Source organism: Streptomyces sp. NPDC079020 (genome assembly GCF_044542225.1).
Classification (GTDB): Bacteria; Actinomycetota; Actinomycetes; order Streptomycetales; family Streptomycetaceae; genus Streptomyces.
Window position 1 is genome coordinate 171,219 of record NZ_JBITUB010000015.1, and the last position, 47,022, is coordinate 218,240.

At 71.4% G+C, this 47,022-nt stretch carries 34 protein-coding genes (1 of these 34 cut by a window edge); 25 read left to right on the forward strand and 9 right to left on the reverse strand.

The genetic code is table 11. The annotated features are described in order from the left end of the window. From ACIGJO_RS28095 to ACIGJO_RS28110, 4 genes are all read left to right on the forward strand, one after another. Positions 1-225 carry the 3' portion of a hypothetical protein gene (locus tag ACIGJO_RS28095; protein ID WP_266925098.1) on the forward strand. 63 nt of this gene lie to the left of the window's left edge, so the window shows 225 of its 288 coding nt (coding positions 64-288); its start codon lies beyond the left edge, outside the window; the stop codon is at positions 223-225. A gap of 190 nt (positions 226-415) precedes the next feature. Then, positions 416-826, forward strand: a complete 411-nt coding sequence (locus ACIGJO_RS28100) for a rodlin (protein ID WP_399962737.1) — start codon at positions 416-418, stop codon at positions 824-826. 325 nt (positions 827-1,151) lie between these two features. Continuing rightward, positions 1,152-1,349, forward strand: a complete 198-nt coding sequence (locus ACIGJO_RS28105) for a hypothetical protein (protein ID WP_399962740.1) — start codon at positions 1,152-1,154, stop codon at positions 1,347-1,349. Between the two features lie 119 nt (positions 1,350-1,468). Then, positions 1,469-1,876 (forward strand): rodlin, encoded by a 408-nt coding sequence (locus tag ACIGJO_RS28110; RefSeq protein ID WP_399962742.1) that lies wholly within the window; start codon positions 1,469-1,471, stop codon positions 1,874-1,876. Positions 1,877-2,015: 139 nt separating this feature from the next. Here ACIGJO_RS28110 and ACIGJO_RS28115 read toward each other — a convergent pair whose 3' ends face one another. Further along, entirely contained in the window at positions 2,016-2,516 is a 501-nt protein-coding gene (locus ACIGJO_RS28115; RefSeq protein WP_399962744.1) for a DUF5949 family protein, read from the reverse strand. A gap of 367 nt (positions 2,517-2,883) precedes the next feature. Here ACIGJO_RS28115 and rsgA point away from each other — a divergent pair, with 367 nt between their 5' ends. Further along, positions 2,884-4,038, forward strand: a complete 1,155-nt coding sequence (rsgA, locus tag ACIGJO_RS28120) for a ribosome small subunit-dependent GTPase A (protein ID WP_399962746.1) — start codon at positions 2,884-2,886, stop codon at positions 4,036-4,038. Between the two features lie 102 nt (positions 4,039-4,140). Then, positions 4,141-5,520 (forward strand): DNA-3-methyladenine glycosylase 2 family protein, encoded by a 1,380-nt coding sequence (locus ACIGJO_RS28125; RefSeq protein ID WP_399962822.1) that lies wholly within the window; start codon positions 4,141-4,143, stop codon positions 5,518-5,520. 189 nt (positions 5,521-5,709) lie between these two features. Here ACIGJO_RS28125 and ACIGJO_RS28130 read toward each other — a convergent pair whose 3' ends face one another. Then, on the reverse strand, positions 5,710-6,192 hold the full coding sequence (locus ACIGJO_RS28130; protein WP_399962748.1) for a DUF456 domain-containing protein: 483 nt from the start codon (positions 6,190-6,192) through the stop codon (positions 5,710-5,712). Between the two features lie 106 nt (positions 6,193-6,298). Continuing rightward, on the reverse strand, positions 6,299-7,288 hold the full coding sequence (locus ACIGJO_RS28135) for a helix-turn-helix domain-containing protein (protein WP_399962750.1): 990 nt from the start codon (positions 7,286-7,288) through the stop codon (positions 6,299-6,301). 210 nt (positions 7,289-7,498) lie between these two features. Here ACIGJO_RS28135 and ACIGJO_RS28140 point away from each other — a divergent pair, with 210 nt between their 5' ends. From ACIGJO_RS28140 to ACIGJO_RS28150, 3 genes are all read left to right on the forward strand, one after another. Then, positions 7,499-11,260, forward strand: coding sequence for a S8 family peptidase (locus ACIGJO_RS28140; RefSeq protein ID WP_399962752.1), 3,762 nt, complete (start codon positions 7,499-7,501; stop codon positions 11,258-11,260). A gap of 210 nt (positions 11,261-11,470) precedes the next feature. Next, positions 11,471-12,994 (forward strand): protein phosphatase 2C domain-containing protein, encoded by a 1,524-nt coding sequence (locus tag ACIGJO_RS28145; RefSeq protein WP_399962754.1) that lies wholly within the window; start codon positions 11,471-11,473, stop codon positions 12,992-12,994. Positions 12,995-13,106: 112 nt separating this feature from the next. Continuing rightward, on the forward strand, positions 13,107-14,849 hold the full coding sequence (locus ACIGJO_RS28150; protein WP_399962756.1) for a pyruvate dehydrogenase: 1,743 nt from the start codon (positions 13,107-13,109) through the stop codon (positions 14,847-14,849). 155 nt (positions 14,850-15,004) lie between these two features. Here the strand turns inward: ACIGJO_RS28150 and ACIGJO_RS28155 are convergent, their stop codons facing one another. Next, a complete protein-coding gene (locus ACIGJO_RS28155; protein ID WP_399962758.1) occupies positions 15,005-18,118 on the reverse strand; it encodes an alpha-mannosidase in 3,114 nt (1,037 codons plus the stop codon). A 140-nt stretch (positions 18,119-18,258) separates the two neighbouring features. Between ACIGJO_RS28155 and ACIGJO_RS28160 the strand changes: the two genes are divergently transcribed. From ACIGJO_RS28160 to ACIGJO_RS28195, 8 genes are all read left to right on the forward strand, one after another. Next, complete coding sequence (locus ACIGJO_RS28160) at positions 18,259-19,542, forward strand: NAD(P)/FAD-dependent oxidoreductase (protein WP_399962760.1); 1,284 nt, start codon at positions 18,259-18,261, stop codon at positions 19,540-19,542. Beyond that, positions 19,539-19,880, forward strand: coding sequence for a (2Fe-2S)-binding protein (locus tag ACIGJO_RS28165; RefSeq protein WP_399962762.1), 342 nt, complete (start codon positions 19,539-19,541; stop codon positions 19,878-19,880). Before ACIGJO_RS28160 ends, ACIGJO_RS28165 begins: the two co-directional genes overlap by 4 nt. Continuing rightward, positions 19,858-21,372: an NAD(P)/FAD-dependent oxidoreductase gene (locus tag ACIGJO_RS28170; RefSeq protein ID WP_399962764.1), complete on the forward strand. Its 1,515-nt coding sequence runs from the start codon at positions 19,858-19,860 to the stop codon at positions 21,370-21,372. Before ACIGJO_RS28165 ends, ACIGJO_RS28170 begins: the two co-directional genes overlap by 23 nt. A 93-nt stretch (positions 21,373-21,465) precedes the next feature. Further along, positions 21,466-22,383, forward strand: a complete 918-nt coding sequence (locus ACIGJO_RS28175; protein ID WP_399962766.1) for a dihydrodipicolinate synthase family protein — start codon at positions 21,466-21,468, stop codon at positions 22,381-22,383. 151 nt (positions 22,384-22,534) lie between these two features. Further along, positions 22,535-23,536 carry a proline racemase family protein gene (locus tag ACIGJO_RS28180; RefSeq protein ID WP_399962768.1) on the forward strand — a complete coding sequence of 334 codons (1,002 nt, stop codon included), beginning with the start codon at positions 22,535-22,537 and terminating at the stop codon, positions 23,534-23,536. Between the two features lie 108 nt (positions 23,537-23,644). Continuing rightward, on the forward strand, positions 23,645-24,403 hold the full coding sequence (locus ACIGJO_RS28185; protein ID WP_399962770.1) for a GntR family transcriptional regulator: 759 nt from the start codon (positions 23,645-23,647) through the stop codon (positions 24,401-24,403). Between the two features lie 24 nt (positions 24,404-24,427). Further along, positions 24,428-25,189 carry a GNAT family N-acetyltransferase gene (locus tag ACIGJO_RS28190; protein ID WP_399962772.1) on the forward strand — a complete coding sequence of 254 codons (762 nt, stop codon included), beginning with the start codon at positions 24,428-24,430 and terminating at the stop codon, positions 25,187-25,189. A 300-nt stretch (positions 25,190-25,489) separates the two neighbouring features. Next, on the forward strand, positions 25,490-27,913 hold the full coding sequence (locus ACIGJO_RS28195) for a collagenase (RefSeq protein WP_399962774.1): 2,424 nt from the start codon (positions 25,490-25,492) through the stop codon (positions 27,911-27,913). Positions 27,914-28,105: 192 nt separating this feature from the next. On the opposite strand, the gene ACIGJO_RS28200 is transcribed toward ACIGJO_RS28195, so the two are convergent. Beyond that, entirely contained in the window at positions 28,106-28,585 is a 480-nt protein-coding gene (locus tag ACIGJO_RS28200) for a ribonuclease domain-containing protein (RefSeq protein ID WP_399962776.1), read from the reverse strand. A 382-nt stretch (positions 28,586-28,967) separates the two neighbouring features. Here ACIGJO_RS28200 and ACIGJO_RS28205 point away from each other — a divergent pair, with 382 nt between their 5' ends. Then, on the forward strand, positions 28,968-29,330 hold the full coding sequence (locus ACIGJO_RS28205; protein ID WP_399962824.1) for an ATP-binding protein: 363 nt from the start codon (positions 28,968-28,970) through the stop codon (positions 29,328-29,330). Between the two features lie 171 nt (positions 29,331-29,501). On the opposite strand, the gene ACIGJO_RS28210 is transcribed toward ACIGJO_RS28205, so the two are convergent. Both ACIGJO_RS28210 and ACIGJO_RS28215 read right to left on the reverse strand, forming a co-directional pair. Continuing rightward, a complete protein-coding gene (locus ACIGJO_RS28210; RefSeq protein ID WP_399962778.1) occupies positions 29,502-30,608 on the reverse strand; it encodes a DUF2637 domain-containing protein in 1,107 nt (368 codons plus the stop codon). Between the two features lie 193 nt (positions 30,609-30,801). Next, positions 30,802-31,650 carry a (2Fe-2S)-binding protein gene (locus tag ACIGJO_RS28215; protein ID WP_399962780.1) on the reverse strand — a complete coding sequence of 283 codons (849 nt, stop codon included), beginning with the start codon at positions 31,648-31,650 and terminating at the stop codon, positions 30,802-30,804. A gap of 145 nt (positions 31,651-31,795) precedes the next feature. On the opposite strand from ACIGJO_RS28215, the gene ACIGJO_RS28220 reads away from it, so the two are divergent. Then, positions 31,796-32,602, forward strand: coding sequence for a GntR family transcriptional regulator (locus ACIGJO_RS28220; RefSeq protein ID WP_399962783.1), 807 nt, complete (start codon positions 31,796-31,798; stop codon positions 32,600-32,602). 153 nt (positions 32,603-32,755) lie between these two features. Here the strand turns inward: ACIGJO_RS28220 and ACIGJO_RS28225 are convergent, their stop codons facing one another. Further along, positions 32,756-33,538 (reverse strand): hypothetical protein, encoded by a 783-nt coding sequence (locus ACIGJO_RS28225; RefSeq protein ID WP_399962785.1) that lies wholly within the window; start codon positions 33,536-33,538, stop codon positions 32,756-32,758. A gap of 163 nt (positions 33,539-33,701) precedes the next feature. Then, positions 33,702-35,468 carry a PucR family transcriptional regulator gene (locus ACIGJO_RS28230; RefSeq protein ID WP_399962788.1) on the reverse strand — a complete coding sequence of 589 codons (1,767 nt, stop codon included), beginning with the start codon at positions 35,466-35,468 and terminating at the stop codon, positions 33,702-33,704. Positions 35,469-35,875: 407 nt separating this feature from the next. Between ACIGJO_RS28230 and ACIGJO_RS28235 the strand changes: the two genes are divergently transcribed. The 6 genes from ACIGJO_RS28235 to ACIGJO_RS28260 all read left to right on the forward strand — a co-directional run bounded on the left by ACIGJO_RS28235 (position 35,876) and on the right by ACIGJO_RS28260 (position 46,749). Next, positions 35,876-36,766, forward strand: coding sequence for an FAD binding domain-containing protein (locus tag ACIGJO_RS28235; RefSeq protein ID WP_399962790.1), 891 nt, complete (start codon positions 35,876-35,878; stop codon positions 36,764-36,766). Positions 36,767-36,768: 2 nt separating this feature from the next. Next, positions 36,769-37,362 carry a (2Fe-2S)-binding protein gene (locus ACIGJO_RS28240; RefSeq protein WP_399962792.1) on the forward strand — a complete coding sequence of 198 codons (594 nt, stop codon included), beginning with the start codon at positions 36,769-36,771 and terminating at the stop codon, positions 37,360-37,362. 5 nt (positions 37,363-37,367) lie between these two features. Further along, on the forward strand, positions 37,368-39,785 hold the full coding sequence (locus ACIGJO_RS28245) for a xanthine dehydrogenase family protein molybdopterin-binding subunit (RefSeq protein ID WP_399962826.1): 2,418 nt from the start codon (positions 37,368-37,370) through the stop codon (positions 39,783-39,785). A 379-nt stretch (positions 39,786-40,164) separates the two neighbouring features. After that, positions 40,165-41,622: an NCS2 family permease gene (locus ACIGJO_RS28250; protein ID WP_399962794.1), complete on the forward strand. Its 1,458-nt coding sequence runs from the start codon at positions 40,165-40,167 to the stop codon at positions 41,620-41,622. A 37-nt stretch (positions 41,623-41,659) separates the two neighbouring features. Next, positions 41,660-42,799: an XdhC family protein gene (locus tag ACIGJO_RS28255; protein ID WP_399962797.1), complete on the forward strand. Its 1,140-nt coding sequence runs from the start codon at positions 41,660-41,662 to the stop codon at positions 42,797-42,799. Positions 42,800-42,993: 194 nt separating this feature from the next. Beyond that, positions 42,994-46,749 carry a S8 family peptidase gene (locus tag ACIGJO_RS28260; RefSeq protein ID WP_399962799.1) on the forward strand — a complete coding sequence of 1,252 codons (3,756 nt, stop codon included), beginning with the start codon at positions 42,994-42,996 and terminating at the stop codon, positions 46,747-46,749. Positions 46,750-47,022 lie beyond the last annotated feature (273 nt).

Genomic DNA, 47,022 nt, shown 5'->3' on the forward strand with positions numbered 1-47,022 from the left:
CCCGCCTTCGCCGTTACTGACACGGCCCCCAACTTCAGCCTCGACAGTGGCCTGAACCAGCTGATGGCCAGCACCCCGGAGATGGTGGACCCGCTGGTCGACACGGTCGGCGCGGCCACCGAGACGGTGCAGAAGGACGGCACCGTCGGGAAGCTGGCGGGCGAGGCCACCGGCGTGGCCCAGGCGGCAGCCCCGATGCTCGGCGGAATGCCCATCGGCGGCTGACCGTCGTACGGCATCACTTCCCCACTGCTTCACCTTCCCTCCGATGCCCGCTGCCTCGCAGGAGTTCTTTCGGATTTCCGTGAGGCAGCGGAATCGTTCGAGTGAATGAGCACAACCCATTCCCGCCGCACAGAGTTGGTCAGGACGCTCCGGATAGGCGGGCACAAGAATTTCCCAGAAGGGCTTTTTTATGATCAAGAAGATTCTGGCCTCGGCGGCGGTCGCTGCCTCGGTCGTCGGTGTCTCCGCTGCGGCTGCCCCCTCCGCCATGGCCATCGGCAATGACGGCGGCACCACGTCGATCAACGGCAACGGCGCCATGCAGTCCTACGGCAACTCCGCCACCCACGGTGACTGGAGCCCGCAGTTCGCGCTCATCCAGGGCTCGCTCAACAAGCCCTGCATCGCCCTCCCGGCCAAGGCCAATGTCGGTTCGCTCATCGGCCTGGTGCCGATCACGGTCCCGGACCTCAACGTCCTGTCGTCGCCGCAGAACCAGCAGTGCACCGAGAACTCCACCCAGGCCAAGGGCGACGAGGCCCTGTCGCACATCCTGGACAACATCCCGATCCTCTCGGGCAATGGTGTCGGCAACAACTGAGGCCGCGTAACTCCGGTCCCTCGCCGCTGACTTCTCCGAACTCCCGGGGAGCGGCCCGGAATCTGCCTGTCCGCAACGCCTGACCGCAGGTGGGGCCAGTCCATCCGCACGGCGACCGTTCCTCGGTCGCGCGGATGCGCTGGCCCCTTTGTCGTGAGCGAAGCCTCCGTCGTGGGTGAACTCCGCGCCCGGTGTACGGCGCGTGACAGGGCGACGCGCGGCAGGGCGACGCGCGGCAGGGCGGCGCGCGGCAGGGCGGTGCGTGGTTGGGCCGGATGCCGCAGCAGCGGCTGACGGTTCCGCCGCACGCGGGTAGGGCCTCTCCATGGATGAGTACGACAGTCGACCATCGCGGGGCGGACAACAGCCCGCACAGGACAGCACACCGATCTACGACCGGCTGGTCGCCGAGTGGCGGGCGGCCGGGCGAGGCTCCGGGCCGGCCGCGTCCCATGAGCCCGCGGCGGTCCCGGGCGGCCTCGTCCCGGCGGCGCGCACGTCGCACGAGATCGCCGGGACATGACCGCGCCGCGTCGACCTCGCGCCGGATCACACCCATTTGAGTGGTAGTGCGGAACCGATGGCTCCGGCGGGGGTTGATCAGTACGTTCCACAACGGAACGCTCCGAAAGGTGAAGCTTGATGAAGAAGATGATGGCCGGCGCGGCAGTGGCTGTGTCCCTGATCGGTCTGTCCGCAGCCGCGGCCCCCACGGCCATGGCGATCGGCAACGACGGTGGCACCACCACGCTCAACGGCAACGGTGCCACGCAGGCCTTTGGCAACGCCGCCACGCACGGTGACTGGAGCCCGCAGAACCAGCTCGTCCAGGGCACCCTGAACAAGCTCTGCATCGGTCTCCCGGCCAAGGCCAATGCCGGTTCGCTCATCGGCCTGGTGCCGATCACGGTTCCGGACATCAACGTCCTGTCCAGCCCGCAGAACCAGCAGTGCGCCGACAACTCCACCCAGGCCAAGGGCGACGAGCCGCTGTCGCACGTCCTGGACGACATCCCGGTCCTCTCGGGCAACGGCGTCGGCAACAACTGACACCGCTGAGCGCGGGCGGCCCGGAGGGTTCTCCCTCGGGGCCTCCCGTACTCATGTGCCCCGGCACCGCACACGACGATGCCCACCACTCCACGGGGGGTGGTGGGCATCGTCGCGGGCGGGCGGTGCGGGGGAGGGTTCAGCCCAGGGCGCGTACAGGGAGGAGGCAGTGGGCGGCCGTGCTCACGACCTCCGGGTTCGCCGCGAAGCCCCGCAACTGCTCCTCGCCGACGGGCTGTCCGGGCACGGCCTCGGGCCAGGGGCGGGTCGCGAACATCACGTACACCCGCCCCTGCGCCTCGGCGGCGGCCAGCCACTCCGCGGGAACGGTGTACTGCGCCTTGAAGTGAGGAAGTGTCAGGACGGCCTGACCGGCCTGGACAAGGAGCTTCGCCTGGATGCCCGGCGTCTCGGAGGCGTCCTGGACGCCTCCGCCGACCTGGAGGCCCGCGCGCTCCAGGGCCACACGCAGTGCGGCCTCCCCGGCCTCCGGGCCGTCCTGCCCGTCGCCCAGCGAATAGGTGAGAAGGAAGGCGAGGTCATGGCCCTGGTCGGGGTGTTCGCCGCTCCAGCCGATCAGGATCTGGGTGCCCAACTGGGCTTGTGTGAACGTGCCGGTGGCGGTCTGGGGTGAGGTCATGCTCGGCACCCTAACGGCCCGGGACCGGTCGATGTGCATGCGTATCACCTGATCGAGGGAGATTGCGGGATATCTCCGGCTGACACCCCGGCGCGAACCTGTTCCGGTCGCCTGCCGGTCGCCGGGCCCGGGGGAAAAGCTGTTGACGGTGCCGGGCGGGGCCGGGCTATGGTGTGCAACGTTCCGCGACGCGGGGCGACCTACGTGAGGAACCAGGAGGTGAGGACATTGATGACTGTCGTTGCGATGGGCACTGCCCACAACCAGATGAGCGTCGTTCTCACCCCCGTGGCCACCGGCTGACCTTCCTTCGAACCTCCCGCGCCGAGCGCGCGGTGCCGGGGCCACCCTTGTGAAGGGTTCCCCCTTGTCTTTCCCGATTCTTTCCGTCCTGTCCCCGTCGCACCCGCTGGCTCCTTACGGCTGGGACGACGACTGGGCGGCCGCTTTCGCCCCGTACGCCGAACAGGGACTCCTGCCCGGCCGCGTGGTGCGGGTGGACCGCGGTCAGTGCGACGTGGTCACTCCCGACGGCACACTCCGTGCGGACACCGCGTTCGTGGTGCCCCGCGACCCGATGCGGATCGTCTGCACCGGCGACTGGGTGGCCGTCGATCCCCAGGGCGACCCCCTGTTCGTACGGACGCTGCTGCCGCGGCGTACCGCCTTCGTGCGCTCGACGTCCTCGCAGCGTTCCGAGGGACAGGTGCTCGCCACCAACATCGATCACATCGTCATCTGTGTCTCGCTCGCCGTCGAACTCGACCTCGGGCGCCTTGAGCGCTTCCTCGCGCTCGCCATGTCCAGCTCCAGCGGTGACGCGCTGCTGCGGGACGGATCCACGGCCGGGGGGACCGATCCCCAGCCGATCGTGCTGCTCACCAAGTGCGACCTGGTACCGGACGTGGCCACGCTGTCCCATCTCGTCGAGGACATCGATTCCATCGCGCCCGGAGTCCAGGTCCTGCCGGTCAGCTCCGCCACCGGCGAAGGGCTCGATGTGTTCTCCGCCGTGGTCTCCGGCGGTACGAGCGTGCTGCTCGGGATCTCCGGCGCCGGCAAGTCGACCCTCGCCAACACCCTGCTCGGCGAGGACGTCATGACGGTGCGGGCCGCCCGCGACGTCGACGGCAAGGGCCGGCACACCACCACGACCCGCAACCTCCTCGTCCTGCCGCACGGCGGTGTCCTCATCGACACCCCCGGGCTGCGCGGCGTCGGGCTGTGGGACGCGGAAGCGGGGGTCGGCCAGGTCTTCTCGGAGATCGAGGACCTGGCACGGCAGTGCCGCTTCCACGACTGCGCCCACGAGGCCGAGCCCGGCTGCGCGGTGCTCGGCGCGATCGAGGACGGGACGCTGCCCGAGCGGCGCCTCGACAGCTACCGCAAGCTGCTGCGCGAGAACCAGCGCATCGTCGCCAAGACCGATGCCCGGATGCGCTCCGAGATCCTGCGGGACTGGAAGCGCAAGGGCGCGGAGGGGCGGGCGGCGATGCAGGCCAAGCGCGGCCGGGTGCGGTAGCCGGCGCCCCCGGGCCGGTGTCCGGGGGATCCCGGGGCCGGTGGTTCGATGTCCGAATACCGCGAGTGCGGCAGCGCGGGCTGCCGCACACTGGACGGTGTGATGGACGAAGAGACCAGGTACGAGGCGGTGAGCAGCCGCGACGCACGGTTCGACGGAGAGTTCTTCTTCGCCGTCGCGACCACCGGCATCTATTGCCGGCCGAGCTGCCCCGCCGTCACCCCCAAGCGCAAGAACGTCCGGTTCTATCCGACGGCGGCCGCCGCCCAGGGCAACGGCTTCCGGGCCTGCCGGCGCTGCCGCCCTGACGCCGTACCCGGCTCGGCCGCGTGGAACGTCCGCGCCGATGTGGTCGGCCGGGCCGTGCGGATGATCAGCGACGGCGTGGTGGACCGGGAGGGCGTCCCCGGTCTCGCCGGACGTCTCGGCTACAGCCCGCGGCAGGTCCAGCGTCAGCTCAACGCCGAGCTGGGGGCCGGGCCCGTCGCACTCGCCCGCGCCCAGCGTGCGCACACCGCCCGGCTGCTCCTCCAGACCACCGGTCTGCCGGTCACCGAGATCGCCTTCGCGAGCGGCTTCGCCAGTGTGCGCCAGTTCAACGACACGATCCGGCAGATCTACGCCCGTACGCCCAGCGCGCTGCGGGCCGAGGCCGGTACGGGCCTGGGGGCGGCGGAGCGGGAGAGCCGCCGGGCCGGGGTACCGCTCCGGCTCGCCCACCGGGGCCCGTACGCCGCGCGGGAGATGTTCGACCTGCTCGGCTCCACGACCGTGGCACGGATCGAGGAGATCAGCGGGACGCCCGGTCACCGCACCTACCGCCGCACGCTCCGGCTGCCGTACGGGGCGGGCATCGTCGCCGTCGACGAGGCGTCGCCGGGGCCGTGGCTCCAGGCCCGGATCCAGCTGACCGATCTGCGTGACCTCACCACCGCCGTGCAGCGGCTGCGCCGGCTCCTTGACCTGGACGCCGATCCGTACGCCGTCGACGAGGCGCTCGGCGCCGACCCCCGGCTCGCACCGCTCGTCGCCGCGCGGCCGGGGCTGCGGTCGCCGGGTGCCGCGGACCCGGAGGAGTTCGCCGTACGGACGCTGGTGGGGCGTGCGCGGGCGGAGGAACTGGTGGAGCGGTACGGCAAGGTGCTGGACGTGCCCTGCGGCGGGCTCACCCATGTGTTTCCCGAGCCGGGCGTGCTGGCCGGTGCCGCGGTGGAACCCGCGCTGGTGGCGCTGGCGGCGGCGCTGGCCGACGGCGACGTACGGCTGGACGCCGGTGCGGACCGGGACGAGGCGGAAGCGGCGCTGCGCCGGCTCCCGGGGATGGACCCGCGGAGCGCGGCGCTGATCCGGATGCGGGCACTCGGCGATCCCGACGTGGACCCGGACGCGGCGCGGGACGGGGCGCCGGGCGGGGAGACGCGGCAGTCCTGGCGGCCCTGGCGCTCGTACGCCGTGCGCCATCTGGAGCTCGAAGGGCGGTGAGGCCGCGGCCGTGTCGCGTGCCGTGAGCGGTCGCGGGCGTCGAAGCCGCGCCGGTGAGCCAATACCGCGGGCAGACCGCCGGCGTGCGCGCGTGGCGACGGCGCGATGTCGCGGACGGCACCCCGGAACCGTAGCGGAGGGTTCCGGTGCTGTGGACACGGCGCTCGCTGCCCCTCCGTGCCCCGGGACTCAGCCCCAGAGGACCGCGCCCAGCCACGCCCCCGCGACCAGCAGGCAGGCGAACAGCTCCACCAGCACCGAGAAACCGGTCGCCCGCATCACCGAGCGCACCGATGCCCAGCCCGCTCCCCGGCTGCCGAGCCGCAGCCGTTCGGTGCCGTAGACCGCGCCGACGTACCCCAGGATCCCGCCCACCACCGGCAGCACGAAGAACCCCACGATCGCGGTCACCCCGCCGATCACCAAGGTCTTGCGGGGCGCTCCCGCCTCGTCGGGGCGCCGCGGTGGCAGCAGAGGTCTCAGGGCCTGGTTGAGCAGCAGCACGGCCGTTGCGCCGATGAGTACGCCCCAGGCGACCGGTGTCGTGTCCGTCAGCGCCCACCACAGCACCGCGGCCCACACGATCGCCTGCCCCGGCACGCCCGGCACCAGCACGCCGACCAGTCCGAGCAGCATGACCAGGCCGACGGCGACGAGCTGCCACACACTCATCCCACCAGCCTGCCGGAGACCGGCGCCTCCCGCCCGTCAGCACAGCCCCGGCCACCTGCGCGGACTCCCGTTCCCGCCCGCGTGCGCCCCGGGCCCGCCGGCCGCCTCATACGCGGGGGGTGCGCGCCACCCAGCCCCGTTCGTACGCGTGCCAGCCCAGCTGGAGCCGGGTCGACACCCCGGTCAGCTCCATCAGCCCCTTCACCCGGCGCTGAACGGTCCTCAGCCCCAGCTCCAACTGCTTCGCCACACTCGCGTCCGTCAGGCCCGCCAGCAGCAGCGACAGGATCTCCAGATCCGTCGGATCGGGCCCGACCCCGTCCTCCCGGACCCAGCCGGACTCGCCCAGCCGCAGCGGCATCGCCTCCCGCCACACCGCCTCGAAGAGTCCCATCAGCGACTCCAGCAGCCCGCTGGCATGAACGACCAGGGCGGCGGGCTCCGCACCGCGCCCGGTCAGCGGCACCATCGCCAGCCCGCCGTCCGCGACGACCAGTTTCGTCGGCACCCGGTCCACCACCCGGCACTGCTCGTCACGGCTCAGCGCGGCCGACAGTTCCATGATTCCGGACGGCAGTGACAGCACCTCGCGCTCCACGACCACCCGGAAGGTCACCCCGCGCGTCGCCGCCCGCTCCTCGGACTCGTTGTCCATGCCGCTCACCGCGATCGGATTGCCGGTGACCAGGGCGCAGACCTCCGAGGTCGCCCCCAGCTGCAGCTGATGGAAACGGTGCGCGACCGCGCTCGCCCCGGTCACGACCTCCACCAGATCGTGCACCGCGGGCTCGCTCGCCTCCGCGCGGTACTCCTCGGCCAGCAGCGCCGACGCCAGCTCCGCCTGCTCCAGCTCGTGCCGCTGCTGGATCAGCAGCGCCCCCAGCGCCACCGCCGGAGGTGCCGCCACCCAGCGTCCCGGCCTCGCCGAGGACTGGGCCGCCAGTCCCTGCTGCTCCAGCCGGCGCAGCGCCCGTTCGGTGTCCGTCTCGGGAAGCGCCAGCCGGTGCGCGAGATCGGAGAGTTCGGCGGCCCCCGCCGCGACGAGCGCGCGGTACGCCGCTTCCTGGATCTCGTCGAGACCTATCGCACCCAGCATTCTCCGGCCCTCCCCGGGCGTCGTGATCGCGCATCGCCGCGCCTGCTCCGGCCGACCGGCCGTGGCGGGAAAAGGCCACGGCGTAAACCCGCCGCTCACATCATCCCCGTACCGGTGGCCGCTCTGCCAATGTGGCGCCACCGCAGCACCAACAACCTCTGGAATGTCGTGCCTTGGGTTACTTCATTCCGGATTGACCAGGGGAGAACGATGCGCCCGATATCGCGTACGGCACTGGGGGCGGCCACCGCCGCGGTCCTGGCCGCCACCGCGATCGCCCCGTCCGTGGCGGCGCCACCGGACGACGCGACCGCCAGAAAGCCGCTCACCGGCAGCACGGCCGATCCCGCGAAGGACGGCCGACAGGTCACCGTGACCCTGGTCACCGGCGACAAGGTGGTGGTGAGCACGGACAGTTCGGGGTCCGCCTCCGCCACCGCGCTGCCCCGCGCCGACGGCACCGTACCCCTCGTCCAGACCCGGCAGTCCGGCAAGGACCTGTACGTCTACCCGGACACCGCCGTCGGGGCGCTCGCCGCGGGCACGGTCGACGAGGAACTCTTCAACGTCACCGGACTGATCCGCCAGGGCTACGACGACGCGCACTCCACGACCGTGCCGCTGATCGCCACCTACCGCGAGGACACCGCACGCGGCGCCCGGCCCACCCCGCTCGGGGCCGAGCGCGGAGCGGCCCTCGACGTCATCGACGGAGTCGCGCTCAAGGCCGACAAGAAGCGGACCACCGCCTTCTGGGCCGACATCACCGCGCCCCGCTCGCGCTCCGCCGCCGGGCTGGAGAAGCTGTGGCTCGACCGCAAGGTCGAAGCCAGTCTCGACAGGTCGACCAAGCAGGTCGGCGCCGACCTCGCCTGGGCCGCGGGCTACAACGGCAAGGGCACCAAGGTCGCCGTGCTCGACACCGGCGCGGACGCCGAGCACCCGGACCTCAAGGGCCGCATCACCGCCTCGGAGAACTTCACCGACTCCGCGTCCACCGACGACCGCCAGGGCCACGGCACCCACACGCTGTCCACGGTCGGCGGCTCCGGCGCGGCGAGCGGCGGGAAGAAGAAGGGCGTCGCGCCCGGCACCGACCTCCTCGTCGGCAAGGTCCTCAACGACGGCGGCTCCGGCGCCGCTTCATGGATCATCGCGGGCATGCAGTGGGCCGTCGACAACAAGGCCGACGTCGTCTCGATGAGCCTGGGCAGCGCGGCCCCCACCGACTGCACCGACCCGATGAGCCTCGCCGCGGAGGAACTGGGCAAGAGCAAGGACACCCTGTTCGTGGTCGCGGCCGGCAACATCGGTCCGGCGCTGAACACCGTCTCCTCGCCCGGCTGCGCCCCCAGCGTGCTGACCGTCGGCGCCGTCGACCGCGACGACTCCACCGCGAACTTCTCCAGCCTCGGCCCGGCGACCGTCTCGCACACCCTCAAGCCCGAGATCGCCGCCCCCGGCGTCGACATCTCGGCCGCCGCGGCCGGCGGACGGGGACCGTACGCGTACCGGACGATGTCCGGTACGTCGATGGCCACCCCGCATGTCGCGGGCGCCGCCGCGATCGTGAAGCAGCGTCACCCCGACTGGACCGCCCAGCAGGTCAAGGCGGCCCTGGTCTCCTCCGCGAAGAGCGATGTCCCCGGTGACGTACGGGAGACCGGCGCGGGCCGCCTCGATGTCGCGCGTGCCGTCGACACGTCCGTCGTCGGATCCCCGGCCGTCCAGGGCGGCACGTTCAACTGGCCGCAGGACAGGAGCGACCGCACCACCGTCGAGGTGCCCTACACCAACCTGGGCGAGAAGCCGGTCACGCTGGCGCTGAAGGTCGCGGGCGTCACCGGCAACGACGGCTCGGCCGTCCGCTCCGGTATCGCGCGGCTCGCCCGCAAGTCCGTCACCGTACCGGCCGGCGCCACCGTCCGCGTCCCGCTGGAACTCACCCCGGACGCACGCCTGGACAGCGGTCAGTACGGCGATGTCACCGGACGCGTCCTGGCCACCGCCGACGGTGTCGAGGTCGCCACCCCCTTCTCCCTGTACGTCGCCCCGGAGACCGTCACCCTGCGCGTCAAGCTCATCGACCGCACCGGCAAGCCCGCCGACGGCGCGTCCTCGCTCGACGTCATCGGCACCGACACGTCATCCGGCGAACGCCGCTTCAACGACGGCGCGTCCGACCAGACGTACCAGGTGCGCCCCGGCGCGTACTTCGTCTCCAGCTTCATCGCCTCGCCCGACCCGAAGGACGCCACGGGGCAGCTCGTCGAGTCCGTCGGCTACCTCGCCAGGCCGCAGCTGAACGTCACCGACGACACCACCGTGGTGCTGGACGCGCGCAAGGCGCACAAGCTCACCGTGAAGACCGAGGACCGGGCCACCGAGACCCGCACGACCACGCTCGCGTTCGGACGCTCGTGGGACGACACCTGGCTGCACTCCGGTTCCATCTCGGGCACCGGACTCGTCAAGAACTACCTGGTCGACGTCCAGGGCAAGCCCCGTGACGGCGACTTCGAGTTCAACAGCTTCTGGCGCGCCTACGCGCCGCAGATCGAGAAGTTCTCCCTCGTCGGCGGCCCGGCCCTGCACCCGCGTCCCGCGGGAACGGGCTCCGTCAACCTGGACGGCACCGGCAGCGCCGAGGTCGTCGACGCGGGCACCGGCACCGCCGCCGAGCTGGCGGCCGCCGGGGTCAAGGGCCGGATCGCCCTGGTGAAGGTCGCCGAGGCCGGCGTCACCACCCAGGCGCGTGCCGCCCAGGCCGCGGGTGCCAAGGCCCTCCTCGTGCACCGCGCCGCCGCGGGTGACTGGAAGCCGGGCATCGGCTACGGTCCCGCTCCGCTGCCGGTCCTCGGTCTCACGGCCGACGAGGCCGCCGTCCTCACCGCCGCGCTCGGCGGGGGTCCGGCCGAGGTGTCCTGGAAGGCGACGGCGGTCAGCCCGTTCGTCTACAACCTGGCCTTCCCCGAGACGGGCCAGATCACCTCGGACCGCACCTACAAGGTCCGCGACAAGAAGCTCGGTTCGGTCACCGCGACGCACGACTCCATGGGCCTGGCCGCCGACTTCGTGGACACGCTGCTGGTCACGCGGCCGTACGGCGGCACCTACTCCGCCGCCGGATTCGACACGGTCGCCACGCCGGGCAAGCGCACCGAGTACTACTCGGAGGGCGACAGCACCTGGCGGAAGATGCTCTCCTCCAGCTTCCCCTGGGGCGAGTTCATGACCGACCGGACACGGACCTACCAGGCGGGCCACAAGCGCACCGAGGAGTGGTACCGGGGTCTGCTGACGCCGGGCACCCCGCGCGACGCCGCAGGAAAGGAACTCCTTGCCGCCGAGCGGCAGGACAATGTGATCGGGATCGCGCCCGGGTTCGTGTCCGACACCGAACACGCGGGGGAGCAGGGATCGTTCGGTGACATCGGCAGCATGCGGCTGACCAGCGGCGGAGAGGTCATCGGCAGCAGCGGGTACCCGTTCGGCGCGTTCACCGTCCCGGCCGGGGACCGTGCGTACGAACTCACCATGTCGACCACGAAGATCGGCCAGCCGGCCGCGGTGTGGAAGCGCTCGACGGCGACGGAGACCACCTGGAAGTTCCGTTCCGAGCGGCAGGCCGATGTCTACTCGCAGGGCATCCCGCTGCTCTTCCCCCGCTACGACGTCCCGTCGGACGGGATGAAGACGCTGCCGGCCACGGACGGCCAGCGCATCGGCCTCACGGTCACCGGCCACGCCGGCTACACGCCCGGCAAGCTCACCGGCGCCGAGGTCTCCTTCTCGTACGACGGCGGCGAGACCTGGTCCGAGGCCGTCACGGGCCAGCAGGGCGGCCGCTGGTCAGCGACCGTGAACCACGAGGGAGCGTCGGGCAAGTCGGTCACCCTGAGGACCGAACTGACGGACGCCAACGGCAACACGGTCGTCCAGACCGTGAACGACGCGTACGTGGTGCGCTGATCACCGCGGCAGGACGCCGCGGCTGGACGTAGCACCTGGACGTACCGGCCCGGCGGCTGCCGGACACCCCGACCGGTCCGTCGGGCGTCCTTCCCGTGTGTGTGTGTGTGTGTGGGGGGGGGGGGGGGGGCCGCCCGGCGGACCTCTGTTACGCGCCACGTTTTCCGGATGCCCCGTTTTCGCGGGTGCCCCGCGGTCGACAATAAGGGCATGAGTCAGCAGGGGGAGACACCCACCGCCCATGAGGACGACTGGTGGCGCAAGCTGTACGACGAGGCCGCGCCGGACACCGGTCCGAGCGGCGCGGCCGACAGTCTCGACGACCGCTTCGACTCCGTGTCGGACGCGGTGTCGTTAGGGGTCCCGCCCCCGGCGCCCCCGGCGCCACTTCGGACCATGGCGTTCCGCGCCCCCTGGGAGCCTCCGTCCGGACCGCCCGAGCCGCGGACCTTCGCCGAGCCGGTCCCACCCCTGCCATCGCCGCCGCCGCCATCGCCGCCCCCTCCGCCGCCCCCGCCTCCGCCGCCCGCGGCCAAACCGCCGCTGCCCCTCCGGTCCGCCGGGCCCGATGCCGCCGGACACCCACCGGCGCCGGTCCCCGCACCTGCCGAGGTCCCCGCACCTGTCGCGGAGCCCGTGCCCGTCGCGGAGCCCGTACCCGTCGAGGTATCCGTGCCTGTCGGAGCCGCACCCGTCGCGGACCCAGCACCTGCCGAGGTCCCCGCACCCGTCGCGGAGCCCGTGCCCGTCGCGGAGCCCGTACCCGTCGAGGTATCCGTGCCTGTCGGAGCCGCACCCGTCGCGGACCCAGCACCTGCCGAGGTCCCCGCACCCGTCGCGGACCCCGTGCCCCGTCCGGCCGTAGGGCACCTCGGCGACCGGCCGCCCACCTACGACCGCGACCCCGTGGCCCTGCCCGCAGCCACTCCTCTCAACCTGGACGCGCTCGTCCCCGACACCGTGCTCGACGGTGCCCGGTACGGCACGTACACGCTGCGCACCGCCTCCGTCCGGGGCGACTCGGCACGCTCGCGGGGAGAACCCCGGCGCGACGCCCTGCTCACCGCACGCTTCGGGACGGGCGAGAGCGCCCTGGTCCTCGTCGCGGTGGCCGGCGGCGCACGTACCGCCGACGGGACGCAGCTCGCGACGGCCGACGCGTGCCGCTGGATCGGCGGGGCCGTCGGCCGCAGTCACTCCAGGCTCGCCGAGGACATACGGGCCAGGCGCCGGGGCGATCTGAAATCGGGGCTCCACCGGCTCGTCGACCGCACCTACGGAAAGCTCCGCGCCCGCGCCGCCGAACTGGGGCTCGAACCGCAGGAGTACACCGCGGGGCTGCGCTGTCTGCTGCTGCCCGCCGACCCCGAGTGCCGTACCCGGGTCTTCTTCGGTGTCGGGAGCGGCGGCCTCTTCCGGCTCCGGGACGGCGCCTGGCACGACCTGGAACCGAGGATCGCGCTTCCCCCGGACGGCCGTGAGCGGGCCGAGGGCGCCCCGGCTGCGGAGCCCTTCCGGTTCCGGGCATCCGTGGCCCGGCCCGGGGACACGCTCCTGCTGTGCAGCGACGGGCTCGCCGAACCGATGCGCGGGGAGCCGGCGCTCGCCGCGGAGCTCGCCGGGCGCTGGGCCCGCCCCGGCCCGCCCGGACTGCCCGCCTTCCTCGCGGACACCCAGCTCAGGGTGAAGGGGTACGCCGACGACCGTACGAGCGCGGCCGTCTGGGAGGCGTAACCCCGCGTGCCGTGGGTTGATGGACTCCGGAGACCGTCCGGACGGTGTTCCGTTCTCCGGAGTCCGGTAAGCCGAGCGTGCACGGAGCACACGGCAGAGAGGGTGCGCACCCATGGCCAAGCAGAACGTGTCGGAGCAGTTCGTCGACATCCTCGTCAGGGCGGGGGTCAAGCGCCTGTACGGGGTGGTCGGCGACAGCCTGAACCCGGTGGTCGACGCCATCCGGCGTAACGCGGCCATCGACTGGATCCAGGTCCGGCACGAGGAGACCGCGGCGTTCGCCGCCGGTGCCGAGGCGCAGATCACCGGCAGTCTGGCCGCCTGTGCCGGCTCGTGCGGCCCCGGCAATCTGCATCTCATCAACGGTCTCTACGACGCCCACCGCTCCATGGCCCCGGTGCTCGCCCTCGCCTCGCACATCCCCTCCAGCGAGATCGGACTCGGCTACTTCCAGGAGACCCATCCGGAGCTGCTCTTCCAGGAGTGCAGCCACTACAACGAGATGATCTCCAACCCGCAGCAGATGCCCCGGCTGCTCCAGACGGCCATTCAGCACGCGATCGGTCGCGGGGGCGTCAGCGTCGTCTCCATGCCGGGGGACATCGCGTCGCGGCCCGCCCCGGAGAAGTCGATCGAGCACGCCCTCGTCACCTCGCGGCCCTCGGTGCGGCCCGGGGACGAGGAGATCGACAAGCTCTGCCGGATGGTCGACGAGGCCAAACGGGTGACGCTGTTCTGCGGCAGTGGCACCGCGGGCGCGCATGCCGAGGTGATGGAGTTCGCGGAGCGGGTGAAGGCGCCGGTCGGGCACGCGCTGCGCGGCAAGGAGTGGATCCAGTACGACAACCCGTACGACGTCGGGATGAGCGGGCTGCTCGGCTACGGCGCCGCCTACGAGGCGACCAATGAGTGCGATCTGCTCATCCTGCTGGGCACCGACTTCCCGTACAACGCCTTCCTCCCGGACGATGTGAAGATCGTCCAGGTCGATGTGCGTCCCGAGCACCTGGGGCGGCGCTCCAAGCTCGATCTCGCGGTCTGGGGCGACGTGCGCGAGACGCTGCGCTGTCTGACGCCGCGGGTGAAGGCCAAGACCGACCGCAAATTCCTCGACCGGATGCTGAAGAAGCACGCCGACGCGCTGGAGGGCGTGGTCAAGGCGTACACCCGCAAGGTCGAGAAACACGTGCCGATCCACCCGGAGTACGTCGCCTCGGTGCTGGACGAACTCGCGGACGACGACGCGGTGTTCACCGTGGACACCGGGATGTGCAATGTATGGGCGGCCCGCTATCTCTCGCCCAACGGCAAGCGCCGGGTGATCGGTTCGTTCAGCCACGGCTCGATGGCCAACGCGTTGCCGCAGGCCATCGGCGCCCAGTTCGTCGACCGGAACCGGCAGGTCGTGTCGATGTCCGGTGATGGCGGATTCACCATGCTGATGGGCGACTTCCTCACGCTGGTCCAGTACGACCTGCCGGTGAAGGTGGTGCTGTTCAACAACTCCTCCCTGGGCATGGTGGAACTGGAGATGCTGGTGGCGGGCCTGCCGTCGTTCGGCACGACCAACAAGAACCCGGACTTCGCCGCCATCGCCCGCGCCGCCGGGGCGTACGGGGTACGGGTGGAGAAGCCCAAGCAGCTGGAGGGCGCCCTCAAGGACGCCTTCAAGCACAAGGGCCCCGCACTCGTCGACGTGGTCACCGATCCCCACGCCCTCTCCATTCCGCCGAAGATCAGCGCGGACATGGTGACCGGCTTCGCGCTGTCCGCCAGCAAGATCGTGCTCGACGGCGGAGTGGGCCGGATGCTGCAGATGGCCCGCTCCAACCTGCGCAACGTCCCCCGCCCCTGACACCTCTCCCGGGTGCCGGGGTGCCGGGGTGCCGGGGTGCCGGGGTGCCGGGGTGCCGGGGCGCCGGGGAGAAGGGGAGAAGGGACGAGGGGGCGAGGCGTGAGGGTCGGCGGCGAGGCGGGAGGCGGTCGGGCGGGTGATGTCGCGGTCCGGCGTTACGCCGGGGTCAGCCGCACGGTGAGGATCTGGAAGGGCCGCAGGGTCAGCACGATCCTGTTCCCGTCGGTGTCCGCCGGGTGCAGCGGCCGCTCCAGCAGATCGGTGATGTGGGCCCGGACGACGGAGAACCCGACCGTCAGCCGGGTCTCGGCCCGTCCGCCCGCCGACTCGTAGAGCCGCACGATCACATCGCCGCCACGGTCCTCGGCGAGCTTCACCGACTCCACCGTCACCGCCGGATGCCCGGTATCCACGAGTGACGGCAGGGCCGGTGCCATCGCCGTCCGGAGCGGCAGGTTGAGCGCGAGCCCCTCCCGTACGGCATCGGTGACCTCGGCGCCCGGGGCGAGCGCGTAGCGGAACCGGTGGATGCCGAGGTCGGTGTCCGGGTCCGGGCTGTGCGGGGCGCGCAGCAGCGTCAGCCGTACCGTCGTACCGAGCCCCGACGTGTGCGGGGTCCGGGTCACCTCGTGGCCGTACGTCGAGTCGTTGAGCAGCGCGACACCGTAGCCGGGCTCGGCGACCCGCAGCCAGCGGTGGGCGCAGATCTCGAAGCGGGCCGCGTCCCACCCCGTGTTGTCGTGCGTCGCCCGGTGGACATGGCCGAACTGGATCTCGGCCGTGGACCGTTCGGCGTGGACGTCCAGCGGGAAGGCCGCCTTGAGGACCTTCTCGGACTCCCGCCAGTCCACCTCCGTCCCGATGTCGAGCCGGCGGCTCCCGGCCGAGAGGCACAGCTCCTGCACGACCGTGGACCTCCCGAACGAGCGCACCACCCGGACCGTCGCCCGCAGCGGCCCCTCCTCGACCAGGGACACGGAGTCGGCGCCGGTCAGATCGGTGCGGGTACGACGGTAGTGCCGGTCGATGTCCCAGGCGTCCCAGTGATTGGGGTGGTCCGGGTGCAGCTGAAGAAGGTTGGCCCGCAGCCCCGGGGCCAGCACCTCCCGCCCCGCCGCCAGATCGCGTACCGAGGAGACCAGCCCGTCCCGGTCGACGGTGACCCGCAACAGCCCGTTGTCGAGCACGGTCCCGCCGTCCGGAGCTCCGGCCGCCGTGACCGGCCCGCCCGGAACGGCCGAGCCGTCCAGCGGCCCGGCGCCCAGGCCCGGTGCACGGACCGCCACCGCCACACGCCCCTCGCCCAGCTCCTGCACCCGGGCTCCGGAAGGCAGCGAACCAGCCGTCCCGGCGTCCAGTTCGAGCACCTGAACGCGGGCGTACGGCGAGGAGTTGAGCGCCACCGTCCCCGCCGGGGCGCCGAGCGAGGCCACCGCCCCGGCGACCAGGTCCGCCAGCTCCGCGCGCACCTCCTCATAGGTGTCACGGGCCTCGCGGTGCACCCAGGCGATCGACGAACCGGGCAGGATGTCATGGAACTGGTGCAGCAGCACGGTCTTCCACACGCGGTCCAGCGCTTCGTACGGGTAGCGGTAGCCGGGGGACCGCAGCGCGGCCGCCGTCGCCCACAACTCGGCCTCACGCAGCAGGTGTTCACTGCGGCGGTTGCCCTGCTTGGTCTTGGCCTGAGTGGTGTACGTGGCCCGGTGCAGCTCCAGATACAGCTCGCCCGACCAGACGGGCGCCTGCGACCCGTACTCCTCCTCGGCAGCCGCGAAGAACGCCGACGGCTTCTCGACCGAGACCCGGGGCGATCCCTCCAGGTCCCGCAGCCTGCGCGCCTTCTCCATCATCTCGCGGGTCGGCCCGCCCCCGCCGTCGCCCCATCCGAACGGCACCAGGGAGCGGGTGGCCCGCCCCTTCTCGGCGAAGTTCCGTTCGGCATGGGCGAGTTCACTCGCGTGGAACTGGGCGTTGTAGGTGTCGACCGGCGGGAAGTGGGTGAACACCCGGGTCCCGTCGATGCCCTCCCACCAGAAGGTGTGGTGCGGCATCTTGTTGTGCTGGTTCCACGAGAGCTTCTGGGTGAGGAACCACCGCACTCCGGCCAGCCGCGCCAGCTGCGGGAAGGCGGCCGTGTAACCGAAGGAGTCCGGCAGCCAGATCTCCTCCGTCTCCACGCCCAGCTCCTCCTCGAAGAAGCGCTTCCCGTGCACGAGTTGGCGGGCCAGGGCCTCTCCGCCCGGCATATTGGCGTCGGACTCCACCCACATCGAACCGACCGGCGCCCATTGCCCGTCCGCGACCGCCCGCTGGATCCGCTCCCAGATGTGCGGCTGGTGCTCCTTGACCCAGGCGTACTGCTGCGCCTGCGAACAGGCGAAGACCAGCTCCGGATAGTCCCGGGCGAGCGCGGTGACATTGGCGAAGGTCCGGGACGCCTTGCGCACCGTCTCGCGCAGCGGCCACAGCCAGGCCGAGTCGATGTGCGCGTGCCCGGTGGCGGAGACGCGGTGCGCGCTCGGCGACGCGGGGCGGGACAGCACCTCCGCCAGTTCCTCCCTGCCCGCCGCCGCCGTGCCCGCCACATCGTGCAGGTCGAGCGCGTCGAGCATCCGTTCCAGCGCGCGCAGGATCTCGTGGTGCCTGGAGCGGTCGGCGGGCAGTTCCCGCGTCAGCTCGGACAACACCTCGACGTCCAGGACGAGATGCCAGACCTCTTCGTCGAGCACGGCGAGGTCCGCCGAGGCGAAACGGTAGAGAGGGCTGTCCCCGGCCGTCAGGACGTCACCGAGCGGGGTCGGTTCGAAGCCGTGCTCCAGCACGGCGGGATTGGCCGCCGCCTCCAGGAGCAGGGCGACCGGTTCACCGCCCGCCGCCGCCCCGGCGACCGTGAGGTGGCGGTTGCGCGGGTGGATGCCCTTGAGGGGGACGCCCGAGGTGTCGTACAGCATGCCCTCCGCCTGGAAACCCGGCCCCTGGCCGGAGAACCCGGGATCGACGACCACTTCCACCCGGCGCCCCGCCCACGCGCCGGGCACCGTCCCTTCGAGCCGGAACCAGCTGGTGGACCAGGGTGTGCCCCACGCCGTTCCGGAGGTGAAGGGCTCGTACGTCGCGCCGAGGGCCTCGGCCACGGGCACGGGTTCGCCCGGCGCGTGCCAGACGGACAGCGACAGCGGGGTACGGGCCGCGTACTGGGCGGGCCGGATGAACTGGTGGAGCGCTCGTTCGAGGCGGCCCTCCACCAGGGAGCGGTCGTCATGCATCGGGTGCCTCCGGAATCTGTGCGCGTAAAACGTCACGCGATGACATGCCCGGTGAGGACTTCCGATAGCCCGTGAACCGCCGAAATCTCCCTGCCGCACGCTCTCTTGGCACCCATTGAGCAATGTGACATATTACTGCCGTGCTCACGAGACAGCCCCTGGATGTCGTCATCGTCGGCGCCGGCATCGTCGGTTCCGCCTGTGCCTACTACGCGGCGCGCTCCGGACTCTCCGTCGCGGTCGTCGACCGGGGACCGGTTGCCGGAGGTACCACCGGAGCCGGTGAGGGCAACCTCCTGGTCTCCGACAAGGTGCCCGGCCCGGAGCTGGATCTGGCACTCCTGTCGTCCGCGCTGTGGCGGGAACTGTCCGACCGCCTGCCGCCGGACATCGAGTACGAGACCAAGGGCGGACTGGTGGTGGCGGCCAGTGAGGAGTCCCTGGCACAGCTCACCGCGACAGTGCGCGACCAGCGGGCGGCCGGGGTCGAGGCGCACCCCGTCACCCCGCACGGGCTGACCGGGCTCGAACCGCACCTGGCACCCGGACTCGCCGGAGGATTCCACTACCCGCAGGACGCCCAGGTCCAGCCCGCTGTGGCGACAGCCCGCCTGATGCGTGCGGCGCGCGACGCGGGGGCGGCGCTGTACTCCGGCGAGGAGGTGACCGCCGTGCTCACCGGGCCGGGTGGCGCCGTACGGGGTGTCCGGACCGGCCGGCGCGAGCTGCACGCCCCCGCCGTGGTCAACGCCGCCGGAACCTGGGGCGGCGAACTGGCGGCCATGGCCGGCGTGCGGCTGCCGGTCCTGCCGCGACGCGGGTTCGTCCTGGTCACCGAGCCGCTGCCGCGGCTGATCCGGCACAAGGTGTACGCGGCGGAATACGTGGCGGACGTGTCCAGCGGGTCCGCCGCACTCCAGACGTCCGTCGTGGTCGAGGGCACCCCTTCCGGACCGGTACTGATCGGAGCCAGCAGGGAACGCGTCGGCTTCGACCGGTCGTTGTCCGTCCCGGTCCTGCGCCGTCTGGCCGCCCAGGCCGCCGCTCTCTTCCCCTTCCTGGCCGACGTCCGGGTACTGCGGGCCTACCACGGCTTCCGCCCCTACCTGCCCGACCATCTGCCCGCGATCGGCCACGATTCCCGCGCCCCCGGCCTCTACCACGCCTGCGGTCACGAGGGGGCGGGGATCGGTCTGGCCCCGGCCACCGGACAGCTCGTCGTGGCAGCGATCCGAGGGGAGGAACCCGCCGCGGAGGCGGGCCCGTTCAGCCCGGACCGGTTCGGGCAGCACGAACAGAACGAACAGCACCACCAGTTGGCGGAGAGCGGCCGACCGGCTGTGACCCGTCGGCCGGCCGGGTCCGGGCACGCGGAAGAACCCCGCCGCCGGAATCCACGGCAGAGTCGAACGGAGTCGCCGTGAAACGCCTTCCGCGGCACCCGGCCGCACGCACCCCGGCCGAACTGGTCGGAGCGGCACCCGACCTGGAATTCACCATCTCCATCGACGCCCGCCCGGTCCGCGCCCTGCCCGGACAGAGCATCGCCGCGGCGCTCTGGGGAGCGGGAATCATGAGCTGGCGCACGACCCGGGTGAACGGCAGCCCGCGCGGGGCCTTCTGCGGAATCGGATCGTGCTTCGACTGCCTCGCCACCGTCAACGGACGTCCCAACCAACGGGCTTGTCTGATCCCCGCCGCACCCGGCGACGAGATCACCACACAGGAGGGGGACGGTCATGCGAGCCGGCTCACCAGGTGAACCGCTGATACCGGCACCGGACCCCTCTCCCGACGGGACGTCCGGGCTGGCGGTGGTGGGCGCCGGGCCCGCCGGGATGGCGGCGGCGGTGACCGCGGCCGACCAGGGAATCGACGTGACCGTACTGGACGCGGCCGCACGCCCCGGCGGCCAGTTCTACCGCTCCCCGGAACCGGGGCTCGGGGCGACTCGGCCCGAGGCCCTGCACCACGACTGGCCGGTGTTCACCGCTCTTGCCGAGCGTTTCGGCCGGCACGTACTCGCCGGACGGATACGGCACCTCGCACGGCACCAGGTATGGGCCGTCGAACGGGCGGACGACGGCTGGCGGCTGCACGCGGTGACCGGGACCGAGGGAGACGTCCGGACGGAGGTCGACGCCCGCAGGCTGCTCATCGCCACCGGATCGCACGAGCGCCATCTGCCGTCGCCGGGCTGGACCACACCGGGCGTCGTCGGTGCCGCCGGAGCGCAGGCCATGCTCAAGTCCGGCCTGGTTCTGCCGGGCCGGCGGATCGTCGTCGCGGGCAGCGGCCCGCTGCTCCAGGCGGTCGCCGTCTCCCTGGTCCGGGCCGGGGCCGAGGTCCCGCTGCTCGTCGAGGCGGCGGGGTACGAGTCCTACGCGCGGGCCCCGGCAACCCTGGCGGTCAACCCGGGCAAGGCCGCGGAAGGCGCCCGGAACATGTTCCAGCTGCTGCGCCACGGGGTGCGTATCCGGACGCACAGCGCGGTGACGGCGGTGCACGGCCGTCACCGGGTGGAGGGTGTCACCGTCAGCCGTCTGGACCGGGACTGGCGGCCGGTGCCGGGCACGGAGCGCCGCCATCCCTGCGATGCCGTGGCCCTCGGCCATGGGCTGGAGCCGCGCACCGAACTGGCCGCGGCACTGGGCTGCGCCACCCGCGAACGAGCTGACGGCACACATGGGGTGGTCGTGGACGCGCAGCTGCGCACCACCGTGCCCGGGGTGTGGGCGGCGGGGGAGGCGGGCGGCATCGGAGGGGTCCAACTGGCCCTGGCCGAAGGCGAACTGGCCGCCCTCTCGGTGGCCCGTCAGGCCGGTCCGGAGAAGGTGTTCCGCGGTGGCGGTGGGGGCGGGGGCGGGGGCGGGCAGGGCAGGCGGGCGGTTGCGCTGCACCGGGCCCGGACCCGGATGCGCCGGTTCGCCGAGGTCATGGGCGCCGTCCACCGGCCACGTCCCGGCTGGCGGCAGTGGCTGTCCGGCGATACGGAGGTCTGCCGCTGCGAAGAGGTCTCCGCCGGGCGGATCCTGACGTCGGTCTCCGAACTGGGCGCCGGGGACGCCCGTACGGTCAAGCTCCTCACCCGGGCCGGTATGGGCTGGTGCCAGGGGCAGACCTGCGGATTCGCGGTACGGGAACTCGTCGGCCCGGCGGCCGGCGGGGCGGGGCCCGGAAGGCGGCCCCTGGCCTGCCCGGTCCTCCTGTCCGCGCTGGCGGGCGATCCGCACAAGCCCGGGACGGGGGACTGAGGCCACACCCCCTGCCGCACCCACACCCGGCCCTGCCTCACACCCGGACCGCGGCCACCAGTGACATGTCATATCTCTTCCCAAGGAGTCCCGATGCAGACGAACGACACGCACACCCCTCTCCGGTCCCGTCCGTGGCACGGGATCATGGTGGCGACGCCGCTGCCCCTGAGGGAGGACCGGTCCGTCGACTTCGACGCGTACGGCGAACATGTCAGCCGCCTCATCGCGGCGGGCTGCGACGGTGTGGTGCCCAACGGCTCACTGGGGGAGTACCAGACGCTCACCGACGACGAGCGCGGCCGCATGGTCCGGGTGGCCGTGGAGGCCGCTGGCGACGGCGCCCGGGTCATGCCCGGGGTCTCCGCCTACGGAAGCGACGCGTCACGGCGCTGGGCCGAACAGGCCGCGGACGCCGACGCCGGATCCGTTCTGCTCCTTCCCCCCAACGGATACCGCTGCGACGACAGCGCGATCCGCGCCCACTACGCCGCGGTCGCCGAAGCCGGCCTGCCGGTCGTGGCGTACAACAACCCGTACGACACCAAGGTGGATCTCTCACCCGCACTGCTGGCCCGCCTCCACCAGGAGGGCAGCATCGTCGCGGTGAAGGAGTTCAGCGGTGATGTACGCCGTGCGTACGAGATCGCGGAACTGGCCCCCGGTCTCGATGTCCTCGTGGGCGCTGACGACGTCCTGCTCGAACTGGCCCTGGCGGGAGCTGTCGGCTGGATCGCGGGCTGTCCCAACATGCTGCCCGCGAGCTGTGTCACGTTGTACCGAGCCGCCGTCGCCGGAGACATGGAGACCGCGCTGCCACTCTACCGACGGTTGCATCCCTTGCTGCGCTGGGACTCCAAGCCGGAGTTCGTCCAGGCGATCAAGGCGTCGATGGATCTCGTCGGGTGGCACGGCGGCCCCACCAGGCCGCCCCGGTTCCCGCTGCCCGAAGCCTCGGTCGCCGCCGTCCGGGCGGCGACCGAGAAGGCCCTCGCCGAGGGAATGAACTGACCGTCCGGCCCTCCGGACCGCTACAGCCACGTACGGCGCCAGGGACGGCTGCGTACGGGTACGCGCACCTGCCCCGTACCCGTACGCGCACCGGCGCCCGTGCCCGTGCCCGTCACCGCCCCGCGCCCGCGGGGCCGTCCAAGGGGGAACCTTGCGTACACGCCGTATCTTCCACGCCGTCGACTCGCACACCGAAGGGATGCCCACCCGTGTGATCACCGGCGGGGTCGGCACCGTTCCCGGCGCCACGATGGCGGAGCGGCGACGGTACTTCCTGGAGCACCAGGACGACCTGCGTACGCTGCTGATGTACGAGCCCCGAGGCCATGCGGCCATGAGCGGCGCGATCCTCCAGCCCCCCACCCGGCCGGACGCGGACTACGGCGTTCTCTACATCGAGGTCTCCGGCGCCCTGCCCATGTGCGGTCACGGCACCATCGGCGTGGCCACCGTCCTCGTCGAGACCGGCATGGTGGCCGTCACCGAACCGCTCACCGTCGTCAGGCTGGACACCCCCGCCGGTCCGGTCAGCGTCGACGTCCGGGTCGAGGACGGTGCGGCGACCTCGGCGACCTTCACCAACGTGCCCGCCTTCAGCGCGGGTCTCGACCTCAAGGTCGACGTCCCCGGCCACGGCACCGTGTGCTACGACCTGGCCTTCGGCGGCAACTTCTACGCCATATTGCCGTTGGCCGACCTCGGGCTCCCCTTCGACCGCGCACGCAAGAACGACATCCTGGCGGCCGGGCTCGCCGTGATGGACGCGATCAACGCCACCGACCCGCCGGTCCACCCGGCCGACCCCGATATCCGCGGCCTCAAGCACGTCCAGCTTCTCGCCCCGGGGTCCGATGCCGCGCACTCCCGGCACGCGATGGCCATTCACCCCGGCTGGTTCGACCGTTCGCCCTGCGGGACCGGAACCTCCGCGCGCATGGCCCAGTTGCACGCCAGGGGTGAACTGCCCCTGAACACCGACTTCGTCAACGAGTCGTTCATCGGTACCTCGTTCACGGGAAGGCTCGTGGAGGAGACCAGTGTCTCCGGTACCCCGGCCGTCGTTCCCACGGTGACCGGCCGGGCCTGGATCACCGGTACGGCGCAGTTCTTCCTGGACCCGACAGATCCGTTCCCCGCGGGATTCCTGCTGTGAGCAGCCCGGGGCGGGGCGCGGGGCGGTTCCGGGGGGACGGCTGAAGGGGGACGGAGGCGTAACGTGACATTGTATCCTGAGGCCCCGCTCGGTGCTGGAGGAATACACATGACCCGCCTCTCATCCCTCAACACCATCTCGGCCCAGGAGCATCTGCGGGACCGGGTGGCCCACGCGTTGAGGGCGGCGCTCATCGCCGGTGATCTGCGCCCGGGGATGATCTACTCCGCACCCGCGCTCGCCTCGGAGTTCGGGGTCTCCGCGACCCCGGTCCGTGAGGCCATGCTCGACCTGGCCCGCGAAGGCCTGGTCGAAGCCGTACGCAACAAGGGTTTCCGGATCACGGAGTTGACCGAGCAGGACCTCGACGACTTCACCGAACTCCGGGCGATGATCGAGGTTCCCACCGTCGGCCGGATCGCCCGGCTCGGGAAGACCCGGCAGCTGGAGGCCCTGCGGCCGCTGGCGCTGGCGATCGTCGACGCCGCGCGCGAACACGACATCCTCGGCTATCTGGAGGCCGACCGGCGCTTCCATCTGGAGCTGCTCGCCCTGGCCGGCAACCGTCGGCTGGTCGAGGAGGTCGGGGACCTCCGCAAGCGCTCACGTCTCTTCGGCCTCAACAGGCTTGCGGAGACAGGTCAGTTGATCACGTCCGCCGAGGAGCACATTCAACTGCTCGATCTGATCGTCGCGGGAGACGCGAAGCGCGCCGAGACCTGCATGCTCGCTCACATGTCACATGTCCGGTCCCTGTGGGCCGATGGCGGAGAGGTGAACGAGGGCGAGGGCGCCGAACGCATCACGCACCGCAGGGTGGGGCAGGGGCAGGGGCAGGGGCAGGGGCAGGGGCTGCCGGGCGCCTGACGCCTGACGCCCTAGGCTCCTGCCATGCCGAACCCGGAACTGCAGCCGATCATTTCCTTCCTGTCGGCCTTCGCCCGCCGCCAGGCCGCGCGGGTCGTCGACCTTCCCGGCGGGTTCGCCGCGTATGACGACACCTACGCGCACTCCCGCGCGAACAACCAGGTGGTCATCGACGCGGCCGTCGAAGCCGAGTCCCTGCCCGCCCTCGCGGACGAGGCACTCGGTCATCTGCCGCACCGGCTGATCTCGGTCCTCGACGACGGTGTCGCGCAGACCTGCGCGGAGCCGCTGATCCGGGCCGGTTACGCCCATTCCGTCTATCTGATCATGGTGCACACGGGCCCGGTGCCGACCGGTGGAAGCGCGGAGACGGTCGGCCTCGACGCGCTGCGTGTCCCTCTCGCCCGGCGGTGGCAGGGCTTTCTGCCGGACGTCGACGACGAGGTCGTACGCCACCTCGTCGACCGGCGTCGGGCTCGCCACCGAGGGGCCGACACGGTCCACTTCATCGGAGCCCGCGCCCAGGAGGGCGAGGTCGCCTCATGGGCCGACCTCTATTTGGACCCGGCAACCGGCATGGCCCAGATCGAGGACCTGGTCACCGCGTCCGCCCACCTCGGCCGCGGCCACGGTGACGCGGTCCTCGCCACCGCCCTGCGCCTGGCGGCCGATGCGGGCTGCGCCACCCGCTTCCTGACCGCCGATGCGATGGACTGGCCCCGGCACTGGTACGAGCGCCGAGGGTTCTCCGCGATCGGCCGCTCCCACTGCTTCGAACGGGGCTGAGCGCGGGCCGGCGGCGGCGTCAGCTCCACGGAGCCGCCGCTGCCCGAGCGGCCCCATCCCTGCCCTCCGTCATCGAGCGGGCCGATTCACCTGCCACGCGGCTGGGTTGAGGGGAAATGAATGTGGGGTCAACGGCTTCCGAAAGACATGTGACATGTGCCATTGTACTGACCGCAGGGACGCGGAGTCGTGCTCATGCCATGCGGTACGGCCGTCAACTCCGCTGCTTCCCCACCCTGCTCAACCCTCCACAGGCCGCGCGTTCCCCGGTGCGGCCACCACTCCGCTGGGAGGCGGCACGTGAAGAACCGAACGGTTCGCCAGAGAGACACCGGGAGATCCACCCGGTCACCAGCCCGGATATCCGCCGGGATTTCCGCCGCGGTACTGGCGGCCTGCCTGGGCGTCGGGCTGCTCGCAGCCCCGGCCCAGTCCGCCCAGCCGAAGGCCGCGCTCGCGGCCGGCGCGCTGTCCGAGGCGCCCGCGCCGGGCACGGGGGCCGCCGGCGCCCCGGAGCCGGGCGGTCCCACCGCGCGGTCGTCGGCGCCGACCGCCGAGGACCCGGAGCATGTCGGCACCGCGCCCCTCAAGCCCGCGGACCGGGCGCCCCAGTCCGCGGACAAGGACGCGCTCAGGCGGGACTACGACGACTCCGCGGCCGCCGCACCGAGCCGCCGCGCCCCCTCGATGTCCGACAAGGCGCGCCTCGCGGCCAAGTCGCGCGGTCTCACCACCGCCGCGGCGTGCAATGTCAGCGACTTCGCCGGCCGCACCGGTGACGCGCTCGTCCAGCAGGTGATCTCGTCGACCACCGACTGCGTCAACACCCTGTTCACCATCAAGGGCCAGGACGGCTACAACGTCTTCCGCGAGGCGCAGATGGTCACCATCGCCGACGCCATGCGCGCGCGTACGGCGGCCTACCCCGGCGACAGCAGCACCGGAATGCCGCAGCTGGTCCTCTTCCTCAGGGCCGGCTACTACGTGCAGTACTACGACCCGTCGACGGTCGGCAGCTACGGCCCCGCGCTCCGCTCCGCCATCCAGGGAGCCCTGGACGGATTCTTCGCCTCCTCGCACTCCTCGGACGTGACCGACGCCAACGGTGAGACCCTCTCCGAAGCGGTCATCCTCATCGACAGCGCCGTGGAGAACGCCCGTTATCTGAGTGTCGTCAAGCGGCTGCTCGCGGGATACGACTCCTCATACAACAGTTCCTGGTACATGCTCAAAGCGGTCAACGCTGTGTACACCGTGACATTCCGCGGTCACCAGGTGCCCGAGTTCATCTCGGCGGTGGAGGCCGACCCCAGCCTGATCGACGCGCTGCACGACTTCGCGGCGAACCACCTGGATCTGCTGGGCACCGAGCGGTCCTACCTGGCCTCCAACGCCGGCCGGGAACTCGGCCGCTTCCTCAAGGAGCCGTCACTGCGCGGCAAGGCGAGCCCCCTGGCCGTCTCTCTGCTCAAGAAGAGCTCCATCACCGGACCCACCGCCGCGCTCTGGATCGGTGTGGCCGAGATGGCGGACTATTACGACCGGGCCAACTGCTCCACATACGACACCTGTGACCTCTCCGCCCGCCTCAAGGCCGCCGTCCTGCCCGTCAAGCACACGTGCAGCGACAGCATCAACATCCTGGCCCAGGACATCTCGACCGCCGACCTGGAGGCGAGCTGCACCAGCCTGCGCAACCAGGACGCCTACTTCCACAACATCGCACGGGACAACGGGCCGGTCGCCGATGACCGTAACAACAAGATCGAGGTCGTAGTCTTCGACTCCAGCGCCGATTACCAGACCTACGCCGGCGCGATCTACGGCATCGACACGAACAACGGCGGGATGTACCTGGAGGGCGACCCGTCCGTCGAGGGCAACCAGCCCCGGTTCATCGCCTACGAAGCGGAGTGGGTCAGGCCGGAGTTCCAGATCTGGAACCTCAACCACGAGTACACGCACTACCTCGACGGCCGGTTCAACATGCACGGCGACTTCGAGGACGGCCTCACGACCCCGACCATCTGGTGGGTCGAGGGCTTCGCGGAGTACGTCTCCTACTCGTACCGCAATGTCACCTATGACGCCGCGATCAGCCAGGCCGGCAAGGGCACTTACACCCTGCGCTCGCTCTTCGACACCACCTACGAGAACGCCGACCAGACCCGTATCTACAACTGGGGTTACCTGGCGGTCCGCTACATGCTCCAGTCGCATCGCGGCGACGTCGACCAGCTGCTGGGCCTCTACCGCAGCGGTGACTGGGAAAGTGCCCGCACTCTGCTCACCTCGACCATCGGTAGCCGGTACGACGCGGACTGGAGTTCCTGGCTGACGGCGTGTGCCGCCGGCAAGTGCGGCACTGTCACCAACCCGCCGGTGGACCTGGGACCCGAGTGCACGGAGAGCGATGTCAGGAAGCTGGCGAAGAACTGCAAGCGCAGCAATCTGTCGGCCACCGAGGGCAACTACTCCTACCACTACATCGACATTCCTTCGGGCACGACAGAGCTGAAGATCACGATGACGGGCGGCAACGGTGAAGCCGATCTCTACTACAACGCCGGCTCATGGGCGATGACCGGCGACTACACCAGCCGTGCCACCGGGGACGGGAACGAGCACACCCTGACCGTCCAGAACCCCAGCGCCGGAAGGCACTTCATCAGTCTCTACTCGGTCAAGGGATTCGACGGAGCCACCGTCGCGACGCGGTTCTGACCGTTCCCTGATCAGCGCACGAAGAGCGTACGGGGGGCGTACGTGGCACGGGGGAGTGCACGGCGCGTACGTACGGCGGGGCGGCGGCTGCGGAAGCGGCCGCCGTTCCGCCGTGTTTCCGGCCGGGCCGGTCCGGCGATCCGCGCCGCAGATGGGGGAGCGACGGCGCGGACCGGACCGGTGGGCGCGGGATCAGCAGTCGTGGTCGACCAGGTCGAACGACGCGTAGTGGTCGGCGGTGTAGTAGTCCTCCTGGACTTCCTCACCCGTCACGATCCGCCGGGCGCCACGGTTGGGCGAGCCGGGGGTGATGACCGTGTACTCGTGGTAATACCCGGTGCTCCGGTCCGGCAGGATGCCTTCCCGGTTCTGGAAGACGGTGCCGTCCTGGTCGTACGGGAACGGGCCGCCCGCATCGATGAGATCGAGGGTGTCGTGCGCCTGGGAGGGCAGGTCCGAGTAGCAGACGCTCCCGACCGGGGCGGCGGCGAAGGGCGCGGAGGCGGCGTACGGGTGGGTGACGTACGAGGCGGTGAGGTGGGGGGAGGCGGAGAGCGTTGTCGTGGGGGCGGGGGGTGCGGCGGTGTCCGCCGAAGCCGGACCCGAGGCGAAGAGGACGGACAGGAGGGCGGCGGTGCCGCCGAGCATGGTGATCCGTGGGGGGATTCGCATGCCCACCATGATGACGCGCGTAGATCCTCCCGCGTCAACACCAACTCGTGTGAATTCTGCGGAAGTTAACCGCAGGTGTGCCTGGATAACGGTCACGTTTCCCGGCGGTGGACGTGGTGAGGAGGCGCCGTGACCGCGCTCACCGGCGTGGCCTCGTGCGGTCTTCGATTCCTTGTTGATGAATCGACAAGCGTGACAACGCGCGGGCGGGGCATGCATCCCGTGAAGCTGTTCGAGGAATTGCCGGAGCAGGGGAGGTCGGTTCACAGTGCGCGCGGGGGAAATGACGAAGCGGCAGGGAAGAACCACGGATGCCGCGGATCGAGAGCCGGATGGCCGGCGGGCCGGGGCGGGGAATCCGTCCGACCGAATGCGCCGCAGAATCGGCCATACGGACAGATCCGCCGTGGGGGAGGTGCGCCGGGAATTGAGGGAATTCCTCGGGCGGCACGCCGAGGCCGAGCGGATCGACGAGGCGGAACTGCTCACGAGCGAACTGGTCACCAACGCGCTCATCCACACCCGTCATGGAGCGGTGGTGACGGCCACCGCACGACGCGGGAGAATCCGGGTGGAAGTCAGGGACTTCATGTCGGACCTGCCCGCGCCGTACGTACCGAACGCCGACGACGGTACGCACGGCAGGGGTCTCATCCTGGTGCGGAGCCTCGCCGACGCCTGGGGTGTGGAGAACCAGATGCTGGGCAAGGTGGTGTGGTTCGAGCTGAGAGGCGGGCGGCCCTGACCGGGCGCCTCGCCCTTCCGTGAGCGAGCGGGACCCGACATCCGCGCCCGCAGGCACATGGGCGGGCATACGCACGGAACACGTCGATGCGTGAATCCGCACGTCTGCACGCCCACGTGCCCGACATCCTTCTCTCACCCACTCATTTCACTTGTTCACCCACTCATGTACTCAGCCGAACTGCTGCTCCAGGTCCTTGAGTTTCTGCTCCAGCGAGTCGAGCCGGGGCAGGGCCTGGGTGTCGTCCTCGGCGGTGAGGTCGACGGTCCGGGAGTCATTCCCCGGGGGCGGTGCGGCGGGATCCTTCGAGTTCGAGCCGCTCGCGGTCCGTTTCGGGCCGTGTACGGCTTGCAGGGATGGCCGGGGTCGCAGAGGCAGCTGACCCGGCTCTGTTATGGCGGGCTCCGCGACGGACTGCGAGGAGCCCGAAGCGGGTGCGAGGGCCGGGAGGTCCGCCGCCTGGACGCTCTCGCGTCCACCGCGCCCCCAGGCCCGGTTCTGCCGGTTCAGCGCCTTGATGCGGGCCCGGTCCAGCTTCTCCTGGTCCCGGCGGCGGAGCCGGTCCTGTTCCTTCTCCCGCCGGTCCTCCCGTACCTCGTCGACGGCCTCGTCCAGCGTGCGTACGCCTTCGAGGAGCATCAGCGACCAGGCGCCGAAGGTCTCCCGGGGCGCCCGCAGCCACCGTACGATCCGGATCTGCGGCAACGGCCGGGGCACCAGGCCCTGTTCGCGCAGGGCAGCCCGGCGGGTCTGCTTCAGCGCGCGGTCGAAGAGCACGGCCGCCGAGAGGGACATCCCCGCGAAGAAGTGCGGGGCCCCCGCGTGGTCCATGCCGCGCGGCGCGTGCACCCAGTTGAACCAGGCGGCGGCGCCGGCGAACGTCCACACCAGCAGCCGGGAGCCGAGGGCCGCGTCGCCGTGGCTGGCCTCGCGGACCGCCAGCACCGAACAGAACATCGCGGCGCCGTCGAGGCCGAACGGGACGAGGTATTCCCAGCCCCCGGTGAGGTTGAGGTTCTGCCGGCCGAAGCCGACGAGCCCGTGGAAGGACAGGGCTGCGGCGACCGCCGCGCAGCAGAAGAGCAGGACGTACGAGGCGGTCGCGTAAAGCGCCTCCTTGCGCCTCCGGCGTTCCTCGCTGCGTTCCCAGTTGTCGTCGGCCGCGGCCTTTCCAGCGGCGCGCTTTCCGCGCGCGACCACCGTCACCGCCGCCATGACACCCACGAGCAGCACGGCGCCCGGAAGCAGCCAGTCAAGCGATATGTCGGTCAGTCTCATGCGCGGTCCCTTGCGTCACGTAGGGCGTTTCGGGCGCCATCGTGACGGAAATCCCACTCCGGTCAGGGGGTTTCGGGACAAGAGCACGCCATTGGGGTGACACAGCCTGCTTATGGACGGAATCTGATCGAATTCTCTGACGAAGAAGACCAGTTGCGTTCGAATTGCGTCATCCGGACGGGCGGTGTGGGGATCAGGAGGCGGGAGCGAGCTTCCGTACCCGCTCGGCGTCGCAGGTGCGCGGGCAGGTGACGCAGGTGTCCTCGGGGCGCACGGTGTAGAAGAGGCAGCAGCTGGCGCGGTCGCGGGTCGGCAGCGATTCGCCGTTCGGTCCCGTCAGCTCCCGGAATCCGGCGTTGCCGACGTACGGCTTGGTGGTGCCCGGCAGCAGGAGTTCGAGCTCGGCCATCGCACGGCGCTCCTCGCCGAGCAGATGGGCGATGTACCAGAGGCCCTCGACGATCTCGTCCGTCGCCATGCCCCACAGTGCCCGCTTCCCGCGCCGCATCCGGGGCCCGAACCCTTCCAGCACCGGGCCGATGTGCTCGGCCACGGCGTCCAGTACCTCGGCCCGCAGCGCCGCCTCGTCCGGGACCACCCGGGCGCCGGGCAGCGCGGCCGCCGGGTCGTCCGGCAGGCAGGCGAACTCCCTCACCTTGACGGTGAAGTGACCGAGTGCCCGCTGGAAGGCGACATCCTCGACGGGGATCCGCGGTACCCGGCGGTGCAGGAACCACGGCACCGTGACCAGCAGACAGGCGGGCCAGGAGTAGCGGTGGAGCCCGAAACTGGCCACCACGTCGGGGCGGGCCTGCTGCCCGTAGTCCCGCAGCACCTGGGCGTTGTCCCAGGCGAGGAACGTGTCCAGCGCGGCGCCGCCGCGGGCCAGCTCGGCAGCGCCCACCCATCCGGCTCCCGAAGGCGCCGCCACGCCCTCCGCGAGCAGCTCGGCGCGCAGTCCCGGGAACACCTCGGTCAGGCGTGCGTACGCGGCCGTCACGGGGGACGCCGCGGTGCTGGAGAGCAGAGTGGAGACGGTCATGCCGGACCACCGAATCACGATCGTTTACAGGTAAGCCTTACCTTACCCGAATGCGTCGATGTTTGAACTGCGGCGTCGTCCGCCTATCGTGCACAGGGGGCATGGCATACGCGAGCCGGGCCCGCGGCTGGCCGAGGAGGTCCGGGTGGAGCAGGGCAGAGCGCGCGAGGACGTACGGCCGCCGTGCACGCCCGCCGCGTACGAGGGCGCCCCCCAGGTCGTCCGGGTGCCCGAACAGGCGCGTGGCGAGCACACCCACAGCGAGCCGCCCGCCCCCCTGACCGTGCCGGCTCCCGCCCGTCCGGCCGCCGCCCCGCCCGCGGCGCGGGCCGTGCAGAGGCACTCCGTGCGCGGCCAGATCCTGGACGCCCTGCGCGCCGCCCTCGTCGACGGCGAGCTGGTACCGGGACAGGTCTACTCGGCGCCCGCGCTCGGCGCCCGTTTCGGTGTCTCCGCGACCCCGGTGCGCGAGGCGATGCAGCAGCTGGCGATCGAGGGGGCCGTCGAGGTCGTACCGAACCGCGGGTTCCGGGTCAGCGAACGGGGGCCGCGCGAGCTGGCGGAGCTGGCCGAGGTACGCGCCCTGATCGAGGTCCCGGTGATGCTCCGTCTGGCCCGCACCGTCCCGGCGGGCCGCTGGAGCGCGCTGCGCCCGCTGGCGGAGGCGACGGTCACTGCGGCGGCGGTCGGCGACCGGGCGAGCTACGCCGAGACCGACCGGGCCTTCCACCGCGCGGTCCTCGCGCTCTCCGGCAACGAGCAGCTGGTCGCCGTCGCTGACGATCTGCACCGGCGTTCCCAGTGGCCGCTGGTGAGCCACCCCGCCACCCGCCGGGCCGAACTGCTCGCCGACGCCGCCGAACACACTGCCCTGCTGGACGCCCTCATCGCCCAGGACCTCACCGTCGTGCAGTCCCTCGTGCGGGAGCACTTCGCCGGTGCGGGCGGCTGAGTCCGGTGGGCGGCACGTCCCCGCCCACCGGATCGGACCAACGCCGGGTCACGCCGCGCCGGGTCACCCCCGCACCGGTCACGCAAGCCCGGGTCACCCTGCGCCGGGTCACACCGCACCGGGTCGCCCCGTGCCGCGCCGCCGCACGGTGGCTCAGTTCGCCTCGGCCGTCTCCGGTGCCGGGGGCTCCAGCCGCGGTGCCAGCCAGGTCGGTACGCCGCCGAGCAGCCGGAAGAGCCGGCCCGCCTCGGCGCGCAGCCGCGCCGCCTCCGGCTCCGGTTCGGCGTCCGCGAGGGAGATGAGCGCCGGGGCCGTACCCACCAGATAGCCCAGCTCCTCCCTTATCCGCAGGGACTCCGCGAAGCCGTGCCGGGCCTCGGCCAGCTCACCCTCGCGCAGCGCGAGCGAGGCGAGGTGCCGCCAGGTGAACGAGAGCAGCAGTTCGTCGCCCTGGGCCGTGGCACCGGCGTGCGCCCTGCGGTACGCCGCCCGCGCGGACTGCGGGGAGTCGGCGATGTTCTGGGCGATCAGCCCGCGGCGGAAGTCCAGCAGCGGGCGTCCCGGAGCCGAGGGCGCCAGCAGGGCTGCGGCCCTGCTCAGCGCCACACTGGCCTCGTCCGCCCGGTCGCGGGTCCCGAGAAGCGTCGAGGCATAGGCGAGATAGCCGCGTTCGCAGGCGGCCGCTCCGCGCTCCGTGTCGCTCCGGGCCAGTGCCTCGGCGGTGCGCAGCGCGTCCTCCGCGTCGGTCCAGCCCTTGCCGGTGTAGAGACATCGCTCGGTCAGCGGTGAGGTCCGCTGGAGAGCGGCGGCCGGGTCGGCCACCGCGTGTGGTTCGAGCAGCGCGGCCGCATCCGTCCAGCAGGCGCGTGACCGCAGCCGCCATACCGCTGTCTGGAGCGGCGGATCGTCATCTGCTGTCGTTCCGGAACCAGACATGGCGGTATGCGCCACATTGCCCTCCCCGAGCGCGCCATTGAGCTGTTGAGTCTGGGCGCATCTCAGCACGGATTGGCACGCCGGGCCAAGGGGTCCGGCCGATGTCAGGTGAAATAATTCACAATCGGCCGGGCCCCGTTGGGGGTGCGGGAGGCCCGGGAGATCAGCTCATACGCAGGGCCAGGAAGAAATCGAGCTTGTCCTCCAGGCGGGAAAGATCACGCCCCGTCAACTGCTCGATGCGTCCGACGCGGTAGCGCAGCGTGTTGACGTGCAGGTGCAGCCGGGCCGCGCAACGCGTCCAGGAACCGTCGCAGTCCAGGAACGCCTCCAGCGTCTCGATCAGCTCGGCGCGGTGGCGCCGGTCGTATTCGCGGAGCGGGTCCAGCAGCCGGGCGGTGAAGGCCCGGCGCACGTCGTCGGGCACGAACGGCAACAGCAGTACGTGCGAGGCGAGTTCGTGGTGCCCGGCCGCGCAGACCCGGCCGGGCCGGGCCGCCGCGACCCGACGGGCGTGCCGGGCCTCCTCCAGGGCGCCGCGCAGACCCTCGGCGGAGTGCACCGCCGCACTGACACCCAGTGTCAGCCGGCCGTCGTCGGCGAGCCCGGCGGAGAGCGGATCGCGGACGGCGGCCAGCAGCACGTCGGCGTGCAGTGCCGGGCCGTCCCCTTCCGGCGCCTCCCCGGCCCCGTCCCCCTCCCCGTCGGCGCCGCCGGACGCGTCAGGGCCGGACGTGTCCGGAGCGGCCGGGGCCGCCGAGGACAGCGGTACGAGGGCGATGGCCTCGTCGCCCGTGTGGGCGACCGCGATCCGGTCGGCGGTGTCCGGCCCGCTGACCGCCGGGTCCACCAGGATCTCCTCCAGCAGCGCCTGGGCGACGGGGCCGCCCGCGATGTCCGGAGCGGAACCGGAGGCGGCCGGTGCGCCCTCGGCGGTCCAGTCGACCCGCGCCACCACGACCTGCCAGTGCGGGGCGGTCCCCAGGCCCGGCAGCAGGACCGGCGCGGCGACCCGCAGCCTGGCCGCGATCTCGGCCGGGGGCGCACCCGCCTGGACCAGTTCCAGAACCTCCTGGGCGAGCCTGCGGCGTACCGTACGGGCGGCGTCGCGCCGGTCGCGCTCGACGGCGATCAGCTGGGTGACGCCCTGGAGCAGATCGAGCCGGGCGGCCGGCCAGTCGGCCGCGTCGGCCTCGACGGCCAGCAGCCAGTCGGAGAGCACCGACTCGCGCACATCGCGGGACGCCGGCAGGGCACCCCGGCCGGTGTTCCGGATCGGGAACAGCGAATACGTCCTGCCGTCCAGCGTGGCGCGGTGCGGCCCCCGGCGTCCGGTGCGGGTCGCGGCCAGGTGCCGTCCGGCCAGCTCGGCCCCGGCCCGCGCGGGCAGCGGCTCGCCCGCCCCCGCGATCTGCCGGCCGGTGGGGGAGAGCACCCAGGCGCGGAGGTCCAGGTCCGAGGTGAGCAGGTCCAGGACCACCTCGGGCCCGCCGCCCGCCGGGCCCGAGGTCATCAGCCTGCGGTGCCGGTCGACGACCGCGGCGAGGTCCCCGGCCCGCTCGCCGGAGACCTGGCGCACCACATGCTCGGTGATCGTTGCAAATGCCACGGTCTCGTTCACGGCGAAGAGTGGGAGACGGTGGTGCCGGCACGCCTCGACCAGATCCTCGGGGATGTCGCCGAGCTCCGCCTCGCCCGCCGCGAGTCCGGCGACCTGGGCCCCCGCCAGGATCCGGACGAACGGTTCCGAGTCCGAGGCGTCACGGCGCCAGGCCAGACCGGTGAGGACCAGCTCGCCGCCGGAGAGGTAGCGGCTGGGGTCGCGGAGATCGGTGGTCATGACGCCCCGGACCGCGCGGTCCAGTTCGTCCTCGCCGCCGAGCAGCCGCAGGCCCAGCGCCTCGGTGTTCAGCAGTGCGCGCAGCCGCATCTCGTTGCCGCCGTTCTTTCGGTAGGTGGGACGAATCGGTTCTTCGGGGGGACGGACCGGTCGGAGGACGGATCTGTTCCCCGGGGGACGTATCGGTTCTTCGAGGGGGGACGGGCCGGGGGCGGATCGGGGGCCTTATCGGGGGACCGACCGGTTGGCGGGAGAGGCGAAGGGATAGCGGGGGTACCTGTGTGTTGCGGTGAGGTTACTGATTCCCACCATTCGTTCGAATCTACAAGACGAGGAAGGAGACCAGCCAACTCCTTCAGTGTTTCGGTGACTGCACCGGCCGGAGCGGAGGCTTGTGTACTGGGTCACACCACGTGAACAGCACCTGAACGAGCCAGTCGAGGGCCGGCCGTCCCCAGCCCCGGCGAACGATCCGATTGAGAAGAAGAGAGCCACTCATGGATTTCCTTCGCCCCGCCAGCTGGGAGGAGGCGCTCGCCGCCAAGGCCGAGCACCCTACGGCCGTGCCCATCGCGGGCGGTACCGATGTGATGGTCGAGATCAACTTCGACCACCGGCGGCCCGAGTACCTCATGGACCTGAACCGCATCGGTGAGCTGTCCGAGTGGGAGACGGGCCGGGAGAACGTACGGCTCGGCGCCTCCGTCCCGTACAGCGCCGTCATGGAGCACCTCCGGGCCGAGCTGCCCGGACTCGCGCTCGCCTCGCACACCGTCGCCTCCCCGCAGATCCGCAACCGCGGCGGCGTCGGCGGCAACCTGGGCACCGCGTCGCCCGCCGGTGACGCACACCCGGCCCTGCTCGCGGCGGGAGCCGAGGTGGAGGCCGCGTCCGTGCGGGGGACCCGGATGATCCCCATCGACGCCTTCTACACCGGTGTCAAGCGCAACGCACTGGCACCGGACGAGCTGATCCGGGCGGTGCACATCAAGAAGGCCGACGGGCCGCAGCAGTTCTCCAAGGTCGGCACCCGCAACGCGATGGTCATCGCCGTCTGCGCCTTCGGCCTCGCGCTGCACCCCGCGACCCGCACCGTCCGCACCGGCATCGGCTCCGCCGCCCCGACCCCGGTCCGGGCCAGGGAGGCCGAGGAGTTCCTGAACGCCGCGCTGGAGGAGGGCGGCTTCTGGGAGAGCGGAAAGATCATCACCCCGTCCGTCGCCAAGCAGTTCGCCGCGCTCGCCGCCGGTGCCTGCAACCCGATCGACGACGTACGCGGCACCGCGAAGTACCGAAGGCACGCGGTCGGCGTCATGGCCCGCCGCACGCTCGGCTGGACCTGGGAGCAGTACCGGGGCGAGGGCCGCACGCTTGAAGGAGCTGCATAACCATGCGAGTGAATTTCACGGTCAACGGCCGTCAGCAGGAAGCCGACGACGTCTGGGAGGGCGAGTCGCTCCTCTACGTCCTGCGCGAGCGCATGGGCCTTCCGGGTTCGAAGAACGCCTGCGAACAGGGTGAGTGCGGCTCCTGCACGGTCCGGCTGGACGGTGTGCCGGTCTGCTCCTGTCTCGTCGCCGCCGGCCAGGTGGAGGGCCGCGAGGTCGTCACCGTCGAGGGCCTGGCGGACTACGCCAGGCACCGCGAGGACGCCCATCCCGGCAGCGGCTGCGCCTCCGGGCCCTGCGGTACGACGCTCGACGCCGCCCGGCGATGGCAGGCGCGGCCCGCCGACGCGCAGAGCGGCGAGGCCACCGAGCTGTCCCCGGTCCAGCAGGCGTTCATCGACGCCGGAGCGGTCCAGTGCGGCTTCTGCACCCCGGGCCTGCTGGTCGCCGCCGACGAACTGCTGGAGAAGCACCCCTCCCCGTCCGACCAGGACATCCGTGAGGCGCTCTCCGGGAACCTGTGCCGCTGCACCGGTTACGAGAAGATCCTCGACGCGGTCCGCCTCGCGGCCGCCCGTCAGGAAGAGGCGGTTTGACAGCCATGGCGCTGCATCCACGAGCCGCCACCGTCCCGGCCGGCACCCCCACCAAGATCACCCAGGGATCGCCCACCAAGGGCGGCATCGGCGAGTCCACCCTGCGCCCCGACGGCACCCTGAAGGTCACCGGAGAGTTCGCGTACTCCTCCGACATGTGGCACGAGGACATGCTGTGGGGTCACACGCTCCGCTCCACCGTCGCGCACGCCGAGATCAGGTCCATCGACATCGGCGAGGCCGTCGCGACGCCCGGCGTCCACGCCGTGCTGACCTACGACGACCTGCCCGCCGCGATGAAGAACTACGGCCTGGAGATCCGGGACACCCCCGTTCTCGCCCACGGCAAGGTCCGCCACCACGGGGAGCCGGTGGCGCTGGTCGCCGCCGACCACCCGGAGACCGCCCGCCGGGCCGCCGCCAAGATCAGGATCGATTACGCCGAACTGCCGGTCATCACGGACGAGGCGTCCGCGACCGCCCCCGACGCGGTGCTGGTCCACGAGGGGCGCGAGGACCACCACATCGGTCATGTCCCGCACCCCAACATCGTCCACCGCCAGCCGATCATCCGCGGCGACGCCGACGAGGCCGCGAAGCGGGCCGATGTCATCGTCACGGGCGACTACACCTTCGGCATGCAGGACCAGGCCTTCCTCGGTCCGGAGTCCGGCCTCGCCGTGCCCTCCGAGGACGGCGGCGTCGAACTGTACGTCGCCACCCAGTGGCTGCACTCCGACCTGAGGCAGATCGCCCCCGTCCTCGGCCTGCCCGAGGACAAGGTCCGCATGACGCTCTCCGGTGTCGGCGGTGCCTTCGGCGGCCGCGAGGACCTGTCGATGCAGATCCACGCCTGTCTGCTGGCACTGCGCACCGGCAAGCCGGTCAAGATCGTCTACAACCGGTTCGAGTCCTTCTTCGGGCATGTCCACCGGCATCCGGCGAAGCTCCACTACGAGCACGGCGCCACCAAGGACGGCAAGCTCACGCACATGAAGTGCCGCATCGTCCTGGACGGCGGCGCCTACGCGTCGGCCTCGCCGGCGGTCGTCGGCAACGCCTCCTCGCTCTCGGCCGGCCCGTACGCCGTCGAGGACGTCGACATCGAGGCGATCGCGCTCTACACCAACAACCCGCCCTGCGGGGCCATGCGCGGCTTCGGCGCGGTCCAGGCGTGCTTCGCGTACGAGGCACAGATGGACAAGCTCGCGGCGAAGCTGGGCATGGACCCCGTGGAGTTCCGCCGGATCAACGCCATGGAGCAGGGCACCCTGCTGCCGACCGGCCAGCCCTGCGACTCCCCGGCCCCGGTCGCCGAGCTGCTGCGACGGGTCAAGGCCCGGCCGCTGCCGCCCGCGCAGCAGTGGCTGGCCGCCGACGCGGCGGGCAGCTCCGTCGATGTCCGCGCCCTGCCCGGCGGACTCTCCAACACCACGCACGGCGAAGGTGTCGTCCGCGGCATCGGCTACGCGGTCGGCCTGAAGAACGTCGGATTCTCCGAGGGCTTCGACGACTACTCGACCGCCCGCGTCCGGATGGAGGTCATCAACGGCGAACCGGTCGCCACCGTGCACACCGCGATGGCCGAGGTCGGCCAGGGCGGCGTCACCGTGCACGCCCAGATCGCCCGTACCGAACTCGGCGTCAGCCAGGTCACCATCCATCCGGCCGACACCCGGGTCGGCTCGGCCGGATCCACGTCCGCGTCCCGCCAGACGTACGTCACCGGCGGCGCCGTGAAGAACTCCTGCGAAGCCGTCCGGGAACAGGTCCTGGAGCTCGGCCGGCGCAGGTTCGGTACGTACCACCCCGCCTGGGCCACCGCCGAACTCCTGCTGGAGGGCGGCAAGGTCGTCACCGACGGCGGCGAGGTACTGGCCGATGTGGCCGACGTGCTGGGGACCGAGGCGATCGACATCGAGCTGGAGTGGCGCCACCGCCCCACCGAGGCGTTCGACCTGCGCACCGGACAGGGCAACGGCCATGTCCAGTACTCCTTCGCCGCGCACCGCGCCGTCGTCGAGGTCGACACCGAACTCGGCCTGGTCAAGGTCATCGAACTGGCCTGCGCCCAGGATGTCGGCAAGGCGCTCAACCCGCTGTCGGTCATCGGCCAGATCCAGGGCGGCACCCTCCAGGGCATGGGCATCGCCGTCATGGAGGAGATCATCGTCGACCCGAAGACCGCGAAAGTGCGCAACCCGTCCTTCACGGACTACCTGCTGCCCACCATCCTGGACACCCCGACGATCCCGGTCGACGTGCTCGAACTGGCCGACGACCACGCCCCGTACGGGCTCCGCGGCGTCGGCGAGGCCCCGACCCTCTCGTCCACCCCGGCCGTCCTCGCGGCGATCCGGAACGCCACGGGTCTGGAGCTCACCAGGACGCCGGTGCGCCCCGAGCACCTCACCGGTACCTGAGGGTCTCCCGCCGGACACGGCTCCCGGGCGGCCGCGCCCGGAGAGTGCCGCCCGGCCGGCCGTGCGCCCGCACCCCCGGGCGCACGGCCGGAACTCTCCGGGCGCCCGGACACTCCGGACCCGCCCCGGCCGTTCCCCCTGAACTCTCCGGGCGGTGCGACGTGCCGTGAACGCCGCACTTCCCCGCGTTCCGCACCGTCCGGAGACCACCGAGTGCCGTACCGCTCACGGCACTTCGCAAGGCCGCAGTACCTCCGTACCTGCATGAACAGTTCGCCTCGGGCCGTCCCCCGGGTCGTGCCGCCAGCGCAGTCATCCCAAATCCCGCAATCAGTACTCACCACGCGGGTGCCCCTGTGAACCTTGGGAGTCAGGCAACATGACCCAGCAGAAAGTGGAGCCCGGGACCGGTACCGAGGACGCGGGCCCCGGCTCGCGCGTCCCCGCCGGAAGATCGTGGCTCGACCGGTACTTCCACATATCCGAACGAGGGTCCACGGTCGCGCGCGAGGTGCGCGGCGGCGTCACGACCTTCATGGCCATGGCGTACATCCTCCTGCTCAATCCGCTGATCCTCGGCGGCAAGGACGTCGACGGCAACCTCCTCGGCCAGCCCGGCCTGATCACCGCGACCGCGCTCGCGGCGGCCGCCACCACCCTGCTGATGGGCTTCGTCGGCAAGGTCCCGCTGGCGCTGGCCGCCGGACTGAGCGTCTCCGGCGTGCTGTCCTCGCAGGTCGCGCCCAACATGACCTGGCCGCAGACCATGGGCATGTGTGTGATCTACGGTGTGGTGATCTGCCTCCTGGTGGTCACCGGACTGCGCGAAATGATCATGAATGCGATCCCGCTCGCGCTCAAGCACGGCATCACCATGGGGATCGGGCTCTTCATCGCCCTCATCGGCCTCTACAAGGCCGGCTTCGTCCACCAGGGCGAGGCGACCCCGGTATCGCTCGGCCCGGCCGGTGAACTCTCCGGCTGGCCCGTGCTCATCTTCTGTGTGACCCTGCTGCTGATCTTCATGCTCCAGGCCCGCGGCATCCCCGGCGCGATCCTGATCGGCATCGCCGTCGGCACCGTGATCGCCATCGCCGTCAACGCGATCGCCGACATCGACGCCAAGTCCTGGAGCAGCGGCCCGCCGGAGCTGAACGGCAGCGCCGTCTCCGCACCCGACTTCTCGCTCTTCGGGGACGTCGAGTTCGGCGGCTGGGGCGATGTCGGGGTGATGACCGTCGGCATGATCGTCTTCACCCTGGTGCTGGCCGGCTTCTTCGACGCGATGGCCACCATCATCGGAGTCGGTACGGAAGCCGGGCTCGCCGACGCCAGGGGCCGGATGCCGGGCCTGTCCAAGGCGCTGTTCATCGACGGCGCGGGCGGCGCGATCGGCGGAGTCGCCGGAGGCTCCGGGCAGACCGTGTTCGTCGAGTCGGCCACCGGGGTCGGGGAGGGAGCCCGGACCGGGTTCGCCTCCGTCGTCACCGGACTCTTCTTCGCCGCCTGCCTGTTCTTCACCCCGCTCACCGCGATCGTGCCGACCGAGGTGGCCTCCGCCGCCCTCGTCGTCATCGGCGCCATGATGATGCAGAACGCCCGGCACGTGGACTGGGGCGACCGCTCCGTCGCCATCCCGGTCTTCCTCACCGTGGTCCTGATGCCCTTCACGTACACCATCACCACGGGCGTCGCCGCGGGTGTCATCTCGTACGCCGCCATCAAGCTCGCCCAGGGCAGGGCCCGCGAGGTCGGGGCCTTCATGTGGGGCCTGACCGTGATCTTCGTCGTGTACTTCGCCCTCAACCCGATCGAGAGCTGGCTGGGCGTCCACTGACGTCCGCCCCTGCCCACTTCGCCCAAGGAGACACGCCATGCTGGACATCGCCGAAGAGCTGCACCGGTGGGTCGGGCGGGGCCGCGAGTTCGCCGTCGCCACCGTGGTGGCGGTCGGCGGCAGCGCGCCCCGGCAGCCGGGAGCCGCCCTCGCCGTCGACCGCGACGGCACGGCCGTCGGATCGGTCTCCGGGGGATGTGTGGAGGGGGCGGTGTACGAGCTGTGCCGACAGGCCCTCGAAGACGGCACAACCGTCCGGGAGCGGTTCGGCTACAGCGACGAGGATGCCTTCGCGGTCGGTCTGACCTGCGGCGGCATCATCGACATCCTGGTCACACCGGTGCGCGCGGACGATCCCGCCCGCCCGGTGTTCGCCGCCGCGCTGGCCGCCGCCGCTCGGGGCGGGGCGGCCGCTGTCGCCCGCGTCACCGACGGCCCCGCCGGACTTCTCGGCCGCCCGCTCCTCGTGCGCCCCGACGGGACGTACGAGGGCGGGCTCGGCGGCCACCCGGCGCTGGACCGCACGGCCGCCGCCGAGGCCCGCGCCATGCTCGACGCGGGCCGTACCGGGCCGCTCACCATCGGCGCGGAGGGCTCGCGCTGCGGCCGGCCCGTCCAACTGCTCGTCGAGTCGAGTGTTCCGCCGCCCCGCATGATCGTGTTCGGGGCCATCGACTTCGCCGCCGCACTCGTGCGGGCCGGCTCCTTCCTCGGCTACCGGGTCACGGTGTGCGACGCCCGGCCGGTGTTCGCGACCCGGGCGCGCTTCCCGGAGGCCGACGAGATCGTCGTCGACTGGCCGCACCGCTATCTCGCCGCCACCGAGGTGGACGCGCGCACCGTGCTCTGTGTCCTCACCCATGACGCCAGGTTCGACGTACCGCTGCTGGAGGCGGCACTCCGGCTGCCGGTCGCCTACGTCGGCGCGATGGGCTCGCGCCGCACCCATCTGGAGCGCAATGAGCGCCTCCGTGAGGCCGGGGTCACCGAGTCCCAGCTGGCCCGGCTGCGCTCGCCGATCGGCCTCGACCTCGGTGCCCGTACGCCGGAGGAGACGGCTCTGTCGATCGCCGCCGAGATCGTCGCCGTACGGCGCGGCGGCAGCGGTGTTCCGCTCACCGGCGCTCACACCCCGATCCATCACGAGGGTGGCTCGCCGCTCGCCTCGGTGGCCTGAAAGCGACCATCAGGTCCCGGCCCCGCCCCGGAGCGAAGCCGGAGCCGGGCCCGGGAGGTGCGGGACGAGTCCCCGGATACGGCCTGAAAGCGTGTCCCGCAGCCCCGTCCGCAGACGGGCGGATTACCGCCACGGCGCATTCCTGCCAGCCCGGAACCCGTCCGTGGCCGCGCATTTACCGGTAGATCAGCTGCATGACATTTTCCCCCTCCTCCGCTTCCGGCAGGGCGAGACCCGCTCGCACAGGACGCAGAGCTCTGCTCATAGCGACCTCCGTCGCACTCGTGAGCGGCGCCGTGCTTCCCGTCGCGGGCTCGGCCGCCGCCGCCCCCCAGCCGCGTTCCGCCGAAGGCCGCCACGAGGCCCGCGCCGAGAGCCACGACATCACCCTGCTCACCGGGGACGTCGTGCACTTCGTGGACGGTCCCGGAAACCAGGACACCGTCACCGTGGACCGTCCCGACGGCGCGCCGGGCGGTGTCCACGTCCAGCAGGCGGGCGACGACCTGTACGTGCTGCCCGACGAGGCCACCGCGCTGCTCGCGGCCGGGAAGCTCGACCGGCGGCTGTTCAATGTCTCGGCCCTGGTGAAGATGGGCTACGACGACAGCTCCACCGGCGGCATCCCGCTGATCGCCACCTACCCGGCGAGCAGGGCCAAGGCGCTGCCCGCGGCCCCGCGCGGAGCGAAGAAGGTCCGTACGCTCGACTCCATCCACGGCGCCGCGCTGAAGGCCGACAAGGACGAGGCCCGCTCCTTCTGGAGCGACATCGTCCGTACGGAGAAGGCCCGTTCGCTGGACAACGGCATCGCCGGGCTGTGGCTCGACGGCCGCTCGGAGGCGCTGCTCAAGGAGTCGGTGCCGCAGGTCAACGCCCCGCAGGCGTGGGCCGCCGGCTTCGACGGCAAGGGCACCAAGGTCGCCGTCCTGGACACCGGAATCGACGCCGACCACCCCGACGTCAAGGACCGGATCGTCGGCTCCCGCAGCTTCGTGCCCGGTGAGGAGGTCGACGACAAGAACGGCCACGGTACGCATGTCGCGTCCACCATCGCCGGTTCGGGTGCCGCTTCCGAGGGCGCCAACAAGGGCGTCGCGCCGTCCGCGGACCTCCTCGTCGGCAAGGTCCTCGGCGACGGGGGCTCCGGCGCCGACTCCGGGATCATCGAAGCCATGGAGTGGGCGAAGGCGGAGGGCGCCGATGTCGTCTCCATGAGCCTCGGCTCGCCGGTGCCGGACGACGGCTCCGACCCGATGTCACAGGCCGTCGACGCGCTGTCCGCCGACGGCGGTCCGCTGTTCGTGATCGCCGCGGGCAACGCGTACGGCGCGGGCACCATCGGCTCGCCCGGCTCGGCCGAGAAGGCCCTCACCGTCGCGGCGGTCGACAAGCAGGACGTCCGCGCGGACTTCTCCTCCATGGGCCCGCTCGTCCGGTCCCACGGACTCAAGCCCGACCTGTCCGCCCCCGGCGTCGACATCAACGCGGCGGCCTCGCAGTCGGTCCCCGGCATTGAGGGCATGTACCAGTCGATGTCCGGTACGTCGATGGCCACCCCGCATGTCGCGGGCGCCGCGGCGATCCTGAAGCAGCGTCACCCGGACTGGTCCGGCCAGCGCATCAAGGACGCGCTGATGAGCTCGTCCAAGGCGCTGCCCGACTACACCCCGTACCAGCAGGGCACCGGGCGGCTCGATGTGAAGGCGGCGATCGACACCACGGTCGAGGCCACCGGCTCCGTCGCGGTCGCCTCGTACGACTGGCCGCACAGCCCCGCCGATCCGGTCGCCGAGCGGACCATCACCTACCGCAACACGGGTGACAAGGACGTCACGCTCAGCCTGGCCACCGACACGGACGCGGACGCGTACACCCTGTCCACCTCCACGCTGACCGTCCCGGCGGGTTCCACCGCCGAGGCCGTGCTGTCGCTGGACCCGTCGAAGGTCGCCAACAACACCCGGTTCTCCGGCCAGGTCCTCGCCGAGGACGCGGCGGGCACCGTCGTCGCGCACACCGGCTTCGCGCTCAACAAGGAGCAGGAGCTGTACGACCTGACCCTGGAGCTCCGCGACCGCGCGGGCAAGCCGATGGACGGACAGGTAGTCTTCGCCGCGCTCGGCGACCCGCAGCTGAACGTCGTCAATGTCTCCGGTGACACGACACTGCGGCTGCCCCCGGGCAACTACACCGCCTGGAGCACCGCAGAGATCGACGGCGACCGGGCGGACTCGAAGGGCATCGCGTTCCTCGCGGCCCCCGAGATCATCCTGGACAAGGCCACCACCGCCACCCTCGACGCCTCAAAGGCGCGCAGGATCAGTGTGCGGACGCCTAAGGAGACCGAGACCCGCCAGCTGCGCTTCGACATGGCACGTACCGCTCCGGACGGCACGGTCCAGCGCGACGCGTACCAGATCCCGCTGACGTACGACCAGCTGTGGGCGAGCCCGACCGGGAAGGTCACCCAGGGCAGCTTCAGCTTCCTGACCCGCTGGCGCCAGGGCGAGGAGCTGATCGGCCTGACGGCCGACGGCCACGACGTCCCGGCCTTCGCGCAGGGCGGCTCCCTCGTCGCCGAGGACAGCGAGCAGAAGCTGACCGGTGTCTACGCCGGCAACGGCGCCGCGGCCGACTACAAGGGCCTGAACGCCAAGGGCAAGGCCGTGGTGGTCAACCGCAGCGAGTCGGTCACCCCCGCGGAGCGGCTGGCGGGCGCGCTCGCCGCGGGTGCCGAGGCGCTCTTCGTCGTCAACGACGACCGCGGGGTCGCGATGGAGTCCTACGTCCCCTACGGCGAGCAGACCACCATCCCGGTCGCCTCGGTGCAGAAGACCGCGGGCCGGACGCTGATCAAGGCGGCGCAGCGCGGCAAGAAGCTCTCCGTCGACCAGAAGAAGTTCGCGGGCTACATCTACGACCTGGTCGACCGGCACGACGGCACCATCCCCGACCGCTCGCTGGCCTTCGCCCCGTCGGCCCGTCAGCTGGCGAAGGTGGAGAACACCTTCTACGGCCACAAGGCGGCGCTCGGCGGCGGATACCGCTACGACATCCCGGACTACGGCCCGGGTATCGGATTCGAGGAGTACGAGAAGTTCCCGGGCGTCCGGACCGAGTGGGTCAACCCGCTGCCGGGCGACTCCTTCTGGTACGAGAACCACTCGGTGCTCAACGCCGATGCCTCCGACAGGGCGCACGAGATGCGCAGCGCGGAGCTGGACTACACGGCGGGCAGGACCTACCGCGACGAGTGGTTCGCCCCGGTGGTCAGCCCCCGTCTCGGCACCGGCTACTGGGGGCCGTTCCGTACCGCCCGCAACGACTTCCAGTTCAACATCACGCCGTGGACGGACTCGGGCCAGGGCCACTCCGGCTCGATGCCGGCGGACGAGTACGACACCACCTCGTACGGGTTCTACCAGGGCGACACGCTGATCAAGAAGGGCGCTGGCCGGGCCGGATACGCCTGGGACCTGTCGGCGGAGAAGCTGCCGTACCGCCTGGTGATCGACTCCGTCCGGGACGCGGGGACCTGGAAGACCTCGACGCGCACGCACACCGAGTGGAACTTCGTCTCGGGTGCCCTGGACGAGAACGGGCCGGAGCAGGCGGACATCCCGCTGCTTCAGCTGGACTACGACGTGGACACCGACCTGGCCGGTGACGTCAAGGCCGGCAAGTGGACCGAGGTCGGTCTGGAGGCCGGTACCCAGGCGTGGCTGGACGGCGCCGTCAAGGCGACCAGGGCCTCGCTGTCGGTCAGCTACGACGAGGGCACGTCCTGGAGCGCGGCGGAGCTGCGCAAGGGCTCGTCCGGTGAGTGGACCGCGAAGTTCAGGACGCCGAAGAAGGGCGCCGCCTCGGTTTCCCTCAAGGTGCGCGCGGAGGGCCCCGGCGGCTTGGCCGTCGACCAGGAGATCATCAGGGCCTTCGGTCTGAAGTGACCTGCTGAGAGACCCGTTTGAGGTGGTTCCGCAGCCCCGGCGGGGGCTGCGGAACCACCTCTCTTGCATTCTCTTGAAGCTTGAAATTTGTCTACTTTGCCCGTATATGGCGGGCGATAACCCCAGAAAGGGACTTTTTGCGGTGTGGAGCGAGTTGCCACGGAGCCGCTCGGAGGCTTAGAGCTCGTAACACGATCATGAGCGGGACTTCTTGAGGCGTCTCCAGCAGATGAGGCTGCAGGCGAGGGAGACGAAGGCGTCGTGGAGTTCGGT

What these genes read in the sequence shown, in the direction of transcription:
- ACIGJO_RS28210 (WP_399962778.1), bottom strand. Translation starts at nt 30,608, where the DNA reads ATGAGACTGACCGACATATCGCTTGACTGGCTGCTTCCGGGCGCCGTG.
- ACIGJO_RS28105 (WP_399962740.1), top strand. Translation starts at nt 1,152, where the DNA reads ATGGATGAGTACGACAGTCGACCATCGCGGGGCGGACAACAGCCCGCA.
- ACIGJO_RS28155 (WP_399962758.1), bottom strand. Translation starts at nt 18,118, where the DNA reads ATGCATGACGACCGCTCCCTGGTGGAGGGCCGCCTCGAACGAGCGCTC.
- ACIGJO_RS28240 (WP_399962792.1), top strand. Translation starts at nt 36,769, where the DNA reads ATGCGAGTGAATTTCACGGTCAACGGCCGTCAGCAGGAAGCCGACGAC.
- ACIGJO_RS28200 (WP_399962776.1), bottom strand. Translation starts at nt 28,585, where the DNA reads ATGCGAATCCCCCCACGGATCACCATGCTCGGCGGCACCGCCGCCCTC.
- ACIGJO_RS28175 (WP_399962766.1), top strand. Translation starts at nt 21,466, where the DNA reads ATGCAGACGAACGACACGCACACCCCTCTCCGGTCCCGTCCGTGGCAC.
- ACIGJO_RS28185 (WP_399962770.1), top strand. Translation starts at nt 23,645, where the DNA reads ATGACCCGCCTCTCATCCCTCAACACCATCTCGGCCCAGGAGCATCTG.
- ACIGJO_RS28145 (WP_399962754.1), top strand. Translation starts at nt 11,471, where the DNA reads ATGAGTCAGCAGGGGGAGACACCCACCGCCCATGAGGACGACTGGTGG.
- ACIGJO_RS28230 (WP_399962788.1), bottom strand. Translation starts at nt 35,468, where the DNA reads ATGCGGCTGCGCGCACTGCTGAACACCGAGGCGCTGGGCCTGCGGCTG.
- ACIGJO_RS28125 (WP_399962822.1), top strand. Translation starts at nt 4,141, where the DNA reads ATGGACGAAGAGACCAGGTACGAGGCGGTGAGCAGCCGCGACGCACGG.
- ACIGJO_RS28225 (WP_399962785.1), bottom strand. Translation starts at nt 33,538, where the DNA reads ATGTCTGGTTCCGGAACGACAGCAGATGACGATCCGCCGCTCCAGACA.
- ACIGJO_RS28135 (WP_399962750.1), bottom strand. Translation starts at nt 7,288, where the DNA reads ATGCTGGGTGCGATAGGTCTCGACGAGATCCAGGAAGCGGCGTACCGC.
- ACIGJO_RS28140 (WP_399962752.1), top strand. Translation starts at nt 7,499, where the DNA reads ATGCGCCCGATATCGCGTACGGCACTGGGGGCGGCCACCGCCGCGGTC.
- ACIGJO_RS28250 (WP_399962794.1), top strand. Translation starts at nt 40,165, where the DNA reads ATGACCCAGCAGAAAGTGGAGCCCGGGACCGGTACCGAGGACGCGGGC.
- ACIGJO_RS28170 (WP_399962764.1), top strand. Translation starts at nt 19,858, where the DNA reads ATGCGAGCCGGCTCACCAGGTGAACCGCTGATACCGGCACCGGACCCC.
- ACIGJO_RS28115 (WP_399962744.1), bottom strand. Translation starts at nt 2,516, where the DNA reads ATGACCTCACCCCAGACCGCCACCGGCACGTTCACACAAGCCCAGTTG.
- ACIGJO_RS28255 (WP_399962797.1), top strand. Translation starts at nt 41,660, where the DNA reads ATGCTGGACATCGCCGAAGAGCTGCACCGGTGGGTCGGGCGGGGCCGC.
- ACIGJO_RS28150 (WP_399962756.1), top strand. Translation starts at nt 13,107, where the DNA reads ATGGCCAAGCAGAACGTGTCGGAGCAGTTCGTCGACATCCTCGTCAGG.
- ACIGJO_RS28260 (WP_399962799.1), top strand. Translation starts at nt 42,994, where the DNA reads ATGACATTTTCCCCCTCCTCCGCTTCCGGCAGGGCGAGACCCGCTCGC.
- ACIGJO_RS28110 (WP_399962742.1), top strand. Translation starts at nt 1,469, where the DNA reads ATGAAGAAGATGATGGCCGGCGCGGCAGTGGCTGTGTCCCTGATCGGT.
- ACIGJO_RS28130 (WP_399962748.1), bottom strand. Translation starts at nt 6,192, where the DNA reads ATGAGTGTGTGGCAGCTCGTCGCCGTCGGCCTGGTCATGCTGCTCGGA.
- ACIGJO_RS28100 (WP_399962737.1), top strand. Translation starts at nt 416, where the DNA reads ATGATCAAGAAGATTCTGGCCTCGGCGGCGGTCGCTGCCTCGGTCGTC.
- ACIGJO_RS28215 (WP_399962780.1), bottom strand. Translation starts at nt 31,650, where the DNA reads ATGACCGTCTCCACTCTGCTCTCCAGCACCGCGGCGTCCCCCGTGACG.
- ACIGJO_RS28245 (WP_399962826.1), top strand. Translation starts at nt 37,368, where the DNA reads ATGGCGCTGCATCCACGAGCCGCCACCGTCCCGGCCGGCACCCCCACC.
- ACIGJO_RS28235 (WP_399962790.1), top strand. Translation starts at nt 35,876, where the DNA reads ATGGATTTCCTTCGCCCCGCCAGCTGGGAGGAGGCGCTCGCCGCCAAG.
- ACIGJO_RS28190 (WP_399962772.1), top strand. Translation starts at nt 24,428, where the DNA reads ATGCCGAACCCGGAACTGCAGCCGATCATTTCCTTCCTGTCGGCCTTC.